This window comes from Ollibium composti (assembly GCF_004801285.1).
GTDB lineage: Bacteria > Pseudomonadota > Alphaproteobacteria > Rhizobiales > Rhizobiaceae > Mesorhizobium > Mesorhizobium composti.
On sequence record NZ_SSNY01000004.1, the window covers coordinates 114568 to 168236 of the forward strand.

Annotated in this window: 64 protein-coding genes (2 of these 64 only partly in view); 27 read left to right on the top strand and 37 right to left on the bottom strand. The window is 66.5% G+C overall.

Features of this window, described 5'->3' with window-relative positions:
* On the bottom strand, positions 1-245 hold the 5' portion of the coding sequence (gene hpaR, locus E6C48_RS08710) for a homoprotocatechuate degradation operon regulator HpaR (protein ID WP_230978711.1). Its footprint begins 163 nt before the window's first position; the window shows 245 of its 408 coding nt (coding positions 1-245); its start codon is at positions 243-245; its stop codon lies off the left edge, out of view.
* Positions 246-466: 221 nt separating this feature from the next.
* On the opposite strand from hpaR, the gene E6C48_RS08715 reads away from it, so the two are divergent.
* The 5 genes from E6C48_RS08715 (at position 467) to hpaH (ending at position 5244) form a co-directional block, all read left to right on the top strand.
* On the top strand, positions 467-853 hold the full coding sequence (locus tag E6C48_RS08715; protein ID WP_136356161.1) for a 5-carboxymethyl-2-hydroxymuconate Delta-isomerase: 387 nt from the start codon (positions 467-469) through the stop codon (positions 851-853).
* A gap of 11 nt (positions 854-864) precedes the next feature.
* Positions 865-2382, top strand: coding sequence for a 5-carboxymethyl-2-hydroxymuconate semialdehyde dehydrogenase (hpaE, locus tag E6C48_RS08720; RefSeq protein WP_136356163.1), 1518 nt, complete (start codon positions 865-867; stop codon positions 2380-2382).
* Between the two features lie 39 nt (positions 2383-2421).
* Positions 2422-3402 (top strand): 3,4-dihydroxyphenylacetate 2,3-dioxygenase, encoded by a 981-nt coding sequence (gene hpaD / locus E6C48_RS08725; RefSeq protein WP_136356165.1) that lies wholly within the window; start codon positions 2422-2424, stop codon positions 3400-3402.
* Between the two features lie 169 nt (positions 3403-3571).
* Complete coding sequence (locus E6C48_RS08730) at positions 3572-4447, top strand: fumarylacetoacetate hydrolase family protein (protein WP_136356168.1); 876 nt, start codon at positions 3572-3574, stop codon at positions 4445-4447.
* Positions 4444-5244: a 2-oxo-hept-4-ene-1,7-dioate hydratase gene (hpaH, locus tag E6C48_RS08735; protein ID WP_136356170.1), complete on the top strand. Its 801-nt coding sequence runs from the start codon at positions 4444-4446 to the stop codon at positions 5242-5244. Before E6C48_RS08730 ends, hpaH begins: the two co-directional genes overlap by 4 nt.
* A gap of 7 nt (positions 5245-5251) precedes the next feature.
* On the opposite strand, the gene E6C48_RS08740 is transcribed toward hpaH, so the two are convergent.
* Entirely contained in the window at positions 5252-5695 is a 444-nt protein-coding gene (locus E6C48_RS08740) for a pyridoxamine 5'-phosphate oxidase family protein (protein ID WP_136356172.1), read from the bottom strand.
* Positions 5696-5722: 27 nt separating this feature from the next.
* The gene (locus E6C48_RS08745; RefSeq protein WP_136356174.1) at positions 5723-6178 is read right to left on the bottom strand and encodes a phosphoribosyltransferase; all 456 of its coding nucleotides are present in this window, start codon (positions 6176-6178) and stop codon (positions 5723-5725) included.
* A 327-nt stretch (positions 6179-6505) separates the two neighbouring features.
* Between E6C48_RS08745 and E6C48_RS08750 the strand changes: the two genes are divergently transcribed.
* Positions 6506-7906 carry a cytochrome ubiquinol oxidase subunit I gene (locus tag E6C48_RS08750; RefSeq protein WP_136356176.1) on the top strand — a complete coding sequence of 467 codons (1401 nt, stop codon included), beginning with the start codon at positions 6506-6508 and terminating at the stop codon, positions 7904-7906.
* Entirely contained in the window at positions 7903-8916 is a 1014-nt protein-coding gene (cydB, locus tag E6C48_RS08755; protein ID WP_136356178.1) for a cytochrome d ubiquinol oxidase subunit II, read from the top strand. Before E6C48_RS08750 ends, cydB begins: the two co-directional genes overlap by 4 nt.
* A gap of 59 nt (positions 8917-8975) precedes the next feature.
* Here the strand turns inward: cydB and E6C48_RS08760 are convergent, their stop codons facing one another.
* From E6C48_RS08760 to E6C48_RS08790, 7 genes are read right to left on the bottom strand one after another with little or no spacing between them, the layout of a single operon-like run.
* Positions 8976-9191: a hypothetical protein gene (locus E6C48_RS08760; RefSeq protein ID WP_136356180.1), complete on the bottom strand. Its 216-nt coding sequence runs from the start codon at positions 9189-9191 to the stop codon at positions 8976-8978.
* 26 nt (positions 9192-9217) lie between these two features.
* Positions 9218-10423, bottom strand: a complete 1206-nt coding sequence (locus E6C48_RS08765; RefSeq protein ID WP_136356182.1) for an NnrS family protein — start codon at positions 10421-10423, stop codon at positions 9218-9220.
* Position 10424: 1 nt separating this feature from the next.
* Positions 10425-10877, bottom strand: coding sequence for an RrF2 family transcriptional regulator (locus E6C48_RS08770; RefSeq protein ID WP_136356184.1), 453 nt, complete (start codon positions 10875-10877; stop codon positions 10425-10427).
* A gap of 16 nt (positions 10878-10893) precedes the next feature.
* Complete coding sequence (locus E6C48_RS08775; protein WP_136356186.1) at positions 10894-11352, bottom strand: group III truncated hemoglobin; 459 nt, start codon at positions 11350-11352, stop codon at positions 10894-10896.
* Positions 11349-11696: a metal-sulfur cluster assembly factor gene (locus E6C48_RS08780; protein WP_136356188.1), complete on the bottom strand. Its 348-nt coding sequence runs from the start codon at positions 11694-11696 to the stop codon at positions 11349-11351. The genes E6C48_RS08775 and E6C48_RS08780 overlap by 4 nt, the downstream gene beginning before the upstream one ends.
* Positions 11693-12214, bottom strand: a complete 522-nt coding sequence (locus tag E6C48_RS08785; RefSeq protein WP_136356190.1) for a DUF2249 domain-containing protein — start codon at positions 12212-12214, stop codon at positions 11693-11695. Before E6C48_RS08785 ends, E6C48_RS08780 begins: the two co-directional genes overlap by 4 nt.
* A 19-nt stretch (positions 12215-12233) precedes the next feature.
* Positions 12234-13577 carry a hypothetical protein gene (locus E6C48_RS08790; protein ID WP_136356192.1) on the bottom strand — a complete coding sequence of 448 codons (1344 nt, stop codon included), beginning with the start codon at positions 13575-13577 and terminating at the stop codon, positions 12234-12236.
* 141 nt (positions 13578-13718) lie between these two features.
* Here E6C48_RS08790 and E6C48_RS08795 point away from each other — a divergent pair, with 141 nt between their 5' ends.
* A complete protein-coding gene (locus tag E6C48_RS08795) occupies positions 13719-13967 on the top strand; it encodes a DUF6522 family protein (protein ID WP_136356194.1) in 249 nt (82 codons plus the stop codon).
* On the opposite strand, the gene ccoS is transcribed toward E6C48_RS08795, so the two are convergent.
* The 9 genes from ccoS to E6C48_RS08840 form a co-directional block, all read right to left on the bottom strand.
* Positions 13942-14139, bottom strand: coding sequence for a cbb3-type cytochrome oxidase assembly protein CcoS (gene ccoS / locus E6C48_RS08800; RefSeq protein ID WP_136356196.1), 198 nt, complete (start codon positions 14137-14139; stop codon positions 13942-13944). The two genes, E6C48_RS08795 and ccoS, sit on opposite strands and share 26 nt — an antisense overlap.
* A gap of 54 nt (positions 14140-14193) precedes the next feature.
* On the bottom strand, positions 14194-14976 hold the full coding sequence (locus tag E6C48_RS08805; RefSeq protein ID WP_136356198.1) for a DUF2189 domain-containing protein: 783 nt from the start codon (positions 14974-14976) through the stop codon (positions 14194-14196).
* 13 nt (positions 14977-14989) lie between these two features.
* Complete coding sequence (locus E6C48_RS08810) at positions 14990-15202, bottom strand: hypothetical protein (RefSeq protein WP_206086462.1); 213 nt, start codon at positions 15200-15202, stop codon at positions 14990-14992.
* Positions 15199-16077, bottom strand: coding sequence for a cytochrome-c oxidase, cbb3-type subunit III (ccoP, locus tag E6C48_RS08815; protein ID WP_136356200.1), 879 nt, complete (start codon positions 16075-16077; stop codon positions 15199-15201). Before ccoP ends, E6C48_RS08810 begins: the two co-directional genes overlap by 4 nt.
* A 2-nt stretch (positions 16078-16079) precedes the next feature.
* Positions 16080-16289, bottom strand: a complete 210-nt coding sequence (locus E6C48_RS08820) for a cbb3-type cytochrome c oxidase subunit 3 (protein ID WP_136356202.1) — start codon at positions 16287-16289, stop codon at positions 16080-16082.
* A 4-nt stretch (positions 16290-16293) separates the two neighbouring features.
* On the bottom strand, positions 16294-17034 hold the full coding sequence (ccoO, locus tag E6C48_RS08825) for a cytochrome-c oxidase, cbb3-type subunit II (protein ID WP_136356204.1): 741 nt from the start codon (positions 17032-17034) through the stop codon (positions 16294-16296).
* Positions 17035-17036: 2 nt separating this feature from the next.
* The gene (ccoN, locus tag E6C48_RS08830) at positions 17037-18704 is read right to left on the bottom strand and encodes a cytochrome-c oxidase, cbb3-type subunit I (protein ID WP_136356206.1); all 1668 of its coding nucleotides are present in this window, start codon (positions 18702-18704) and stop codon (positions 17037-17039) included.
* Positions 18705-18888: 184 nt separating this feature from the next.
* Complete coding sequence (locus E6C48_RS08835) at positions 18889-21147, bottom strand: cation-translocating P-type ATPase (RefSeq protein ID WP_136356208.1); 2259 nt, start codon at positions 21145-21147, stop codon at positions 18889-18891.
* Positions 21148-21334: 187 nt separating this feature from the next.
* A complete protein-coding gene (locus E6C48_RS08840) occupies positions 21335-22057 on the bottom strand; it encodes a Crp/Fnr family transcriptional regulator (RefSeq protein WP_230978701.1) in 723 nt (240 codons plus the stop codon).
* A gap of 236 nt (positions 22058-22293) precedes the next feature.
* On the opposite strand from E6C48_RS08840, the gene E6C48_RS08845 reads away from it, so the two are divergent.
* Positions 22294-23685 (top strand): multicopper oxidase family protein, encoded by a 1392-nt coding sequence (locus E6C48_RS08845; protein ID WP_136356212.1) that lies wholly within the window; start codon positions 22294-22296, stop codon positions 23683-23685.
* A 7-nt stretch (positions 23686-23692) separates the two neighbouring features.
* Here E6C48_RS08845 and E6C48_RS08850 read toward each other — a convergent pair whose 3' ends face one another.
* A complete protein-coding gene (locus tag E6C48_RS08850; protein WP_136356214.1) occupies positions 23693-24064 on the bottom strand; it encodes a RidA family protein in 372 nt (123 codons plus the stop codon).
* Positions 24065-24236: 172 nt separating this feature from the next.
* Between E6C48_RS08850 and E6C48_RS08855 the strand changes: the two genes are divergently transcribed.
* Both E6C48_RS08855 and E6C48_RS08860 read left to right on the top strand, forming a co-directional pair.
* Positions 24237-25307 carry a D-TA family PLP-dependent enzyme gene (locus tag E6C48_RS08855; RefSeq protein WP_136356216.1) on the top strand — a complete coding sequence of 357 codons (1071 nt, stop codon included), beginning with the start codon at positions 24237-24239 and terminating at the stop codon, positions 25305-25307.
* Between the two features lie 11 nt (positions 25308-25318).
* Positions 25319-25786: a hypothetical protein gene (locus E6C48_RS08860; protein WP_136356218.1), complete on the top strand. Its 468-nt coding sequence runs from the start codon at positions 25319-25321 to the stop codon at positions 25784-25786.
* 36 nt (positions 25787-25822) lie between these two features.
* Here E6C48_RS08860 and E6C48_RS08865 read toward each other — a convergent pair whose 3' ends face one another.
* From E6C48_RS08865 to E6C48_RS08905, 9 genes are all read right to left on the bottom strand, one after another.
* Positions 25823-26137: a cupredoxin domain-containing protein gene (locus E6C48_RS08865; RefSeq protein ID WP_136356220.1), complete on the bottom strand. Its 315-nt coding sequence runs from the start codon at positions 26135-26137 to the stop codon at positions 25823-25825.
* 9 nt (positions 26138-26146) lie between these two features.
* Entirely contained in the window at positions 26147-26671 is a 525-nt protein-coding gene (locus E6C48_RS08870) for a DUF4142 domain-containing protein (RefSeq protein ID WP_136356222.1), read from the bottom strand.
* Positions 26672-26770: 99 nt separating this feature from the next.
* Positions 26771-27469 (bottom strand): RNA polymerase sigma factor, encoded by a 699-nt coding sequence (locus E6C48_RS08875; RefSeq protein ID WP_136356224.1) that lies wholly within the window; start codon positions 27467-27469, stop codon positions 26771-26773.
* Positions 27470-27597: 128 nt separating this feature from the next.
* Entirely contained in the window at positions 27598-29112 is a 1515-nt protein-coding gene (amaB, locus tag E6C48_RS08880; RefSeq protein WP_136356226.1) for an L-piperidine-6-carboxylate dehydrogenase, read from the bottom strand.
* A gap of 680 nt (positions 29113-29792) precedes the next feature.
* Positions 29793-30005 (bottom strand): hypothetical protein, encoded by a 213-nt coding sequence (locus E6C48_RS08885; RefSeq protein ID WP_136356228.1) that lies wholly within the window; start codon positions 30003-30005, stop codon positions 29793-29795.
* Between the two features lie 78 nt (positions 30006-30083).
* Positions 30084-31358 carry an RNA polymerase sigma factor gene (locus E6C48_RS08890; RefSeq protein ID WP_136356230.1) on the bottom strand — a complete coding sequence of 425 codons (1275 nt, stop codon included), beginning with the start codon at positions 31356-31358 and terminating at the stop codon, positions 30084-30086.
* Complete coding sequence (locus E6C48_RS08895; protein WP_136356232.1) at positions 31355-31729, bottom strand: YciI family protein; 375 nt, start codon at positions 31727-31729, stop codon at positions 31355-31357. The genes E6C48_RS08890 and E6C48_RS08895 overlap by 4 nt, the downstream gene beginning before the upstream one ends.
* 88 nt (positions 31730-31817) lie before the next feature.
* On the bottom strand, positions 31818-32888 hold the full coding sequence (locus E6C48_RS08900; protein WP_136356234.1) for a DNA topoisomerase IB: 1071 nt from the start codon (positions 32886-32888) through the stop codon (positions 31818-31820).
* Between the two features lie 257 nt (positions 32889-33145).
* Positions 33146-34342: an acyl-CoA dehydrogenase gene (locus E6C48_RS08905; RefSeq protein ID WP_136356236.1), complete on the bottom strand. Its 1197-nt coding sequence runs from the start codon at positions 34340-34342 to the stop codon at positions 33146-33148.
* 462 nt (positions 34343-34804) lie between these two features.
* On the opposite strand from E6C48_RS08905, the gene E6C48_RS08910 reads away from it, so the two are divergent.
* Positions 34805-35515, top strand: a complete 711-nt coding sequence (locus E6C48_RS08910) for a helix-turn-helix transcriptional regulator (RefSeq protein ID WP_136356238.1) — start codon at positions 34805-34807, stop codon at positions 35513-35515.
* Complete coding sequence (locus E6C48_RS08915; RefSeq protein ID WP_230978702.1) at positions 35512-36282, top strand: helix-turn-helix transcriptional regulator; 771 nt, start codon at positions 35512-35514, stop codon at positions 36280-36282. Before E6C48_RS08910 ends, E6C48_RS08915 begins: the two co-directional genes overlap by 4 nt.
* 67 nt (positions 36283-36349) lie before the next feature.
* Here the strand turns inward: E6C48_RS08915 and E6C48_RS08920 are convergent, their stop codons facing one another.
* The 6 genes from E6C48_RS08920 to motA all read right to left on the bottom strand — a co-directional run bounded on the left by E6C48_RS08920 (position 36350) and on the right by motA (position 41226).
* Positions 36350-36790: a hypothetical protein gene (locus tag E6C48_RS08920; protein ID WP_136356240.1), complete on the bottom strand. Its 441-nt coding sequence runs from the start codon at positions 36788-36790 to the stop codon at positions 36350-36352.
* Positions 36787-37869 carry a flagellar biosynthesis protein FlhB gene (gene flhB, locus E6C48_RS08925; RefSeq protein ID WP_136356242.1) on the bottom strand — a complete coding sequence of 361 codons (1083 nt, stop codon included), beginning with the start codon at positions 37867-37869 and terminating at the stop codon, positions 36787-36789. Before flhB ends, E6C48_RS08920 begins: the two co-directional genes overlap by 4 nt.
* A gap of 26 nt (positions 37870-37895) precedes the next feature.
* Entirely contained in the window at positions 37896-38918 is a 1023-nt protein-coding gene (locus E6C48_RS08930) for a flagellar motor switch protein FliG (RefSeq protein WP_136356244.1), read from the bottom strand.
* A gap of 61 nt (positions 38919-38979) precedes the next feature.
* The gene (gene fliN, locus E6C48_RS08935; RefSeq protein ID WP_136356246.1) at positions 38980-39372 is read right to left on the bottom strand and encodes a flagellar motor switch protein FliN; all 393 of its coding nucleotides are present in this window, start codon (positions 39370-39372) and stop codon (positions 38980-38982) included.
* 19 nt (positions 39373-39391) lie between these two features.
* Positions 39392-40321 (bottom strand): FliM/FliN family flagellar motor switch protein, encoded by a 930-nt coding sequence (locus E6C48_RS08940; protein ID WP_136356248.1) that lies wholly within the window; start codon positions 40319-40321, stop codon positions 39392-39394.
* Positions 40322-40353: 32 nt separating this feature from the next.
* Positions 40354-41226 (bottom strand): flagellar motor stator protein MotA, encoded by an 873-nt coding sequence (gene motA / locus E6C48_RS08945; RefSeq protein WP_136356250.1) that lies wholly within the window; start codon positions 41224-41226, stop codon positions 40354-40356.
* A 170-nt stretch (positions 41227-41396) separates the two neighbouring features.
* Here motA and E6C48_RS08950 point away from each other — a divergent pair, with 170 nt between their 5' ends.
* Genes E6C48_RS08950 through E6C48_RS08965 form a run of 4 tightly spaced genes read left to right on the top strand, consistent with a single transcriptional unit; the run spans position 41397 to position 46865 of the window.
* Entirely contained in the window at positions 41397-43832 is a 2436-nt protein-coding gene (locus tag E6C48_RS08950) for a DUF1217 domain-containing protein (RefSeq protein WP_136356252.1), read from the top strand.
* A gap of 2 nt (positions 43833-43834) precedes the next feature.
* Entirely contained in the window at positions 43835-44557 is a 723-nt protein-coding gene (flgF, locus tag E6C48_RS08955; protein ID WP_136356254.1) for a flagellar basal-body rod protein FlgF, read from the top strand.
* A gap of 9 nt (positions 44558-44566) precedes the next feature.
* Complete coding sequence (fliI, locus tag E6C48_RS08960; protein WP_136356256.1) at positions 44567-45976, top strand: flagellar protein export ATPase FliI; 1410 nt, start codon at positions 44567-44569, stop codon at positions 45974-45976.
* Complete coding sequence (locus E6C48_RS08965; protein WP_136356258.1) at positions 45957-46865, top strand: hypothetical protein; 909 nt, start codon at positions 45957-45959, stop codon at positions 46863-46865. Before fliI ends, E6C48_RS08965 begins: the two co-directional genes overlap by 20 nt.
* 15 nt (positions 46866-46880) lie before the next feature.
* On the opposite strand, the gene E6C48_RS08970 is transcribed toward E6C48_RS08965, so the two are convergent.
* Both E6C48_RS08970 and E6C48_RS08975 read right to left on the bottom strand, forming a co-directional pair.
* Positions 46881-47171, bottom strand: a complete 291-nt coding sequence (locus E6C48_RS08970) for an addiction module antidote protein (protein WP_136356260.1) — start codon at positions 47169-47171, stop codon at positions 46881-46883.
* A 1-nt stretch (position 47172) separates the two neighbouring features.
* Positions 47173-47466: a type II toxin-antitoxin system RelE/ParE family toxin gene (locus E6C48_RS08975; RefSeq protein ID WP_136356262.1), complete on the bottom strand. Its 294-nt coding sequence runs from the start codon at positions 47464-47466 to the stop codon at positions 47173-47175.
* A gap of 114 nt (positions 47467-47580) precedes the next feature.
* On the opposite strand from E6C48_RS08975, the gene flgB reads away from it, so the two are divergent.
* The 10 genes in view from flgB to fliP are tightly spaced (at most 11 nt apart) and all read left to right on the top strand, a layout consistent with a single transcriptional unit that may run on beyond the window.
* On the top strand, positions 47581-47961 hold the full coding sequence (gene flgB, locus E6C48_RS08980; RefSeq protein ID WP_136356264.1) for a flagellar basal body rod protein FlgB: 381 nt from the start codon (positions 47581-47583) through the stop codon (positions 47959-47961).
* A gap of 6 nt (positions 47962-47967) precedes the next feature.
* Positions 47968-48384, top strand: coding sequence for a flagellar basal body rod protein FlgC (gene flgC / locus E6C48_RS08985; RefSeq protein WP_136356266.1), 417 nt, complete (start codon positions 47968-47970; stop codon positions 48382-48384).
* The gene (locus tag E6C48_RS08990; RefSeq protein ID WP_168734490.1) at positions 48381-48704 is read left to right on the top strand and encodes a flagellar hook-basal body complex protein FliE; all 324 of its coding nucleotides are present in this window, start codon (positions 48381-48383) and stop codon (positions 48702-48704) included. The genes flgC and E6C48_RS08990 overlap by 4 nt, the downstream gene beginning before the upstream one ends.
* Before the next feature lie 10 nt (positions 48705-48714).
* Positions 48715-49503: a flagellar basal-body rod protein FlgG gene (flgG, locus tag E6C48_RS08995; RefSeq protein WP_136356270.1), complete on the top strand. Its 789-nt coding sequence runs from the start codon at positions 48715-48717 to the stop codon at positions 49501-49503.
* Between the two features lie 5 nt (positions 49504-49508).
* Positions 49509-49982 (top strand): flagellar basal body P-ring formation chaperone FlgA, encoded by a 474-nt coding sequence (gene flgA, locus E6C48_RS09000; protein ID WP_136356272.1) that lies wholly within the window; start codon positions 49509-49511, stop codon positions 49980-49982.
* Positions 49979-51220 (top strand): flagellar basal body P-ring protein FlgI, encoded by a 1242-nt coding sequence (locus E6C48_RS09005; protein ID WP_136356274.1) that lies wholly within the window; start codon positions 49979-49981, stop codon positions 51218-51220. The genes flgA and E6C48_RS09005 overlap by 4 nt, the downstream gene beginning before the upstream one ends.
* A 9-nt stretch (positions 51221-51229) precedes the next feature.
* Positions 51230-51844, top strand: coding sequence for a MotE family protein (locus E6C48_RS09010; protein WP_136356276.1), 615 nt, complete (start codon positions 51230-51232; stop codon positions 51842-51844).
* Positions 51841-52545: a flagellar basal body L-ring protein FlgH gene (gene flgH / locus E6C48_RS09015; protein ID WP_136356278.1), complete on the top strand. Its 705-nt coding sequence runs from the start codon at positions 51841-51843 to the stop codon at positions 52543-52545. Before E6C48_RS09010 ends, flgH begins: the two co-directional genes overlap by 4 nt.
* 11 nt (positions 52546-52556) lie before the next feature.
* Complete coding sequence (locus E6C48_RS09020) at positions 52557-53051, top strand: flagellar basal body-associated FliL family protein (RefSeq protein WP_136356280.1); 495 nt, start codon at positions 52557-52559, stop codon at positions 53049-53051.
* A protein-coding gene (gene fliP, locus E6C48_RS09025; RefSeq protein ID WP_136356282.1) for a flagellar type III secretion system pore protein FliP crosses the window boundary here: on the top strand, positions 53048-53669 show its 5' portion. It continues 110 nt past the right edge of the window; only the first 622 of its 732 coding nucleotides appear in the window; the start codon lies at positions 53048-53050; its stop codon lies off the right edge, out of view. Before E6C48_RS09020 ends, fliP begins: the two co-directional genes overlap by 4 nt.

Genomic DNA, 53669 nt, shown 5'->3' on the forward strand with positions numbered 1-53669 from the left:
CGTGCACGGCGGCCGTCGTCCTTGACGCGGCTGCGGGTGATGAATTTGCGCTCCTCCATCGCCTTGATGATGCGCGTCAGGCTGGGCGGCAGGATGGAGGCCTGGTTGGCGAGTTCGGTCGCCTCCAGCGGCCCGGCCTCCGCCAGCATGCGCAGCACCCGCCATTGCTGCTCGGTGATGTCGTGGCGCGCCAGCATCGGCCGGAAATGCGCCATGATGACCTCGCGGGCGCGAAGCAGCGCCATCGGCAGCGAGCGACGTGTGCTGGGCGGTAGCAAAATTCCCTCCGGGCAACGATGGTCCCCAAAAAGGAACCGAACACCGGACACGCTATATCCGACACGCGCCGCAAGCGGCAATCCTGCACGCGCCATCCTCTTAACAAGAGAAGAACCTTGACAGTCGCGCGTCAAGATGTAATTCACACGTTAACTAAGAACGGCAGCGATGCTGCGAGGAGGAAGCCTTGCCGCATATGGCGATCGAATATTCGGCCAATCTCGACGCCTCGGTCGACATGGGCGAATTGTGCACGCTCGTTTCCCGCACCATTCTCGACACCGGGCTGTTCGAGCCCGGCGCGGTGCGCGTGCGCGCCTTCCGCGCCGAAGCTTATGCGATCGCCGACCGGTTACCCGAAAACGGCTTCATCGACATGAACTTCCGCATCGGCAAGGGCCGTAGCGCGGAGGAAAAGAAGCGCACTGGCGAGGCGATCTTCGCGGCCGTCACCGACCATCTGGCGAACCTTTTCGCCACGCCGCATTTCGCGCTTTCGCTGGAGATCCGCGAGATCGACGCAGAGCTTTCCTGGAAGAAGAATGCCATCCACCCGCGCCTGCGGGGCAAATGACGGAGGCCACCGTGAGCGCACTCGACGACAATCTGAAGAAGGCCGAAGCCTATCTCGAGCGCTTCCGCAAGGACGGCGTGCTCAACCAGATCGGCGGCGAAGCAGTGCCGGCATCCGACGGCACGACCTTCGAGACAATCTCGCCCATCGACCTCAAGCCGATCGCGAAAGTCGCGCACGGCAAGTCCAAGGACATCGACCGCGCCGCGCGAGCCGCCAAGGCAGCCTTCCGCGACTGGGCCGCGATGCCCGGCGACGCGCGCAAGAAACTGCTGCACAAAATCGCAGACGCCATCGTCGCCCGTGCCGAGGAAATCGCCTTCGTCGAATGCATGGACACCGGCCAGGCGCTGAAGTTCATGGCCAAGGCGGCCCTTCGCGGCGCCGAGAACTTCCGCTTCTACGCCGACCGCGCGCCCTCCGCCCGCGACGGCCGCACCCTCTACGGACCGGGCCAGGTCAACATGACGACGCGCGCGCCCATCGGCCCGGTCGGCGTCATCACGCCGTGGAACACGCCCTTCATGTTGTCCACCTGGAAAATCGCGCCGGCGCTCGCCGCCGGCTGCACGGTCGTCCACAAGCCGGCCGAGTTCTCGCCGCTGACGGCACGCCTGCTGGTCGAGATCGCCGAGGAGGCCGGCCTGCCCAAGGGCGTATGGAACCTCGTCAACGGCATGGGCGAGGATGCCGGCAAGGCGCTGACCGAGCACCCCGACATCAAGGCCATCGGCTTCGTCGGCGAGAGCCGCACCGGCTCGATGATCATGAAGCAGGGCGCCGAAACGCTGAAGCGCGTGCATTTCGAACTCGGCGGCAAGAACCCGGTGATCGTCTTCGCCGACGCCGACCTTGAGCGCGCCGCCGACGCCGCCGTCTTCATGATCTATTCGCTGAACGGCGAGCGCTGCACCTCCTCCTCGCGCCTGCTGGTCGAGGCTTCCGTGTACGACAAGTTCACCGCGCTGGTGGCCGAGAAGGCCAGGCGCATCAAGGTCGGCCACCCGCTCGACCCGGCCACCGTCGTCGGTCCGCTGATCCATCCGGTGCATGAGAAGAAGGTTCTCGAATACATTTCCATCGGCAAGGCAGAGGGCGCCACCGTCGCCGCAGGCGGCGAGAAGGTCCAGGGTCCGGGCGGCGGCTGCTATGTCGGGCCGACCCTGTTCACCGGCGCGAACAACAATATGCGCATCGCCCGCGAGGAAATCTTCGGCCCGGTGCTGACCGCCATCCCCTTCAAGGACGAGGCCGAAGCGCTGGAGATCGCCAACGACACGACCTACGGCCTGACGGGCTACCTGTGGACCGCCGATGTGACGCGCGCGCTGCGCTTCACCGAAGCGCTGGAAGCCGGCATGATCTGGGTCAACTCCGAGAACGTGCGCCATCTGCCGACGCCGTTCGGCGGCGTGAAGAATTCCGGCATCGGCCGCGACGGCGGCGACTGGTCCTTCGACTTCTACATGGAGACGAAGAACATCGCCTTCGCCACCGGGGCGCATGCCATCGCCAAGCTCGGCGGCTGACGCCGCTTCCGGGCTGCTATCGTTTTCGAGGGAAGAACCATGCCGCTGCCGAAACACAATCTCTACCCGCCCTTCAACATCGTGCGGCTCTCCCATGTCGAACTGGTCGTCACCGATCTGGCCAGGAGCCGCGCCTTCTACGTCGACACGCTGGGCCTTCAGGTGACCGACGAGACGAAGGACGCCATCTACCTGCGGGCGCTGGAGGAACGCGGCCATCATTGCATCGTCCTGAAGAAGGGGGAGAAGGCTGAAGCGCGCGACCTCGGCTTCAAGGTCTATTCGGAAGAAGACCTCGACCGAGCCGAAGCCTTCTTCAAGGCGAAGGACCTGCCGGTGGAATGGGTGGAGCGGCCCTATCAGTCGCGCACCTTCCGCACGCGCGATCCGCACGGCATCCCGCTGGAATTCTATTCGAAGATGGACCGCCTGCCGCCGATCCACCAGAAATACGCGCTCTATAAGGGCGTGAAGCCGCTGCGCATCGACCACTTCAACTGCTTCTCGCCCAATGTCGACGAATCGGCCGCCTTCTATGCCGAACTCGGCTTCCGCGTCACCGAATACACCGAGGACGAGGCGACGAAACGGCTATGGGCGGCCTGGCTGCACCGCAAGGGCGGCGTGCACGACATGGCCTTCACCAACGGCAAGGGCCCTCGCCTGCACCACGTCGCGTTCTGGGTGCCGACGCCGCTCAACATCATTGACCTGCTCGACCTGATGGCGACCACAGGCTACATCTCCAACATCGAGCGCGGCCCCGGCCGGCATGGCATCTCCAATGCCTTCTTCCTCTATATCCGCGATCCGGACGGCCACCGCATCGAGATCTACTGCTCGGACTACCAGACCGTCGATCCCGACCTCGAGCCGATCCGCTGGGACCTGAAGGACCCGCAGCGCCAGACGCTGTGGGGCGCGCCGGCGCCGCGAAGCTGGTTCGAGGAAGGCAGTGTGTTTGCAGGGGTAACGCCGCGGGATTCCGATCTTGCAGCGACGCCGATCGTCGCGCCGTGAGATTATCGATGGTGGATTTGGAACGTCGCTGCACCCCCACCCCTAACCCCTCCCCTCAAGGGGGAGGGGAAGCTGCCGCGCCCAAGTTCCCCTCCCCCTTGAGGGGAGGGGTTAGGGGTGGGGGTGGAACGCCATTTCCAGAAACTCTCAAAACCGGCGAAACAGCACCATGACTCTCCCCCGCCTCGCCACCTTCACCGCCGCCGGCCGGACCCGCTACGGCGCCGTCACCGACAAGGGCGTGATCGATCTTTCCGCCCGCCACGGCGCAAAATGGCCGACGTTGCGCGAAGCGGTCGAGGCCGGTGCGCTCACCCGTCTCGGTGAGGAAGCCGCCACCTTGTCTCCGGACTTCGCTGAGGCCGACATCGCCTACGAAATCCCGGTGCCGGCGCCGGAAAAGATCATCTGCGTCGGCGTCAACTTCCCCGACCGCAACGAGGAGTACAAGGACGGACAGGCGGCGCAATCCAATCCGTCGCTGTTCATCCGCTTCCCGCGCTCCTTCGTCGGCCATGGACAAAACCTCGTGCGCCCGCCGGAATCGCCGCAGCTCGACTATGAGGGAGAGATCGTCATCGTCATTGGCAAACCCGGCCGGCGCATCGCCGAGAAGGACGCGCTCGGCCACATCGCGGCCCTTTCGCTGTGCAACGAGGGCACCATCCGCGACTGGGTGCGGCACGCCAAGTTCAACGTCACCCAAGGCAAGAACTTCGACCGTACCGGCGCAATAGGCCCATGGCTGGTGCCGTTCGCCGACGAGGCGCAGATCGCCGACATCAAGCTCACCACGCGCGTCAACGGCGAAGTCCGCCAGCAGGACCGCACCGGCCGCATGATCTTCTCCTTCCGCAAGATCATCGCCTACGTCTCCACCTTCACCACGCTGGTACCGGGCGACGTCATCGTCACCGGCACGCCGACCGGCGCCGGCGCCCGGCTCGACCCGCCGGTCTGGCTGAAACCGGGCGACGTGATCGAGGTCGAGGCCGACGGGATCGGCGTATTGAGGAACGGCGTGATGGATGAGGCAACGGCATGACCCCCGACCAGATCGAGGATGCCGCGCGGCGCCTGTTCGAGGCTGAGAAAGATCGGAAACAGATCCGCCTGCTCAGCCTCGACTTCCCCGGCGCAACCATGGACGACGCCTATGCCGTGCAGGCCGCCCTCGTGAAGCGCAAGCAGGCGAGCGGGCTGAAGCGCATCGGCTGGAAGATCGGCCTGACCTCGAAGGCCATGCAATCGGCGCTCGCCATCGACATCCCGGATTCCGGCATCCTGTTCGACGACATGGTTTTCGTCGACGGCGGCACGGTGCCCGCCGGCCGCTTCATCCAGCCGCGCGTCGAGGCCGAGATCGCTTTCGTCATGAAGGCGCCGCTGAAGGGGCCGGACGTGTCCATCGACGAAGTGCTCGACGCCACCGACTACGTCACGCCTTCGCTGGAAATCCTCGACACCCGCATCGAGCGGATGAACCGGGAAACCGGCAAAATCCGCACATTCTTCGACACCATCGCCGACAACGCCGCCAATGCCGGCCTCGTCACCGGCAGCCGCAGGCTAGGCCCACGCGAGACGGACCTGCGCTGGGTAGGCGCCATCGTTTCCCGCAACGGCGAGGTCGAGGAGACCGGACTCGGCGCCGGCGTGCTCGACCACCCGGCGCGCGGCATCGTCTGGCTGGCGGAACGCCTGCACACCTACGGCATGGAGATCGGCGCCGGCGAAGTGGTGCTGTCCGGCTCCTTCGTGCGCCCCGTCGAAACGCGCCCCGGCGACCGCATCGCCGCCGATTTCGGCCCGCACGGCGAGGTCTCCATCAACTTCGCATAGCCTCGGTCTACTCCGCCGCCCGGCCCGACACCTGATCGACGAGGATGTGGAAGAAGATGTGCGGCGAATGGTCGGAAACCGGCGGCAGGACCGGTTTCAGCGCGCCCGGCTCCCACCAGTCCGGATAGTGGCTGAGCAGCGACCAAGCGCGTTCGCGCTGCTGCTTGAAGCCGATCCGGTCCGGCAGTTCCTCGTAGCGCCCCTCGACCACGACGCTCTTCCACTGCCGGTTCGGGCCGTGTTCCTCGACCACCACCGAGACGAGCGGATTGGCGCGCATGAAGTCGATCTTCTGGCCCGGCATCGAAAAGGCGTAGAGATAGCCGTCGTCGCGGACGAAATAGAGCGGCACGACATAGGGCCGCCCGTCCCTGGAACAGGCGATCCGGCACAGCCGATGCTCATCCAGCACCTTCGTGCACTCCAGCCTCGACATGGTCCTGATCTGCATGGCACCCTCCCTGGCTTGTGTGGACAGTCATGATCCGGGCATAGCGCGCGGATGCCCGGCGGCCTTCATCGACGTTCCCGTGGCCGCACCGTCATCAATCAGGATCGCGGTCTTGCCCGCAACTGAAGCCGGTCGCCGCTTGCCGAGATAGACGGCGCGACGGCGCGCAAGCTCCGGCCGCTCGCGCGCCACCAGCGCGGCCAGGCTGTCGTCGCTCAGCCGGCATGCTTCGATCACCTCGCGGTTGAGCACGATATCGGGCGGCTCGCCATCGACGATCGCCGCGGCAGCCAGTTCCGCATTGCCGGGAACGCCGACCTTGCGCACGATCACCAGATCGAGCGGTGCCGCCAGCACTCCGGCGATCTCGGCCGCCACCGGCACGCCGCCGCGCGGCAGCGCCAGCGCGACCGGATCGCGCAGGTTCAACTTCGCAAGCGCGGCGGCGAGTTTCCGGCCGGCCTCCCTGCGATCCTCGAACATGACTCACTCCGTCGGCGCGCCGCCTGCAAAGCGACGAGGCAGATGCCGGCACGCCCTGCCTCTCAACGCGATGCGGGCCGGTCCGCTCCATCGCGCCGCAAAGTCTCCGACAGCAACGGCACGCTTTCGTCCAAGATTATCGCACCCGGCCCTCCGCCAACTTGATGCGGATCAAGCTCTTGCGCGAGGCCCTGTGCGCCGTTGTCGCACCCACCGTGGCGGAACGCCGCGCGACACAAGGGGCGCGCCAGGCGACTTGCCCCTTGTCCCGATAGCGCTATCTTCGTCGCCGACGTTTCGCCGTACGATCAGCATCGGGACCAAGCCATGGAACTCGATCCGCTTCTTCTGTCGCGTCTGCAATTCGCATGGGTGATCGCCTGGCATATATTGCTGCCGGCCTTCACCGTGGGGCTGGCCTCCTACATCGCCGTTCTGGAAGGGCTGAACTTCTTCACAGGGCGCGACATCTACCTGCGCATATCCTCCTTCTGGATCAAGATCTTCTCCGTCTCCTTCGGCATGGGCGTCGTCTCCGGCATCGTCATGCCCTTCCAGTTCGGCACCAACTGGAGCCGCTACTCCGACGCCACCGCCAACGTGCTTTCGCCGCTGTTCGCCTATGAGGGTCTGACCGCCTTCTTCCTCGAAGCGGCCTTCCTCGGCGTGCTTCTGTTCGGCCGCAAGCTGGTGCCGCGCTGGGCGCACTTCGTCGCCGCTCTGATGGTGGCCTTCGGCACGCTGCTCTCCTCCTTCTGGATCCTGTCGGCCAACAGCTGGATGCAGACGCCGGCCGGCTACGACCTCATCGACGGCCGTTTCTTCCCGCGGAACTGGATGGAGATCGTCTTCAATCCCTCCTTCCCCTACCGGCTCGGCCACACCGTCGTCGGCTTCTACGTCACCACCGCCTTCGTGGTCGTCGGCGTCGCCGCCTGGCTGATCCGCCGTGGCCGCTTCGTCGCCGAGGGCTCGCGCATGCTGTCGATGACGCTGTGGCTGCTCACAGTGCTGGTGCCGGCGCAGATCCTGCTCGGCGACCTGCACGGCCTCAACACGCTTCACTACCAGCCGGCCAAGCTCGCCGCCATCGAGGCGCATTGGGACACCGAAAGCCGCGCGCCACTCAACCTCTTCGCCATCCCCGACGAGGAGAACGAGACGAACCGCTACGTCATCCAGGTACCGCTGCTGGGCAGCCTCATCCTCGCGCACGACATCAACGGCGAGATCCGCGGGCTGAAGGACTTCCCGCGCGACCAGCGCCCGCCGGTGGCCATCCCCTTCTTCTCCTTCCGTATCATGGTCGGCATCGGCGTGCTGATGCTGGTAATGGTGGCGGCGAGCTGGTGGCTGCGCTGGAAGGGCACGCTGTTCACCACCGGCTGGTATCTCACCGCCTGCCAGTGGATCGCGCCGCTGGGTTTCGTCGCCGTGCTCGCCGGCTGGACGACGACCGAAGTCGGCCGCCAGCCATGGACCGTCTACGGCCTGCTGAGGACCGCCGATTCCGTCTCGCCGTCGCTGACCGGCACCGACGTGCTGATTTCGCTGGCCGGCTACATGGTCGCCTATCTGGTCATCTTTCCCGCCGGCCTCTTCATCATGGCGCGCTTCGTCAGGAAGGGACCGGACGAAGCGGACGACGAAATCGAAGAGATCGAGAGCGGCCGGCCGGGCCTGCCGGTCAGGGCGTTGCCGCGTGAAGAAGGAGCGAACCGGTCATGACCCCGCTGGCTCTCGACTTCGTGCCGCTGTGGACGCTCATCCTCGGCCTCGGCGTCTGCTTCTACGTCGTGCTCGACGGCTTCGACCTCGGCGTCGGCATCCTATTCGGCTTCGCTCCGGACACGGATTCGCGCAACATGGTCATGAATTCCATCGCGCCGATCTGGGACGGCAACGAGACATGGCTGGTGCTGGGCGGGCTGGCGCTGCTGGCCGCCTTCCCGCTCGCCTTCGCCATCATCATCCCGGCCGTCTATTTCCCGATCCTGGTCATGCTCCTGGCGCTGGTCTTCCGCGGCGTCGCCTTCGAGTTCCGCTTCCGCGACGCCGCCCACAAGACCTTCTGGGACCACGGCTTCGCCTGGGGCTCGACCATCGCCACCTTCGCGCAAGGGCTGGTGCTGGGCGCCTTCATCCAGGGCTTCGAGGTGGACGGACGCCATTTCGCCGGCTCGTCATGGGATTTCCTCACCCCCTTCTCCATCCTGACCGGGCTGGCGCTGATCGCCGGCTACGGCCTGCTCGGCGCCGGCTGGCTGATCCTCAAGACCGAAGGCGCGTTGCAGGACTGGGCAAGGCGGCTGGGCAAGTGGTGCTTCGTCGGCGTGCTGGCCGCCGTCGCCATCGTCTCAATCTGGACGCCGGTGATGGACGCAGACATCGCCGCGCGCTGGTTCACCTGGCCGAACATCCTTTATCTCGCGCCGGTCCCGATCGTAACGGCGCTGCTGGCGCTGGTGGAATGGCGCGCGCTGAACGGCAAGGCGGAGGCCCTGCCCTTCGTCGCCGCCATCGGCCTGTTCCTGCTCTCCTACCTCGGCATCGCCATCAGCCTGTGGCCGATGATCGTGCCGCACCGCTACACGCTGTGGGAAGCCGCCTCGGCCGACAACACGCAGGCCTTCCTGGCCGTCGGCACGCTGTTCCTGCTGCCCGTGATCCTCATGTATACGGGCTGGTCCTACTGGGTGTTCCGCGGCAAGGTGCGCGCCGACATCGGCTATCATTAACGCATGTCTCCCGAAAGTGGAAACCGGTTTCGGGACAAAGACATGCGTAAGCAAAAAGCCTAAGGCTGGGGACCGAAGCCGTCTTCCTCGATGCCGGCGGCCACGCCGGCCTTTTCGCCGGCGAAGGCGAGCCACTGTTGCAGCAGGCCGCGATCCTCCTTCGAGAACGGCGCGCGGCGCTTCAGCGCCTCGAACGTATCGCCCGGATGGCAGCGGTCGTAGGCCTCCCGCGCGATTGCCTCGATGTGGTTTTCGACAGGCTGGTGCGAGGTCATCGTTCCCATCTCCACGATTTGAGCGTTCACGCCGGGGCGCGGTTCGGCTGGCGGGCCTTCAATCGCGGGCTGACCAGCATGCCGCCGTAAAGCGCAGCGTAGCCGAGGAACGCCACCGCCCAAAGCCCTGCCGAGGCATGGATGAGCATGTCTCGTCCGGGATCGAAGGCGGCAAGGATGCGCAGCAACGCGGCAAGCACGACGCAGGCATAGATCGCCACCGTGCCGGCGCTCGCCTTGAGGTCGCGGCCGGTATGGCCGAGCGTGGCGCGTGTCATCACCGCCAGCGTCATCGAGCCGATGGCGCCGACACCGAAGGCATGGACGGCGGCCGCCTCCGGCACGCTGCCCGGCGCCAGCGCGGCACAGCCGGCCAGAAGAAGCCCGAGCGGCACGAAGGCATAGGCGACATGCAGCACCAGAACCAGCGGGTCGCGCGTGGTGCGGTATCCGGCCCAGCGGGCGAGCCGGGCGGCGTTGAACGTTGCTGCCGCCACCAGCACGACCCCGGTGCCGGTCCGCTCCGGCACGAAAGCCCACGCCGCCAGCGCCAGCGCCGAGATGGTGATCGCCACCGCATCGAAGCGGCCGAAGGGCGTGGGCAGCCGGCCCGGATTCTCGCGCGCCAGCCAGTTGCGGGTGAAGCTCGGGATGATGCGCCCGCCGATCACCATGATGAGCACGATGGCAGCGCCGATGCCGAGGCGGCGGGCGAGATCGGACGCACCGAGCGCATGCGCCTCGACATGGAAGACGACATTGGCGGCGAACAGCACGCTGATCGGCGCCAGCACCTTGAGGTTGCGCCAGTTACGCCCCGCGACGATCTCGATGGCGGCGGCTGCGGCCACAGCCAACAAGAAGGCGCAGTCGACGACGGCGGCCGGCAGCCAGCCCAAGGGACCGGAGAAGAACACGGCCATCCGTCCGGCCAGCCACAGCAGCACCAGCAAAAGCAGCGGCGTGCCCTGCACCGGCAGGCGGCCGGTCCAGTTGGGGATGGCAGTGAGCAGGAAGCCGGTGACGACCGCCGTCAGGTAGCCGAACAGCATCTCATGGATATGCCAGTCCACCGGCGCGAAGGCGCTTTGCGTATCGAGGTCGCCGTAGAACAGCGGCAGCCAGAACAGGATGGCGCCGCCCGCCTGCAACGAGGCCAGCAGGAAGAACGGCCTGAAACCATAGGAGAGAACCGCCGGATAATTGCCCGGCCGGGTGCGCGGGATAGCCATGTCACGGCGCCGCCTGTTCGAGGTGCTGCGGCGGCACGCGCGAACCGAAATCGCGCGGCATCAGCGCGATATCCGCCAGCGTGTAGCGGTCCAGCGTGGCGTGGAAGGAGGCCATGGCGTCGTTCAGCATGCGCGGCAGCTTGCAGCGCTGGGTAATCACGCACTGATTGCCGGTGGCGAAACATTCGACCAGCGCGAAGTCCGGTTCCGTCAGACGGATGACGTCGCCGATGCAGATATCCTGCGGCGCCCGCCCGAGCGTCAGCCCGCCGGAGCGGCCGCGCACCGATTTCAGGAATCCGGCGCGCGTCAGCGTGTTCGCCACCTTGTTGAGATGCGTCTTCGACACGCCGAAGACGCGCGCCGCCTCCTCAATGGTGATGAGCCGGTCGCCCGCCGAGGCGGCGTACATCAGCATGCGCAGCGCATAGTCGGAAAAATTGGTCAGCCGCATCGAACCGGGTTCCGCTTCACAGGGACTCGGCCAGGATCGGCCGCACGTCCATCGTATCCTCGCCCCGATTGAAGGCGATGGCGAGCCGGAAACTGTGGGCGATACGCAGCGCCCGTTCGAAGAACAGCGCCGCCACCGGCGGCGGGCAAAGCTGTTGGACGGTCGCCTTGAACAGCGTCAGCCAGCGCCGGAAATGCTCCTCGCCGATGCCCGGCAGGGCAAAGTGCGGCGGCAAAGGCCTGCCCTGATAGCGCGAGGTGCGCAAGAGCGTCGCCGACCAGAAATCGCACATCTTGGCCAGGTGATGCGACCATTCCTCGTCGGCGATCGCGCCGTTGAAGATCGGACCGAGCATGTCGTCGGCCCGGATCTTGTCATAGAAGCCGTACACGACGTCGCGGACCATCCGCTCGTCGAGCATGCTGGGAAGCGGCACGCCGTCGACGACGATCACCCGCTTGTCTACCACATTCATAGTCTTCTCCTGCCGGTCAGTCCGAGGTTGCGCCGCGCCTCATCGTTCATCATGTCGGGCGTCCATTTCGGCTCGTAGGTCATGAACACCTCGACGCGGCTGACGGCGGGCACGGCGCGCGCCGCCTCCCGCACGGCCTCCTCGAGGTAGCCGGACGCGGGACAGCCGCGCGTCGTCGTCGTCATCTGGATCAGCGCCACGCCGCCGTCGGCGATCACGACGTCGTAGATCAGCCCGAGGTCGACGACGTTCTCGCCGAGTTCCGGGTCGATGACCATGCCGAGCGCCCGGCGGACCGCCTCCGCCAGCGTCCCTGTCGGCGTCGCCGCCGCCTGCCCGCTCATGACGGCGCCTGCCCGCCACGACGGATGACGATGCGGTAATGCCCTTCCGGTTCCGTAAAGCCATGCCACGAATGGCCGCGCGCGCGCAATTCGTTGAACAGGAACAGCGGTTCGCGCGGCAGAAGTGCGGCAAGCGTCTGGCCGGGCGACAGCCCCTCGATGCCCTCAAGCGTCCGCGTCATCGGTTCGGGCGGGTCGAGGTCGCGGTTGTCGAGTTCCACCTCGGGCCGGGGCCAGCCGCGCGGATCGTCGGCGGTGGCGGCGGCTTCCGGCTCGGGCGCCGCCGCGCCGGCCGGCGTGAAGATGACCTCCCAGTCGCCGCCGCCGATCTCGCGCGCCGCCGCCTGGAAGCCGCGCGCGCCGAGCACCTGGAACAGCGGCAGCGGCTTGAAGGTCGCCAGCAGGCGCAGGCTCTGGCCAGGCGCCAGCGCGCCGACCGCCTCCATGATGGCGCTGAACGGCTCGCCGCCGTCACGCAGGATGGGGCGGACGTCGAGGTCCAGATAGGATGCGCTCATGTCGATCTCCTTGGTCGTCTCAGCGTTGCGCGGCGAAGAACAGATGCGGACGCACCGTGCCCTCCGGCAGGCGCTTCTCCCGCGCGACGTTGAACAGCCGGCGCGCCAGCACCAGTTCCAGGCCGATGGCCGCCGTTGCGGTGAGCATCGCCACCGCCGCCAGCCTGAACAGCTCTGGCCTGCCGGCCAGAAGGGCCGCCGCGCCGCCCAGGACGGCGGCGAAATAGAGGATGAACCACGGCCCGTCGCGGCGCTCGACGACGAGGTCCTGCACCCTGGGCGTCGGCTTGCGACCCATCACCGGGCCGTAGCATTCCAGCCAGGTAAGGAAGGGCACGATCTTGTAGAGCTGCGACAGGCCGAGCCCGCCCAGCCAGCCGTAGGCGGCGAGGAAAACCAGCGCGCCGACATGGCGGGCGGCCTCACCCATGACGGCCATCGCGACGGCCAGGACGGCCGTCAGGCAGAGGCAGGCGAAGGCACCGACCGCCGAGCGGCTGTTCAACTCGATCGCCCGCCGCTTGCGGCGGCGATAGAAGAAAACGAGGTCGGCGCCGTAGCATGCCAGCGCAACGCAACCGAGCAGTCCGGCGATTGCGAGGGATGTATCCGAGCCGGATAAGGCGCGTTCGGCGGGAGCGGCGAGAACCGCCAGGAAAAGGGCGACACCGCCGCTCCACCAGGCAAGCCGCGTCGTCGCCCGCTCCGTCTCCGGCGCCAGCATGAACATCGGCAGCAGCCGGTAGCTGACACCGACGGCAGTAAAGGTCAGCCAGCCGCCGAAACCGGCGACGGCGTGCGCCGGCAGGCCCCATCCCACCACATCGGTCGTCGGCAGCAGGCCGGCGAAGGTCAGCGCGAAGACCGCGCCGAGCAGCACCGCCGCCGCGAGGCAGGCGAGGCCGACGGCGACGAAACGCGCCGGCATCGGCAGGCCGGTGCGCCGGGCGCTCCACAGCGTACGCGCGAGCGCCGTCGCCACCAGAGCGAACCCGACCGCGAGCAGCACCGCGGCGCAGCCGAGCACGGGAAAGCCGATCTCGACGACCCCCGACAGGGACAGGAAGCCGGCCAGCAGGCAGGCGAGCCCGGCAAGCAGGCAAAGCAACGCCGGGAGAACCAGGCGCCGCCCCCGCAAGGGTTGGCCGACCAGCACAGGAACGAACTGGAACAGCGCTCCGCACATCAAAAGGCTGAGCCAGCCGATCGCCGTGACATGCACCAGCACCAGCGTCTCGGGCGCCTCGACCGCCACGGCGGGAAAGCCGTAGCCGCATGCCATCAGCGCCTCGGCGACGATCAGGAGGCCGAACGCGGCGGCGAAATACGCCATCGTCCAGCGCGAGAGCGCGGCGCCGTTCACGATCGCCTCCCCTGCTCTTGCATGACGTCCTTCATCGCGCGATCCATCCAATTCCGGATGGACCTTTTCAGCCAAAAGATATATTGTCAATCTATGTTTAAAGGCACCTTGTCGCAACGTTGCGATGGATCAAAGAGCCCGATGATACTGTCCTGTGACGAGCAGGGAGACTTCCTCCTCGACCCAGCTTTGCTCGGTGCGAAGCTGGCGCTGGACGAGCGGGAACTGCGCCGCCGCATGCGCCTCGGCCAGATCACCAGCCAGGTCGAGATCGGCATCGGCGACGACGAAGGACTGCGGCGGCTGACGGTGCGCAACGGCCGCTCGGTCTGGCGCGCTGTCGTCGATGCCGGGAACAACCTCGTCAGCGAGGAGTGCCTCGATCTCTGAGGTCAGGATCGGATTCCCGCCGCCCCTCGCCCTCCTCGTCGTCGATCAGGATGCGCTCGGCCGCCCCGTCGAGATCCTCGTACTGGCCGCTTTTCAGCGACCACAGGAAGGCACCGAGCGCCGCCGCGCCCAGAAGCAGCGCAATCGGGATCAGGAAGACGAGGCTGCCCATCTCACGCCGCGCAGGGCAAGGCGCGGCCTCGCAGACAAGCCGCGCGCGAAGCGCTCACTTGATCGCCTTGTAGCTGTGCCATGTGGCGTGGCCGAGCAGCGGAAAGACGACGATCAGCCCGAGTAGCCCGGTCACGACGCCGAGAAGGGAAAGCACCAGGACGATGACGCCCCAGGCGATCATCACCGGCAGGTTGCGGAACACCATCGAGATGGAGGTGCCCATGGCGGTGAAGGCGTCAACATCCTGGTCGAGCAGCATCGGCACCGAGAAGGTGCTGATGGCGAAGGAGAAGGCCGCGAACAGCCCACCGACGACCGAGCCGACCAGAAGCATCGCCCAGCCGGTCGGCGTGGTGAACAGCATCTGCGCCACATGGTCGAGCCCCGGGAAGGGCCGCAGACCGAAGAACAGCGCATAGACGATGACGGCCGCGCGCATCCACAACAGCATCAGCAGCGTGAGGATGACGCCGATGAACAGCACCTGCCCGCCCGCTTTCGCCTTGACGAACAGCATGCTGGACAGGCTGAACGGCCTGCCCGCCTCGATGGCCTGACTTTTCGCATAGAGGCCGATGGCGATCAGCGGCCCCATCACCATGAAGCCGGCGAGCGCGGGGAACAGGATGTAGTCCAGCCCGAACGCGAACAGGCCCCACACGATCACCAGCGAGACGAGGAAAACCGCGACCCCATAGGCCAGGCTCGGCCCCGGCCGGTTGAGAAGGTCGCGCCAGCCGGCGCCGAGCCAGCCGAACGCAGCCGTCCACGGCAGATGGCGCCGGCGCTGCTCGGCCAGCGGAACGATCCTCTCGCTTTGCTCGACATGCGTCATGACCGCCTCCCCTTCAACATGCCGAATCCGCCGCGCGCAAGGCGCCGCTTGCCGTCCCCGCCGCCTTCGCATGCGGCACGCAGTCCGGTTGCGAGGTGAAGGCGACATAGATGAAATGCGCGTTGGCGGCGACGAAGACCGCCATGACCGCCGCCGCGATGGAAATCGCGATCAGCCGCCAGTTGCGGCGGACGGGCGTAGCGCCTCCTGCCAGCCCGGCGCTCAATTTTCCGCTCCCTTGAGCGTGTGGACGTAGAGCGTCAGGATCTTGATATCGAGCGGCGACAGCTTGGCACCCCAGTTCGGCATATGGCCCTGCCGCCCGGAATAGACGGTGGAGAAGACGCTCTGCACATCGCTGCCGTAGAGCCAGTTGGCGTCGGTGAGGTCGGGCGCGCCGACGTCCTTGTTGCCCTTGGCGTCCTCGCCGTGGCAGGCGACGCAGTTGTCAGCGAACACTTGCCTGCCCTTGTCGAGGCGCGCCGCGTCGCCCTCGGCCGGCTGGAGGCCGGACAGCGAGCGCACATAGGCGACCACGTCCCCGACCTCATCGGCCGGCAGGATGCCGTCGCGGCCGAAGGCCAGCATCTGCGAGGTGCGGGTGTCGTCGTTGGTGGAATTGATGCCGACACGGATCGTCTCCTCGATCGCCTCCGGCTCCCCGTCCCACAGCCAGGCCTTGGCCGCAAGATCGGGGAAGCCCGGCCCGCCGGTGGCGTTGACGCCGTGACAGGCGGCGCACTTGTCGACGAACAGTGTGCGGCCCGTCTCCGTCACCAGGTGCATCAGCGCCGGATCGGCCTCGATGTCGGCATAGGACTTGTCCAGCACCTGCGCCGTCCAGACCGAACGCGCTTCCGTGGCCCGCTCGACCTGCTCGGTCACGGTCACGCGCTGGTCGATGCCGAGCAGGCCCTTGCTGTAGGTCCAGATCAGCGGCCAGGTCGGATAGAGGAACCAGCAGATGACGGAAACCAGGAAAGCCGCGCCGAGGAAGAAGAAAACGACCCTCGGAATCGGCGTCTCCAGTTCCTCGATGCCGTTCCATTCGTGCCCGGTGGTCACGCGTCCGGTGACGGGGTCTTGCTTGCCGAGATCCATCGTCATGCCTCCGGCCCGAGCGGCCTGTCCCCAAGCGGCCTGTCCCCAAGAGGCCTGTCATCGTCGTCGAGCACGCTCATCTTGGCGTGGGTGAAAGCCTTGCGGTTGCCGGGCCAGTAGGCATAGGCAACCACGCACAGCGAAAAGCCGACGAGGTAGAACAGCCCCCAGCTCTTGGAAAAGGCGACGACGGCGTCGTGGGCGATCTCCATGGCGCTACTCCCCTGCCTCTGCCGCCGCCGACTGCTTGTAGGGCGCCTCTGTCAGCCGGCCCAGGATCTGCAGGTAGGCGACCAGCGCATCCATCTCGGTGACGCGGGCGGGATCGCCGTCGAAGGCCCGGACCTGCGTTGCGGCGCCATAGCGCTCGCTGACGCCCGAAGCGGCATCGGTATCGGGCGTCGCCTGGCCGTAGGCGTCGCGCGTGGCGTTGTCGACCATCTCCTGCGTATAGGGCACGCCGACATCCTGCTGGGCCACCAGATGCGCGCCGAGATCCTCTATGCGCAGCTCATTTCGCGCCAGCCAGCCATATTTGGGCATGACCGATTCCGGCACCACGTCGCGCGGGTTGATGAGGTGGCGCACATGCCAGGCGTCGGAATACTTGTCGCCGATGCGGGCAAGGTCCGGCCCGGTGCGCTTCGAGCCCCACAGCATCGGGTGGTCGTATTTGGATTCGACCGCCAGCGAATACGGCCCGTAGCGCTCGACCTCGTCGCGCAGCGTGCGGATCATCTGCGAATGGCAGGCATAGCAGCCCTCGCGGATGTAGATGTTGCGGCCCGCCAGCTCCAGCGGCGTATAGACACGCATGTCGGGCGCCTCCTCGACCGTCTGGTGGATGGTGAACAGCGGCGCGATCTCGACCAGGCCGCCGATCGACGCCACGGCGACGATGGCGACGACGAAGCCGATGGCGTTACGCTCGATCTTGCGGTGGAAGAATTCCGGCATGATTATTCTCCCGCCTGCATGGCGCCACTGCCGGCCGCGATTGGCACGTCGGCACCCGTCTCGCCCGCCGCCGCCTCGGCATGGGCGGCGCGGATCGTCATCCACACATTGTAGGTTCCCACCACCGCACCCGACAGGAACAGCAGGCCGCCGAAAGCACGCGCGATGTAGTAGGGGTGCATCGCCACCATCGAGTCGATGAAGGAATAGGCGAGCGTGCCGCCGTCATTGTAGGTGCGCCACATCAGGCCCTGGATGATGCCCGAGTTCCACATGGCGAAGACGTAGACGATGGTGCCCGCCAGCGCCAACCAGAAGTGGACCTCGACCAGCCTCGACGAATACATCGCCTGGCGCTTCCACATCCACGGCACCAGCGCGTAGATCGAGCCGAAGGTGATCATCGCCACCCAGCCCAGCGCACCCGCATGGACGTGCCCGACGGTCCAGTCGGTATAGTGGGAGAGCGAGTTGACCGGCCGGATCGCCATGAACGAGCCCTCGAAGGTGGACAGGCCGTAGAACACCGCCGCTACCATCATGAAGCGCAGCGTGGCATCGTCGCGCACCTTGTGCCAGGCGCCGTTCAGCGTCGCCAGCGCGTTGCCCGCCGAAGCCCAGGACGGCACCAGGAGCATGATCGAGAAGGTCATGCCGAGCGTCTGCACCCATTGCGGCAGTGCCGTGTAGTGCAGGTGGTGCGAACCCGCCCACATGTAGAGGAAGGTGATGCCCCAGAACGAGATGATCGACAGCCGGTAGGAGAAGATCGGCCGCCCCGCCCGCTTCGGCAGGTAGTAGTACATCATGCCGAGGAAGCCGGAAGTGAGGAAGAAGGCGACCGCGTTATGGCCGTACCACCACTCCGTCATCGCGTCCTGCACGCCGGAGAACAGCGAATAGCTCTTGGCATGCGCGAAGGAGACCGGCACGGCCAGGTTGTTGACGATGTGGAGCACCGCCACGACCAGGATGAAGGCCATGTAGTACCAGTTGGCGACGTAGATATGCGGCTCCTTGCGGCGCGCCAGCGTGCGCAGGTAGAGCAGGAAATAGGCCACCCAAACGATGACCAGCCAGATATCGGCGTACCATTCCGGCTCGGCATATTCCTTCGACTGGGTGACGCCCATCAGGTAGCCGCTGGCCGCCACGATGCAGAACAGGTTGTAGCCGATCAGCACGAACCACGGCGTGAACTGGTCCGGCAGGCGCGCCCGAGACGTGCGCTGCAGGACGTGGAAGGAGGTGGCGATCAGCGCGTTGCCGCCGAAGCCGAAGATGACGCCGGACGTATGCACGGGCCTGAGCCGCCCGAAGCTCGCCCAGGCGGCATCGAAGGTCAGGTCCGGCCAGGCAAGCAGTGCCGCTACCCATACGCCGACGGCCATGCCGATGACCGCCCAGATCATGGTGAGTACGATGCCGACCTTGGTCGGGTCGTCGTAGTAGCGCGAGAGCCGGCTCTCGTCCGGCTCGGGCGCGTAATAGCCCGACATCACAGCGAAGCCGAGGCCGACGGAGAAAATCATGACGATGAAGCCCTGCGCGCCCATCGGGTCGCCACGCCCGGCCGCGGCCATCGCCAGGCCGATCAGCGAAAGGGCCAGCAGCACCACAAGGGCGACCTGCCGCTCCGTGACCGTCAATCCCGAAACAAATCTGACCATTGGCGTTCCCCTCGGTCCGTCAGGCAGCTTGCAGGCCGATGCCGGGCAGTGGCATCGACGCGGATTCAACGGAAACGATACAAGGCAGCGACTGTTTGTCCAGCCGCAGGCGGGCCGCGGACCCGGCGGCGCGGAGCGTTTCCGTTGCTAAAAGATACATTTCCAATACCACTTTTATTCTGCCTTATGTCAATCGCAGCGGCGCCGGACATTCGGCCGCAGGCCGCGCGGAAGCTGTGGCCGCACCCTTGCGAACGCCCGCCCGCCTCGTGTTCAGCCGCAGCGCATTGGCGATCACCAGCAGCGACGAACCGGACATGGCCGCAGCCGCGATGAGCGGCGTGACATAGCCAAGTATGGCTATCGGCACGGCGATCAGGTTGTAGACGATGGCCAGCGCGATGTTCTGACGGATCAATCGGCCGGCGCGGCGCGCCACGCTAACGGCCAGCGGCACCGCTTCCAGGCTCTCGCGCAGGAAGACGAAATCGGCGGCGTTGCGGCCAATGTCGGCGGCACTCGCCGGCGCCATCGAGACATGCGCGGCCGCCAGCGCCGGAGCGTCGTTCAGCCCGTCGCCGACCATCAGCACCTTGCGGCCCTGCCCCGCCAGTTCGCCGATGCGGGCGACCTTGCCGGCCGGCAGCAGCCTGGAGCGGACATCGCCGATCCCGATACGCTCGGCGACCGGCCGGCAGTTGCGCGCGCTGTCGCCAGACAGGATCGCCAGCGCCTTGCCCGCCGCGCGCAGCACGGCCGCCGTCGCCGCAGCACCCGGCCGCAATTCGTCTTCCGTCTCGAAGACGGCCTTCAGCCTGCCGTCCAGCGCAAGCACCGTCCCCTCGCCGTCCCCGCCGCCGGTCAGCGCCCACTCGGCACGGCCCAGCCGCCAGATTTCACCGCCGCGCCGGCCTTCCAGCCCGCAGCCGGGAATTTCGCGCACATCGTCCAGAATGGCCGTCCGCGACGACGCTGCCGCTATGGCCTGCGAGACGGGATGGCGCGAGCCGGCGGCGAGCCCGGCCGCGATCTCCAGCAGGTCGGGCGAAATCGCCGCCCGGTTGACGATGCGCGGCCGGCCGAGCGTCAGCGTGCCGGTCTTGTCGAAGACGACCGTGTCGATCTCGTCCAGCCGCTCCATCGCGCCGCCGTCCTTGACCATGATGCCGTTCTCGAACAGCCGGCGCGCCGCCACCACCTGCACGATCGGCACGGCAAGGCCGAGCGCGCAGGGGCAGGTTATGATGAGTACGGCGATGGCGATGGTCATCGCCTTGCGCCAGTCGCCGTCCACCGCCATCCAGCCGAGGAAGGTCGCCAGCGCCGTCAGGTGGACGACCGGCGCGTAGAGCGACGACACACGCTCGGCGATGCGCCGGTAGCGCGCGCGGCCGCCCTCGGCCGCCTCCATCAGGCGCGTCATCTCGGCGAGGAAGGAATCGCCCGCCGCCCTCAGCGCCACCAGCGTCAGCGGCCCGGTCAGGTTGAGTGTGCCGGCGCGCACCTCGTCGCCGTCGCCTACTGGCTGCGGCGCGCCCTCGCCGCTGACCAGCGAGCAGTCGAGATCGGAGGTGCCGGCAACGACGACCGAATCCACCGGAATACGCTCGCCGGCGGCAACCAGCAGGCGCGTTCCCGGTGCGATCTCGGCGACCGGCCGATAGCTGCGTGTGCCGTCGGCGTCGAGTACCACGGCGCCCTGCGGCGCCAGCCGCGACAGGCCGAGCACCGCCGCGCGCGCACGGTTGCGCATGACATGGTCGAGCGTGCGGCCGATCAGCAGGAAGAACAGCAGCGTCACCGACGCGTCGAAATAGGCGTGCTCGCCGTGATTGATCGTCTCGTAGAGGCTCATCGCATAGGCGAGCGTCACGCCGATGACTATCGGCACATCCATGTTCATGCGGCCGTGGCGGAGCGCGTTCCAGGCCGAGCGGTAGTAGACGCGGCCGGAAAAGACGAGCGCCGGCAGGGCGATGAAGGCCGATATCCAGTGGAAGATGTCGCGCATGGAAGCGTCGGCGCCCGACCACACCGACACCGACAACAGCATGATGTTGGAGGCGGCGAAGCCCGCCACGGCCGTGGCGACGATGAGCGAGGACAAGGTGCCGTCCCTTTGCGCCGCCCCCTCATCGAACAAATGCGCCGGATAGCCGATATCGGCGAGCGCCTCGGCGATCGGCGGCGGCGTCTCGCCACGCCAGCGCACGCTGACGCGCTTCGTCGACAGGTTGACCCGCGCCGCCGTCACCCCGGCAAGCCCGGCCAGCCGCCGCTCGACGGTGCGGATGCAGGCGGCGCAATGGACGGTGGGGACCGAGAGTTCGACCTGATAGGCACCGTCGCCGAGGGCGCGCGCGCAAAGTCCGATCTCGCGCGCCGACGGTGACGTTCCCTCAATGTCGAGCGCCGCTTCGGTTCCCGGCGCGCAGCAGCTCATGGGCCACTCCGTTGCTGACGACGACGCCAAGCCTCTGCCTGCCGCGCCGCCTCCCTTTGCGATTCCCGTGAATCGAAGGTGGTTTCGTCCCCCTTTAACCGCAGGCGGGCATCGCCTCTTTGATCCAGATCAAACTGGCGTCGCACAGAAAGGACAACCACGGACGGCGTTGGGGACGAAAGGTCGTTCAGGCTCCGGCCAGATCCGCGAGCCTTCCCATGTCGAGCACTTCGACCCGACGGCCCTTGACGCTGATGAGCCCATCCCGGTCGAGCCGGGTGAACTGGCGGCTCACCGTCTCGATCGTCAGGCCGAGGAAATCGCCGATATCGGCTCTCGTCAACGGCAGGTCGAACGCCCCGGCCGGCGCGCCTTCCCCGTCCAGCGTCGGATCGATGTTGCGCGCGATCAGGAGCAGGAAGCTGGCGACCTTCTCGGCCGCCGTCTTGCGGCCGACGGTCATCATCCACCCGCGCGCCTCGTCGAGTTCGCGCAAGGCCTGCATGAGCAGCCGGCGTTCCAGGCCCGGTGTCGCCTCGATCAACCTTTGGATCGTGCGGCGGGGAAACGAGCAAAGCGATACCGGCGTCGCCGCCTCGACCCCGATGGCGCTTTCCTCGCTGAACGGCCGGCCGAGAAAGTCCGGCGCGAATTGCAGGCCGACGATCTGCTGGCGCCCGTCGGGCAGGCTCTTGGTCAGCTTGACGACGCCCGAAAGGATGTTCGCATAGTTGTCGATCGGCTCGGCGTCGCCGATCAGCTCGGCGCCCTCCTCGAGCACATGCTTGGTCGATGCCCTGGCCAGCTCGACGAGCTGGATCGGCTCCAGCGCGCCGCAGATGCCGCGATGGCGGGCCTCGCACGATACGCACAGCACCGGGATGCCGCTGGTATGGATGTCCTGACGCACCGGTCTCGTTTTCCACTTGTTCCGCCGCTGCCTATCACGACCGACAACCATGATCGCCGTGTCAGTTTGTCCAACACGCGCCCGTCAGGCAATCCCGTTCGCCGTTCGGCCGCGACCGAACGTCCCGCTGGACGCAGATTTCCGGGTTGCCGCCGGCACCTGCCTGCGGCGATGGCGCCGGTTGAAGGCAGCGCGCACCGATCCTAGAAAGATGATCCGTGACCCATGGAGCGGCCATGCCCATCCTGACGCGACGCACCCTTCTCAAGGCCTCGGCCGCCGCTGCAGGCGGCTTCGGGCTCGGCGCGATGGGCAACATGGTGAGCGCAGCGCTGGCCGTGCCGGACCCCAAAATCCTCAGGACAACGAAGACAACGGCGCGGCTGACTGAGGCCGAACCGACCCGCGACGTCCTGACCTACGGCGAAGCCGGCATGCCGCCGGTCCTGCGCATGACCAAGGGAAAGCCCTTCGCTGCGCGGCTGGTCAACGGCCTCGACGAGCCGACCACCATCCACTGGCACGGCATGCGCGTGCCGAACAAGATGGACGGCGTTCCCTTCATGGTGCAGCCCTACGTCTACACCGGCGACCATTTCGACTATGCCTTCACGCCGCCGGACGCCGGCACCTTCTGGTATCATCCGCACTGCAACACGCTGGAGCAGATGGGCCATGGCCTGACCGGCGTGATCGTGGTGGAAAATCCGCATGACCCGGCGTTCGACTCGCAGGTGGTGCTGAACCTGCGCGACTGGCGGCTCGGCGGCGACGGCCAGTTCATCGCCCAGTTCCGGCCGCGCGACGCCGCCCGTTCCGGCACCTACGGCACGGTGCGCACCGCCAACTGGCAGGTGGAGCCGCAATACGACGCCCCGGCCGGCGGCCTGGTGCGGCTCAGAATCGCCGTCACCGACGTCACCCGCATCCATGCGCTGACGCTGGAGGGCGCGGCCGCCGACGTCATCGCCATCGACGGTAACCCGGTGCCGCAGCGCTTCGCCCTCGACATGGTGCGGATCGGGCCGGGCCAGCGGCTCGACCTCGCCGTGCGCATGCCGGACGACGAAGGCGCCGTCGTCACACTGAGGGATGTGCGGGGCACGAAGAAGGCTGCGCTGGCGACGCTGCGCGCCACCGGTTCCTCGCTGAAGCACGACCTGCGCGACCTTGCCGTGCTCGAAGCCAATCCGGTTCCCGCCCCGGACATCGCCTCGGCTACCCACATCCCGCTGGCGCTCAGCGCCACGGCGGAGAATGTCGCGGCAAACAGCATCTGCGGCTCGCTGGGCTACAGCTTCTGGGCGATCAACAAGGTGCCGTGGCCGGGCGACACGCCGGACCCGACCGCACCTTTGGCCGAACTCAAGCTCGGCAAGAGCTATGTCTTCGACATGGAGAACCTGACGCCGCACGCCCATCCGATCCACCTGCACGGCATGAGCTTCACCGTGCTGTCGTCCTCGGCCGGGCCGGTGATGCCGCTGGTGTCGGACACCTACCTTCTCCAGCCGGACGAGAAGGTGCAACTCGGCTTCGTCGCCGACAATCCGGGCGACTGGCTGCTGCACTGCCACATCATCGAGCACCAGAAGACGGGCATGACCAGCTACGTCCGCGTCGCCTGAGGCGACGCTATTTCACCGGGGCGTAGGCGACCGCCTCGATCTCGACCTTGATATCGAGCATCAGGCGCGATTCCACCGTGGTGCGGGCCGGCGGCTCCTTGGCGAAGAAGGAGCCATAGACCTTGTTCATGCCCGAAAAGTCGCGCGCATCCTCGATCCAGACCGTGGTCTTGACCACGTCGTCCATGGTCGCACCCGCCAGCGCCAGCGCCGCCTTGACGTTTTCCAGCACCTGCCGTGTCTGCGGCTCGATGCCGCCGTCGACGATGCCGCCGTCCGGCCTCACCGGTACCTGGCCGGAAACGTAGACCAAATCGCCGGCCCGGACGGCGGGCGACAGCGGCACATGGGAAGCCCCGAAAACCTGCTTGCGCGACATGACGAAATCTCCTGTCCTGATGATGCGAGGGGCCATAGCGCGACGAGCACCGGCGGTCCAGCGGTTGCCGTCGTCCCCCTGGACCAAAAGTTCTTGAAACCTGCGCCGCATCGGATACGCCGCTAGCATGCTCAAACTCGCCGAGTCGCGACCGACCATCCGGGTGACCGAAATGACCGACAGACCGAAAACCATCGACGAGATCGACACACCCGCCGTGCTGATCGACCTCGACCGCGCCGAGAAGAACATCGCCCGCGCACAGGCCGCGGCCGACGCCGCCGGCGTGAAGCTCAGGCCGCACATCAAGACGCACAAATTGCCCTTCTTCGCGAAAAAGCAGGTCGAGACGGGCGCGGCAGGTATCACCTGCCAGAAGATTGGCGAGGCCGAGGTGATGGCCGACGCCGGTCTGACCGACATCTTCCTCCCCTACAACATCCTCGGCCGGCAGAAGCTCGAACGGCTGAAGGCGCTGCATGGCCGCGTCACGCTCTCCGTCACCGCCGACAGCGCGACCACGATCGAGGGGCTGGCCGGGACGTTCCGCGATGCCGCCCATCCGCTCAAGGTGCTGATCGAATGCGATACCGGCGGCGGCCGCTGCGGCGTCCAGTCGAAGGAAGAGGCACTCGCGCTGGCGAGGCAGATCGACGCCGCGCCCGGCCTTTTCTTCGGCGGCCTGATGACCTTTCCCGCACCCGGCAAGGCAGCGCAGGCCGAAGCCTGGCTCGCCGCCACGCGCGACCTGCTGGCCGCAAACGGCCTCGCCTGCGAGACGATCACCAGCGGCGGCACACCCGACATGTGGCGCAAGCCGGAAGGCCAGGTCGTCACCGAATACAGGCCGGGCACCTACATCTACATGGACCGCTACCAGATCGCGAAGGGCGCGGCGACACTGGACGATTGCGCCGCCACCGTGCTCGCAACCGTGGTCAGCCGGCCGACGGCCACCCGCGCCATCCTCGACGCCGGCTCCAAGGCGCTGACCAGCGACACGCTCGGCCTGCCGGACTATGCCGAACTGGTCGGCGAGGCGGGCGCCAGGGTAATCGGCTTGTCGGAGGAGCACGGCAAGGTGGAACTGCCGGCGGCAAGCAGGCTCAAGGTCGGCGACCGCGTGCGGGTGCTGCCCGACCACATCTGCCCGGTCATCAATCTTTACGATCAGGTCTACCTGATCTCGGGCGACCGGGTGGTCGACATCCTGCCCGTCGCCGCGCGCGGGAAACTCACCTGAAGCGAAACGTCATGACCGCGCAGAGCCCCTTCCCGGACGACCCCGACCGCGCCTTCATCTGGGACATGCTGATGCCGCGCGATTTCAAAGCTTTCGCCGCGCAGGACTGGGGCATGGTGTCCGGCGATTTCGACGCCGGCCGCTTCCTCGGCATCCACGCCCACAACTCGCCGAACCAGGACGACTGGGACGCCGCCTTCCCAACGCTCGACGCCTATCGTGACGAATGGCTGCGGCAGGCGGCGGATTCGGCGAAGATCGCCTATGGCGAACCGCTGGTCCCTGCCCTGCTCAGGGCGGTGTCGATGGACCGCATCGACATCAACGGCGACGTCGCCGTCGCCCACAAGAAATTCGACGGCACGGTCAAGCTCGCCGGCGGCGGCGTTGACCGGCTCAACTGGCAGACGCTCTATTTCTGCCGCAAGAGCGACCGCTGGCGCATCACCGGCTTCATCGGCTACATGAAGTACCGCTGACGGAACCGGCCCGCCAGCGGCAGAAAAAACAACGCCTTACGGCGCGACCGTGATTTTCCCCTTCATGTTGGGGTGGAAACGGCAGTAATAATCCACCGTATCCTTGGCCGTCATGACGCGGCTCGCCATCTTCTTCGGCGGGATCATCACTTCCCAGCCGCCCTTGACGGTGGCGGTGTGGGCAAGCGCATCCTTGTTCACCCACTCCACCGTGTCGCCGGCCTTGACGCTGATTTCGGCCGGCGAGAAGACCAGCTTGTCGATCGTCACCGTGATCGTCTCGGCGGAGGCCGAGGCCACGCCGGCGGCAAACAGGACAGCCGCCGCCGGCAAAAGCCATGCGAAGCGCATCGCCGCCTCCTACTTCAATCCGGCCGCGACGTGCTCGGCATGCATCTCATGGCCCTGGAAGATCTTCAGGCCGGTTTCCAAGAGGCTTTTCAGCTCGGCATTCTGCGCGGACGGGATCAGCAGCGTCTCCAGCGCGCCGTCGACCTGCTTGTGATAGGCGACCTCGTTGTCGATATAGGCCTTGTCGAAAGCCGCACCCTTGAGCTTCTTCAGCTTGGCGCGCTCCGCCTTGGCCGCCTTGGTCAGCGCCTTGGAGGTGTCGTTGTCCTCGGGCGTGACTTTCAGCTTCTTGACCAGGTCGAGCGCCTGCTTGTTGACCGCTTCATGGTCGCGCAGCATGTCCTTGGCGAAGTCGACGACCGCCTTGGTCTTCGACTTGGAGACCGCGAGCTTGGCCGCCTCGATGTCGATGACGCCGGCGGTGTAGGCGATGTGGGCGATCTGCGGATCGGTCGGCTTGTCGGCGGCGTCGGCGAAGGTCGGCGCGGCGAGAACGCCCAGCATCGCTAGGGCGGCGAACGGACGAATGAACATGGAACCTCCTTGCCCCGGCGCACAGCGCGGGGGCTGTTTGCTTGACATCGATTGGATGCGGCAGGCAGCCGAAGGTTCCCGAAAAATCAGCGCCTTCGATCAGCTTCCTGAATCAGCGCTTTCGAGGCCGAGGCGCTGCATGACGGCATCCTTCAGGCGGTCGCAACGGCGGCCGGCGAAGGGGAAGGCGTTCATCAGCACCGGGCCGATCTGTGCGTCCAGTTCCTTGCGCACCATCTGGCGGGCACGGTAGAGCCGCGTCTTCACCGTCTCCGGCTTGATGCCGAGCAGTTCGGCCGTCTCTTCCATGCTCAAGCCCTCGATGACGCGGGCGACGAACACGGCCCGGAAGGTGGCGGGCAGATGGTCGGTGGCCTCTTCGACCAGGTGCAGGATCTGTCGTTGCGCCATGGTCCGCTCCGGATCGTCGCTGGCATTGCCGGGAAACTGGATGATTTCGGCTTGCGCCGTCTCGATATCCGTCACCTTGCCTTCGCGCTTTTGCTTGCGCAGCCGGCCGAGCGCCTCGTTGATGACAATGCGCGACAGCCAGGTCGAAAGCGCGGACTCGCCGCGAAAGCTGTCGAGGCTGCGGAAGGCGTGCACATAGGCCTCCTGCACGACATCCTCCGCCTCGCTGGCACGGCCGACGATGCCGCGCGCCAGCCGGTAGAGCCGCTGATTGTAGCGCGTCATGATGGCGCGGAAGGCGCGCCCGTCCCGCGCCAATGCATGCGCGACGAGTTCCGCGTCGCTGGCGGCCTCAAGCGGGATCGGTCTGGTATTCAGCGCAGGCATCGCAGCCTCCTTGTCCGCCGCTTGGATGCCGGCGGCGAGGAAAGGTTCCCTGCGCCTACGTTACGCCTGGAAAATCCGCCGCGCGAGCCCGTTTGCGGGCCGGCACGGCGGAGGCTATGGCCGCCGTGTCAGTCGATGTCGAAGGACACGCCCTGCGCCAGCGGCAGCGCGGTGGAATAGTTCACGGTGTTGGTGGCGCGGCGCATATAGGCCTTCCAGGCATCCGAGCCGGACTCGCGGCCGCCGCCGGTTTCCTTCTCGCCGCCGAAGGCGCCGCCGATCTCCGCACCCGAGGTGCCGATGTTGACGTTGGCGATGCCGCAGTCCGACCCTTCCGCCGACAGGAAGCGCTCCGATTCCATGATGTCGCGCGTGAAGATCGACGACGACAGGCCGGCGCCGACCGCGTTATGCAGGTCAAGAGCCTCGTCGAAGTCCTTGTATTTCATCACGTAAAGGATAGGCGCGAAGGTCTCCTCCGTTACCGGCGAAACCTGGCTCGGCATCTCCACCAGCGCCGGGTGCACGTAGTAGGCATCCGGGTGGCCGTTCTCGACGCGGGCGCCGCCGGTCACCTTGCCGCCATGCGCCTCAGCTTCCTTAAGCGCCTTCTGCATGCCGTCGAAGGCCGCCTTGTCGATCAGCGGCCCGACCAGCGCCTTGCCTTCCAGCGGATTGCCTACCGACACGCTCTCATAAGCCTTCTTCAGGCGCGGCACGAGCTGGTCGTAAACGCTCTCGTGGACGATCAGGCGGCGCAGCGTCGTGCAGCGCTGGCCGGCCGTGCCCATCGCGCCGAAGGCGATCGCGCGCAGCGCCATGTCGAGGTCGGCGGTCGGCGTGACGATGCCGGCATTGTTGCCGCCGAGTTCCAGCACCGCGCGGGCGAAGCGCTTGGCCAGCCGAGGGCCGACTTCCCGGCCCATGCGCGTCGAGCCGGTGGCCGACACCAGCGGCACCTTCGGATGGTCGACCAGCACTTCGCCGACGGCGCGGTCGCCGATGAGAACCTTGAGCAGGTCGTTCGGCGCATCGGCGCCGAAGCGCTTGACGGCGCGGGCGAAGATCGCCTCGCAGGCGAGCGCGGTCAGCGGCGTCTTTTCCGACGGCTTCCAAACCACCGAGTCGCCACACACCAGGGCGAGCGCCGAATTCCACGACCACACCGCGACGGGGAAGTTGAAAGCCGAAATCACGCCGATGACGCCGAGCGGATGCCAGGTTTCCATCATGCGGTGGCCGGGGCGCTCGGTGGCGATGGTCAGGCCGTACAACTGACGGGAAAGGCCGACCGCGAAATCGCAGATGTCGATCATTTCCTGCACTTCGCCGAGCCCCTCGGACGGGATCTTGCCGACCTCGATCGACACCAGCCGGCCGAGCTCGGTCTTGTGGGCGCGCAGTTCCTCGCCGAGCAGCCGCACCAGTTCGCCGCGCTTCGGGCCGGGCACCAGCCGCCAGGCCTTGAAGGCCTCATGTGCGGCGTCGACCGCCTTGCCGGCCTCGGCCGCCGACATCTGCTTCAGCGAGGCGATTACCTCGCCCGTCACCGGGCTGCGCACCTGAAGATCGCCGCCCGAAAGCACCGCCTTGTCCACGCCCAGTTTTGCCAGAAGCTCGGCCGTTTCCTTCGCAACCGTCATGTCTCGTCCTCTTTGGATTGGGTTGGCGCACAAGCGCCTTTGGGCGTGCCAATACAAGTTTCCGGCGCGGCGCGCCACCCCCGGCCTGTTGAGCCAGCACCGGCCCCTGCGTAAGCTTCATCCTCGCCACGCTGCCTTCCGGCCCTGGCCATTGGAGCAGTCGGGAGGCGGGGCGCGAAGCCGTGCCTTCCTAGAGTGATATACGTGGCGCGATCCTCGCGCCCCGCCCGGTGTGTTCGACGTCCCGTCGACCCTCATGCACCCAGTCCGTCGTACCGCTTCGCGGCTTCGGGCGTGTGCGCGTCATTCTCCGCTCCCCCTTGGACTCGCGTTTCCGCCGGGGTCGGGCCTGTCGGACGCTCCCCGGCATCCGGGAACCGATCCCCGTTCGCCAAGGCCACCGCCGTCTCCGCCTGATACCCGGTGCGCACCAGGTCCCGCCGGAAACAGTGGATCGAGTATGAGACGGGTCCGAAAGAGGTGGATAGATTTCGTGAAAGATTTTTCGCGAAGGTAACAACCGGCACTTCGTCATCCTATGGCGAAGGGGAGCAAAACTCCTCTTCTCCTTTTGCGGGAGAAGGGGGATCGACGCTCAGCGCAGAGACGGATGAGGTTGTTGCACGAAGCACCGTCGGCCCTTGTTCGAGAACCGCGCCTCGGCTTACCACGCTTCGCCCTCACCTGCCTGCTGGCATCTTCTCCCCGTTCTTCACGGAAAGAGGAGCGCGGCTTTTATCCCGACGCGCTGCTCTGCGCATCGCGGTCCGGGCATCTTCGTTCGCGGGTTTCTGCAGGGAACGGGCAATGCGGCCGCAATTGAGGAATTCCGGAAGCAGCCCATCGCCGCGCTCGGCGGCGTGGACGTGCAAGGCTCGAAGCAGCGACATCATCGTGATGACCTCCGTGATCTGGAGATCGAAGTGTCCCGCCGGACGGCCGCCACCCGTTTCCAGCCAACCATTACCGGCTCAATGCATGGCCGCGCTTGCTGGCTTGCCGCCGCTCGCACCGCTCAACCGGTCGAGGTGCATGCGGATATGCGCGGCTTCCGCCGCAGTGTTGGCGAGCGCGATGGCGCGGTCGAAGGCTTCGCGCGCCTCGGCATTGCGGCCAAGTTGCATCAAGAGGCCGCCGCGCAGGCCGTGAAAGTGAAAATAGCCGGCCAGCCGCTCTTCCAGCGGTTCGACCATGGCAAGCGCCGCCTCAGGCCCCCTTACCTTTGAAACGGCGACGGCCCGGTTGAGGGTGATGACCGGCGACGGCTGCATCTGTTCCAGCAACCCGTAGAGCAGGTCGATCTCCTGCCAGTCGGTGTCCTCGGCCTTCGCCGCACGCGCATGCAAGGCGGCAATCGCCGCCTGCACCTGGTAGGGACCGGGCTTGCCGTGCCGCAGCGCCTTGTCGACCAGCGCCAGACCTTCGGCGATCATCTTGGCGTGCCACAGCGAACGATCCTGATCCTCCAGAAGCACGATCTCGCCGTTGGCGTCGAAGCGTGCCGGCGTGCGCGCATGCTGCAACAGCATCAGCGCCGTCAGCCCCATGATCTCCGGTTCGGTCTGGAACAGGCGCAGGAGCAGCCGCGCCAGCCGGATCGCCTCGTCGGCAAGCGGCGCGCGCGCCTCCACCTCGCCGCTGGCCGCCGAATAGCCCTCGTTGAAGACGAGGTAGATCATCGCCGCCACCGCCGCCAGGCGCTCCGACCGCTCGACCGGTCCCGGCGTCTCGAAGGGCACGCCGGCCGCGGCGATGCGCGCCTTGGCGCGGGTGATGCGCTGCTCCATGGCGCTCTCGCCGACCAGGAAGGCGCGGGCGATCTGCTTCACCGAAAGGCCCGAGACGATGCGCAGCGCCAGCGCGATCTGCTGCGTCGCCGGCAGGTCCGGATGGCAGCAGGTGAACAGAAGCCTGAGGATGTCGTCGCGGTAATGCGCACCGTCCAGCCGCTCGGCCATGTCGGCCTCGGCGTCTTCGAGATCGGAGAGCTTGTCTTCTTCCGGCAGCGGCGCCTGCTTCGCCCGCTTGCGCACCTGGTCGATGCCGCTGTTGCGACCGACGAAGATCAGCCAGGCGGCCGGATCGCGCGGCGGTCCGTTCTTCGGCCAGTTCTTCAATGCCCTGAGGCAGGCGTCCTGGAAGGCTTCCTCGGCCGCGTCGAGGTCGCGAAAATAGCGCAGCAATGCGGCCACCGCCTGCGGGCGGGCGGCGCTGAGGGCGGAAGCGATCCAGTTCGGGTCGGTCATGCGACGATATTTGTCCGGTTGAAGCGGCCTACCGGCCTGATTTCGTAGGAACCGCCGGACGGATTGACCGCCGACAACTCCCTGGCGAACTCGATCGCCTCGTCGAGATGATCGCATTCGAGCGTGTAGAAGCCGAGGAACTGTTCCTTGGTCTCGGCGAAGGGGCCGTCGATGACAACCTGCTCGCCCTTCGCTCGCTTGAGCGTCGTCGCCGCCGTGGTGGGCAGCAGCCGTGCCACCGGGCCGAGCTTGCCTGCACGCGCATATTTTTCCTGCACAACGGCGAGATCGGCCATGACTTTCTCGTCCTGCTCCTTGCTCCAGGCGCAGACGACGTCTTCGGAAGCGTAACAGAGGATGGCGTAAAGCATGGTTCGTCCTTGTCTCGTGTCAAAGGACGAAAAGGGTAGGCCGAAGCCGACAGCCCGTCGATAAAAAATCTTGGGCGACTTGGCGACCTCAGCCGCCGCGCGCCTTCAGCCAGCGCAGCACCAGCGCTTCCTCTTCGTCGAGGCCTTTGATACCGCGCTTGCCCCTGTTGGCCTGCGTCATGCCCTCGAGCAGGTTGCCTTCCAGCCAGGCCTCGGTGACGGCGGGGTGGATGTAGCATTGCCGGCAGATGGAGCGCGTGTTGCCCAGCCGCCCGGCGACCTTGTCGATGATGCCGTTCAACACCCGCTTCTGCGCGGTCTTGCTGTCGGGCCGCTCCGTCTGCGCCAGCAGCGAGGCGGCATGGATGGTGCCGCCCCAGGTGCGGAAGTGCTTGGCGCTGAAGCCGTTGCCGGCCGCCTCGCGGATGTAGCGGTTGACGTCCTGCGAGCGCACCGGATGGCGGGCGCCGGCCTCGTCGAGATACTGGAACAGCTTCTGGCCGGGAATGTCCTGCGCGCCGCGCACGACGCGGGCGATGCGCCGGTCGACGAGCTTGAGCCTCCATTCCTTGCCCGACTTGCCTTTGAAGGCAAAGCGCAGGCTGGAGCCGGCGATGGTGACATGGCGGTCGCGCAGGGTGGTGAGGCCGAAGCTCTTGTTGTCGCGCGCGTAGGCGACATTGCCGACCCGGATCATCGTATTGTCGAGCAGCCAGACGACCGACGCCACCACCCGCTCGACGGGAAGACCGCGGCGGCTGAGATCGGCATCGATCCGGCCGCGCAGCCGGGGCAGCGCCTCGGCAAAGGCGATCAGGCTGGAATATTTCTGGCCGTCGCGTTCGGCCGCCCAGTCCGGATGATAGCGGTACTGCTTGCGGCCCTTGTCGTCCCGTCCCGTCGCCTGGATATGGCCGTTGGGATCAGGGGCGATCCAGACGTCGGTCCAGGCCGGCGGAATGGCGAGCGCGCGGATGCGCTGGACCGTCTTGCCTTCCTTCAGGGGATTGCCGTGCGGATCGACGTAATAAAAACGCTTCGGCGCGCCCTTGCGGCGAATGCCGGGCTCCCCGTCGCTGACATAGGTGAGTTGCGCACGCTCGGCGGCGGCGACGGGGTCGTCCTCGCCGCTCTCATTGGGTTTCGTCTTGTCCAGCATGCACGCTCCACGGTGTGGCCCGTGAATACGCGCAGGGTGGCGGAAGGGTTCCGCTTCTTTCTTCTCCCCGTTCACGGGGAGAAGATGTCACGAAGTGACAGATGAGGGGCAGCACGTGGCTGGCGACGTTCGCGCCGCCCCTCACCTGCCTGCCGGCATCCTGCCCTGCCGAGCGTTCGTCATTCGAAAAGCCAAGCAATTGGCTTTTCGTGGCCTACGGCCACCATTCCTCACCCCCATAAACGGGGCGAGGAAACTTAGAAAAACGCCTGCAGTCCGGTCTGCGCGCGGCCGAGGATCAGCGCGTGCACGTCGTGCGCGCCCTCGTAGGTGTTGACCGTCTCCAGGTTCTGCGCGTGGCGCATGACGTGGTAACCGATCTGGATGCCGTTGCCGCCGTGCATGTCGCGCGCCTGGCGGGCGATGTCGAGCGCCTTGCCGCAATTGTTGCGCTTGACGATGGAGATCATTTCCGGCGCCATCTTGCCCGCGTCCATCAGGCGGCCGACGCGCAAGGAGCCCTGAAGGCCGAGCGCGATGTCGGTCTGCATGTCGGCGAGCTTCTTCTGGTAGAGCTGCGTGCCGGCAAGCGGCTTGCCGAACTGCTTGCGGTCGAGCCCGTACTGGCGGGCGCGGTGCCAGCAATCCTCGGCCGCGCCCAGCGCGCCCCAGGAAATGCCGTAGCGGGCGCGGTTCAAACAGCCGAACGGACCGCCGAGACCCTTGACGTTGGGCAGCAGCGCATCCTCGCCGACCTCGACGTTCTCCAGAACGATCTCGCCGGTGATCGAGGCCCTGAGCGACAGCTTGCCTTCGATCTTCGGCGCGGAAAGCCCCTTCATGCCCTTTTCAAGGACGAAACCGCGAATGACGTCCTTGCCGTCCTCGCCCTTCACCTTGGCCCAGACGACGAAGACGTCGGCGATCGGGGCGTTGGAGATCCACATCTTCGAGCCGTTGAGGCGCCAGCCGCCGGCCGTCCTTTCGGCGCGGGTCTTCATGCCGCCCGGATCGGAACCGGCGTCCGGCTCGGTCAGGCCGAAACAGCCGATCCATTCGCCCGAAGCCAGTTTCGGCAGGTACTTCTTGCGCTGCTCCTCCGAGCCGTAGGCGTGGATCGGATACATGACCAGCGAGGACTGCACGCTCATCATCGAGCGATAGCCGGAATCCACCCGCTCGACCTCGCGCGCGATCAGCCCGTAGGTAACGTAGTTGGAGCCCAGCCCGCCATATTCCTCCGGCACGGTGACGCCGAGCAGGCCGGCCTCGCCCATCTCGCGAAAAATCGCCGGATCGGTCTTTTCCTCCAGATAGGCCTGCTCGACGCGGGGGCTGAGCTTGTCGGCGGCAAAGGTTGCGGCAGCGTCGCGGATCATCCGCTCGTCTTCCGAAAGCTGGTCTTCCAGCAGGAAAGGATCGTCCCAAACGAACGCGTTCTTGTCGCCGGCCATGTCTCGTTTTTCTCCAGTCGATGACTTTGCCGGCCTTATCGGGCCGAAACCGGCAAAAATCAAACGAATTTGGCCGTGGACCAGCCTTTCTCCCACAGGCGGCATCGCCCGGCAGGCGCCGGCGGCCGACATGGCGCAGGCGCCTGAGTCGCCGCGCACGGACTCCGAAACGCAATTCTGTCAATTCCCGTTTGCCCCTGGATTCGTCTGCGGTTAGATTACAGCCGAATCAGCCGTTCCTCGGGGGCACGGCGAACCATCGAAAGTCTGATGTTCCGGAGCTCATCCGGTGCAAGGCGCGAACGGTTTCGCGTTGCCCCTCACGGATTCGGCGGGTCGGACGCTGTCTGGCGTCTTGTGCGTTTCTGCGAGAGTTCCTTCGCGACAGTGATGCGTTTTGGGTCCGATGCCGGTGTTCCGGTGCCGGGCATGAGGATCGATTCGGCCGCACGTTAAAATGAAATGACCGCCACAGCCGCGCAGCCCTCCTTCGACGACGTTCCGACGCGCCTCTCGTCCCGAGGCGACCTCACCGCCTTTCTCACGCAGCTTGCCGCCGGGATCGGGGCCGATTCCTATATGCTGGTCGCCGTCGTCCACGACCAGGCCCGCTCCGATGCCCGCATCGTCGCCTCCAACTGGGTCTTCGACGCCATCGAGCTGATCGGCAAGCGCATCATCGCCACCCTGGCCCAGGGCCTGTTCACCGCCGCACCGGGCATCCGGCCGCAGCCGCTGGTCGCCGCCGGCGCTCCCGACACCGGCGGCCTGCTGAGCGGCGAGGAGGTCCGGTTGCTCGACGTGTTCGGCCATGCCGAGCTCTATTCGCTCAGGCTCGACGTCGGCCGCCAGCGGCTGTTCGCGCTTTTCTCCTCGGCCGAACCCGGCCACATCGACCGCAGCGCCCTGATGCGCGGGCAGATGCAGTGCTGCTATGCGCTGTCCCAGGTTCCGCAGCTTCTCGCCGCCGCCACCACGCAGGACCCGCTGTCGGACCGCGAGCGCGAATGCCTGTTCTGGGTCTCGGAAGGCAAGACCACGGACGAAGTGGCGCTGATCCTCGGCGTCTCGTCCAACACCGTCAACAGCTACATCACCCACGCCATCCAGAAATTCTCCGCGTCCAACCGCGCGATGGCCATCGCAACCGCGATCAGGAGCGGCATCATTTGAAACGGATCGAGGCCAGAGCGGCCGCCGAGGCCCTGTTCGACCGAAGCCACAGCCCGTTCGGCGCCTTCAGCCTCGGGTCGGAGACACACCACGCCGTCACCATGCCCGACGCCGTGCGCCGCTGCCGCTGGATCGCCGTCGACATCAACGCCACCGCCTTCGCGCTGTTCTTTTCCGGCCCTTCGGCTGAACGGGCAAAGCTGGTGCCCTGTTTCGACAGCGACTACCCCTCGGTGGCGACGACCACCAGGCTGATATCGGGGGCCAACAGCGAAGACGTCGTGCGCCATGCCCGCGTCTCCACGGCACCGTTGTGGTGGGCCGACGATGCGGTGGCCGGCGCCGCCGCCAGGTTTGCCCACCTGCCATGGGTCGAGCGCATCGCGCCGCTGGCACCGGGCAGCGCCGGCATCGCCTTCCCGGTCCATGCAGAGCGCGGCCAGTGCGGCCTCGTCGTCTTTCTCGGCACCGCCATGACCCTGCCGCAGCACGCGCTCTACGAAATCCACGCCCGCTGCTTTGCGCTGTTCGACGCGGTGGCACGCATGCGGCCGGCCGAGGCCGGACGGGTCGGCTCGATCACCAAGCGCGAGCTGGAATGCCTGAAGCTGACGGCCAACGGCTACACCAGCGAGGAGATCGCCCGGCTGCTGAAATTGTCGGTGCACACCGCCAACCAGTACCTCACCCAGTCGGCGCAGAAGCTCAACGCCGTCAGCCGCACGCAGGCGGTGGCCAAGGCGCTCAGACTGGGTCTGATCGAGTGAATGGTGAATGTTCGGATGCCCGGATCAGCCCGAGGCACAAGCCTAACATTCCGCTCCATTCACCATTTTACCATTCACCATTCACCGATTCCCTCTTGCGAATGCGCGCATTCTCCAGCACCGCCGCCAGAAGCCGCGTGTTCTGCTCGGGATCCTCGTCCGGGTCCCTGAAGGCGACGTAGTTCAGCACGACCGAAGCGTCGTGCTCGGTCAGCGTCAGCTGGAAATAGACGGTGACGCCCGGCGGCCTCAGTTCCAGGTCGAGCACGATGCGCGGCGCGCCGCCCCAGTCGACATAGGCCTCGCCGCCATGGCCGAGCCTGAGCGTGCCGGGCATGAAGAAGAGTTCGGCCGCGGAATCGACGAGATCCGACAGGCAGGCGAAATGTTCCAGCCGGATGAAGGCGATGTAGTCGGCGACGTCGATCAGCCTCAGTTCGCGAACCACCTGGTCGATGGCGTGGGCGACGACGATCTCGCGGGAACTGGCATGCGGCTGTCGGTTCATGAAATCCGTTTCGGCTCGGGTTTCTTCGCGTAGACGATCCGCACCAACTCGGCCACTGCCTGGTAGAATTGCGGTGGAATGACGCTATCAACCGAAACTTGCTTGTACATGGAGCGGGCGAGCGCGACGTCCTCGAAAACCGGGATGCCGTTCTCCTCGGCGATCTCGCGGATCTTCAGCGCGACGAGGTCCTGGCCCTTGGCGACCACCAGCGGCGCCGAGTTCTCCTCGCGCACATAGCGTAGCGCGATCGCGTAGTGCGTCGGGTTGGCGATCACCAGCGTCGCCTTCGGCACCGCCGTCATCATGCGCCTGCGAGCCCGGTCGCGCGCCACCGAGCGGATGCGCGACTTGACGATCGGATCGCCTTCGGACTGCTTCAGCTCGTCCTTGACCTCCTGCTTGCTCATGCGCATGTCGCGCCGCCAGCTGAAGCGCGACCATACCAGGTCGGCGGCGGCGATCGCCGCCATCACCAGCACGACGGCGACGAGGATATCGACGGTGATCGAGCGGATGACCTTGGTGAACTCGAACGGATTGGTGATCATGCCCGAAAGCAGCCGGCGCGGGTCCTGCGCCACGGTGAAGGCGAGCACCGCCGAGACGAAGGCGAGCTTGGCCAGCGACTTCAGGAACTCGACCCAGCCCTGCACGCCGAACATGCGCTTCCAGCCCTGGGCGAGCGAGATACGCGACAGTTGCGGCCGGATGCGTTCGCCGACGAACTGCGGCAGGTTCTGGAACACCGAGGCGCCGACGCCTGCGACGATCAGCAGCACAAGCAGGATCGCCAACGGCCGGCCCACCTCGATCAGCACGACCTTGTAGAGCGCGATGACATCGGTTTCGGTGTCCATCGGCCAGGCTTCCGGCTTCTCCAGGAACATCGACAGGAACATGCCGAGATCGGCCACCGCCTCGCGGGCGTAGAAGACCGCATAGATGAGGATGGCGACGAAGGAAGCGAGCAGAGCGGTTTCGCGCGAATTGGGCAGTTTGCCCTGCTCGATCGTGTCGCGGACCTTCTTCTCGGTCGCTTCCTCGGTTTTGGAGTCCTTGTCGGCCCCATCGGCCATGGCGCGCGCGGCCTCTCAAGCAGGCGTCAGGCGGCGTCGGCGCTCGGCTGCGCCGACGGCAGCTCGAAGACACCTTCGCGCGCCAGGCGGATGGTGGTGGCGGCGACCAGCTTGCGCGCCCGCGCGATCTCGGCCGCCGGAATGCCGTCCGCCGGCTGTCCGAGCTCGGACTCGATCATCCGGCGCGAGCGCGCGCCGATCGCCGACAGAACGGCTTCGGCAAGGTCGGGCGCGGCCCCGCGCAGCGCCAGCGTCACCACTTCGCTCGACAGGCCGTCGAAGATCGACACGCGCGCCTTCTGCGTCAAGAGCGGGATGTCGTCGAAGGAGAAGATGCGCGCCTTGACCGCCTCGAGGTCCGGCGTGCCGGCTTCCTCCAGGTCCTTCATCATCTCGTCGAGCTGAGGCTTGTCGAGTTCGTTGAGCAGGCTGGCCACCCTCGCCTGCCCGGCCGAGGTGTCCTTGACCGAGGTCTCGGCAAGCACGCGCGCCCGCAACTGGTCGGTAACGAGTTTTTCCGCCGCTTCCGGCACGGTGGCCATCGTCACCATGCGCTTGATGATTTCCGAGCGCAGCGGCTTTTCGAGCGTCAGCAGCACGGCGGCGGATGCCTGCGGCGCCAGCTTCGACAGCACCATCGCGGAGGTCTGCGCATGCTCGCCGGCGAGGAAGGCGCCAAGCCGCGCGGGGTCGAGCTTCTCCAGTTCCGGCCAGATCGGCGGCGGTCCGTCCGGCGAAGCCTCCGGCTGCTTGCCGTTCATGATGGCGCTGACTTCCTCGGGCGACAGCGATTCGTTGAGGATCGAATCCATCTTGTCGGCCGAATCGAGCAGGCCGGCGCCTTCGGTGAACTCCGCCTCGAATTCGGCGACGATGCGTTCCAGGTCTGCCTGGGGGATGGTGCGCAGGAGACGCGCGGCCTCGATCAGGTTTTTCAGTTCCTCCTGCTTGAAGAACTTCAGCAGCCGGCCCGCCGAAACCTTGCCCATCGCCACCAGGATGGCGGCCGCCTTCTGCGGACGGGTCAGCGTAAGCGGCTGCGTGGTCATGGCCTTGCCCCGCGACCTGCCCAGCGATCTGCTTTGTCATCGTCGACGGCGAACGGCATCCTCAGGCTCCCTTGGCCCCGGCGATGATCTCCGTCAGCCGGATGCCGAAGCGCGACGGATCGTTCTCCAGCACGGTGATCTCGCCGCGCGCGATCTTGCGGCCGTTCACCACCACGTCGACCGGCTCGCCGATGCGCCGGTCGAGCGCAACCGTCGAGCCCTTCTGCAGGGCCATCAGCTCCGACACCGGCATCTCGGTCGAGCCCAGCACGATCTGGACGTCGACGGGAATGTTCATGATGACGTTGGGATTGCTGCCGGCGGCGGGGCGGGAAGCGGCCTCGGGGCGCTGCTGCTCCTCCTGAAGGACGCCGCGCAGTTCCTCGATGGCGCGGTTGAGCTGGTCGTCCGAAGCGTCGGCTTCCGGCTCGGCGGCGTTGCTGCTGGTGTTCATCCGTCTTCTCCCGCGGGGCTCAACCCGGCATGAGCCCATCGATGAAGTCCTGACCGGCATCGTAGGGATGCCTGATTCGGACCGTGTAATTCTGCCCGAGTTTGCCGAACTCGCATACGAACAGCGTCTTGTTGCGGGCCGTCAGCCGGGCGCTGGTCTGCGCCGCCTCGTCCAGTTCGATCACCTGTCCCGGCTCAAGCGCGGCGATCTCGCCGAGCGTGAGGCGCGCCAGCGGCATCGTCGCTTCCAGGCTCACCGCCGAGCGCATGACCTCCTCGGAAAAGCGCTGGCGCCAGTCCGGCCCGGTGCCGTCCCCGGCAGGCATACCGGCATCGCCGCGATGCTTGAGCAGCACGCGCTGCGGCATCGTCAGCGCCACCGTGCCGCGCGAAGCGGCGGTGGCGAGGGAAAAGACGACGCGCACCGCCGGCCCGTCGCGCAGCAGGTGCCTGGCCATGTCCTGCCCGGTCATCGCCATCGGCACCGGCAGCTTGAACTCGAAGGCGCGCGGCCCCGAACCGTTGACCGCGCGCGCGATCTGCTCGAACACCGAGGTCGCCACCTCGATCTCCAGCGGCGACAGGTCGCGCGCGATGGGTGCAGCCGGCTCGCCGGCGTCACCGCCGAACAGGAGGCTCACCACCACCGCCACGGCATCATTGTCGATGGCCAGCACCAGCGCGTCGGGCGAGGACGTGGAGGCGGCGATCGTCATGGCATGATTTGTCACGCCCGGCCGCGCCTGCGCCATCCTGATAAGTGCCACGTCGGCCACCTCGACCGAGACCGGCACGCCGAGGCTTTCGCCCAGGCCCGCGACGATGGCCGGCACGGCGCGCTCCGCGAGCGCACGGGCGGCGGCGGCCACTTGGTCCGGCTCGCCGGTATCGCCGACGAGGCGCTCGACGATGAAGGCGCGCATCTCGGCCGGGCTTGCCGCGGCGCTCATGGCGTGTCTGGCCTCGCTGCCCTGGCCATCGCTCAGGCGGCCTTCCGTTCGGCGCCGCCGTTCATGGTGCTCTGCTCGACCGCGTCGATGGAAGGCCGGTCATAGGCCGAGATCGTCTTGCGACCGAATTCGATGGCCACCTGCGGCAGCGCGCCATTCATGTAGGCGAGCAGCGTCTGCTTGACGATGACGTAGAGGCGGTTGCGCTTGTCGCGCACCGACTTGACCTTGGCGGCGATCGGCCCGACCACGCAGTACGACATGAAGATGCCGAGGAAGGTGCCGACCAGCGCAGCACCAATCAGGCCGCCGAGGATTTCCGGCGACTGGTCCAGCGCCCCCATCGCCTTTACCACGCCCAGCACCGCCGCCACGATGCCGATGGCCGGGAAGCCGTCGCCCATCGCCACCAGCGCATGATAGGATTTCATCTTGTCGTGCTTGATGGTGTGGATTTCCTCGTCCATCAGCGCCTCGATCTCATGCGGACGCGCATTGCCGATGATGATGATGCGGCAATAATCGCAGATGAAATACATCAGGTCGCGGTTGGCCATCACCGTCGGAAAGGCCTGGAAGATCGCCGATTCTTCCGGATTGTCGATATGGGCCTCGACCTCGCTGCGCGACTTCGACTTCAGTTCGCGCATCAGCGAATGCAGCACGCCCAGCGTTTCCAGATATTCCCGCTCCTTCGGCACCGATTGCTTGAAGGCCTCGATGACGGCCTTGCCGGTGTCCTTCACCGTCTTCATCGGGTTGGCGATCAGGAAGGCGCCGAAAGCCGCGCCGATGATGATGACGGCTTCCCACGGCTGCACCAGCACGTGGACATGCCCGCCCATCGCCATGAAGCCGCCGAGCACGCAGCCGAGCGTCACCACAAATCCGATCAGAATGCCCACGGCCGGTCCTTCCGCATCTCACACCGCAACAGGGATAGGCCGCGTGCCTTGTGTGAAACTTGAAACGCGTGAAGCTTGAAACGCGTGAGGCTGGAATCGTGTGCGGGCGCGATTCAGTTTCGCGCAAGGAACCCGGCTTATGATGGGCGACCGCTGCTGCCGGAGGCATCATGCTGAGCACGTATCTGAGCTATCGGCTCATTGCCCAGGACATTCCCAAGTCCATCGACCGTGTCGAGAAGCAGCCGGCCGTGGACCGCGAGACGAAATACTACCTGGACAACATCGGCAAGGTGACGTCGGTCGACGACTTCGTCAACGACTACCGCCTCTTCAACTACGCCATGAAGGCCTACGGCCTCAGCGACATGACCTACGCCAAGGCGTTCATGGTCAAGGCGCTGAAGGAAGGCGTCAGCGATCCCGACAGCTTCGCCAACAAGCTGACCGACAAGCGCTACGCCGAATTCGTCAAGGCGTTCAACTTCCAGAAGCTGGGCGGCACCGCCACCACCTACAATCCCGCCCAGCAGGGCGTCGCCCAGAATTACGCCCTGCAAATCGAACTCAATTCGACCCAGCTCGACCTCGACCGGGCGCGCGCGGAAACAGCGAATTACGTCGCCCATATCGGCGACGTCAAATCGATCGACGACCTGATGGCCGACAAGCGCCTGCTGACCTACGCGATGGCCTCCTTCGGGCTCGACCCCGCGAAGGAACCGCCCGAGACGGTGCGCCAGACGCTCGAGGGCGGTGTCAGCGATCCCAACAGCCCGGCCAACAAGCTCGCCGACAAGCGCTACGCCAATTTCGTCGCCGCCTTCGATTTCGTCCAATACGGCGACCAGACGACCCAGCGTGCCGCCGTGCAGCAGGCGCCGAAAACCTATCTGCCGAACACCGGCGTCACCCCGCTCACCCAGAACACGTCCGCCATGCAGGCCGAGGTGGATTATTACAACGCCAACATCGGCAAGGTGAAATCCATCGTCGACCTGCTCGGCAACAAGCGCCTGCTGAATTTCGCGATGACCGCCTTCGGGCTCGACGCCAAGACGGAATCACCTTCGAAAATCCGCGACATGCTGGCGGGCGGCGTCAGCGATCCGGCTAGCCCCGCCAACCAGCTTTCAGACAAGCGCTACGCCGCTTTCGTCGCGGCGTTCGACTTTTCCCAGTACGGCGCGGCCACCACCACCCGAGACGCCGTCACGCAGACGACTCCAGCGTACTATCTCCAGAGTTCCGACCCCGAGAACGCCTATTTCCGTGCCAACATCGGCAACGTGAAGACGGCGAACGACCTGCTGCTCGACAAGCGCCTGCTGACCTACGCCATGGGCGCCTACGGCCTCGACGCCAGCAAGGAACCGGCGACCAAGGTTCGCGACATGCTGCTCGGCGGCGTCACCGACCCGAACAGCCCGGCCAACCAGTCGAGCGACAAGCGCTATGCGGCCTTCGTCGCGGCCTTCGACTTCGCGCAGTATGGAACCGCGACGACGTCGCGCCCCGAAGCGACCGAGCAGACCGAGCGCTATCATCTGGAGAACGCCAATCCGGAAACCGCCTATTTCCGGGCGAACATCGGCAAGGTGCGGTCGGCGAAGGACCTGATGTCCGATCCGCGGCTGCTCGCCTACGCCATGGCCGCCTATGGGTTGGACGCCTCGATCGAGGATCCGGAGACGGTGAAGCGGTTCCTGACCGGCGGCGCCGGCGATCCCGACAGCATCTCCAATCTGCTCCTCGGCGCGAAATACGAAGGCTACGCCGCCTTGGCCAAGGCCTTCGACTTTCACACCTACGGCACGCAGACGACCTCCCGCCCCGAAGTCCTCGACGCCACGCCGACGCACTACACGACGATGGACGGGTTCGGCTTGGTCAAGCCGGGAGCGGCCTATGTGCAGGGGGAAACGGACTACTATCTCGCCAACGTCACCAAGCTGAAGTCGATCGACGACCTGATGGCCGACAAGCGCTTGCTGAACTATGCGCTGTCGGCATTCGGGCTGGACCCGCAGAAAGAGGACCCGACGCGCATCCGCGCGCTGCTCGAAGGCGGCATCCGCGATCCCGAAAGCCCGGCCAACAAGCTCGACAACAAGGCCTACGCCGCCTTTGTCGCCGCCTTCAATTTCGAGCAGTACGGCGAGGACGCCACCACCTATGTCGCCGCCGGGCAGGTCACCGTCGACAAGTACATGCGCCAGACGCTGGAGGAGGATGCCGGCCAGACCAACGAAGGCGTGCGACTGGCGCTGTATTTCCAGCGCAAGGCGCCCGGCCTGACCGACTGGTATCAGGTGCTGGCCGACAAGGCGCTGTCGCAGGTCGCGCGCATCGCCTTCGGCATGCCCGATTCCTTCGCCAGCGCCGACATCGACAAGCAGGTGAAACTGTTCGAGCAGAAGTTCGACATCGCCGACTTCGCCGACGCCGGCAAGCTCGACAAATTCATGACCCGCTTCACCACCATGTACGAGATCCAGAACCCGTCATCGACGGCGACCACCTCGGTCGGCGTGCTGTTTTCGCAACCGACCACGATCGGCGTCTCCACCGACCTGATGATGGCCATGCAGCAGATGAAGTATTGACCATGCAGGACAGCCTTTACGTCTCGCTTTCCTCCCAGATCGCCCTGCAGAAGCGGCTGGACACCATTGCCGACAACGTCGCCAACGCCTCCACCGTCGGCTTTCGCGCCACCGGCGTGAAGTTCGAGGACGTCGTCACCGGCGCCGGCCAGAAGGCGGTGGCCTTCACCTCGCCCGGCAACACCTACCTGTCGGGCGTCAACGGCGCGTTGAGCGAAACGGGCAACCCCTTCGATTTCGCCATTCAGGGCGACGCCTGGTTCGCGCTGCAGACGCCGGCCGGCACGGTGATGACGCGCGACGGCCGCTTCTCGATGGGCCAGAACGGCGAGTTGCTGTCTATCGAGGGCTATCCGGTGCTCGATGCAGGCGGCGCGCCGCTGCAACTCGATCCGCGCGGCGGCCCGCCGACCGTCGGCAAGGACGGTTCGCTGCGCCAGGGCGAGCAGCTTGCCGGCGCCATCGGCCTGTTCAACTTCCAGCCAGGCGAGAACTTCGTGCGCTTCGGCAATTCGGGCGTCGTGCCGCCGGGCGAGCCGGAACCGATCGTCGACAGGATCGATGTCGGCGTGGCGCAGGGCTTCGTCGAGCAATCCAACGTCAACCCGGTGCTGGAGATGACCCGTCTCATCCAGGTGCAGCGCGCCTTCGAGAACGTCGCGGCGCTTGTGCGCCAGACCGGCTCCACGACCGAGGACGCCATCCAGACGCTCGGTTCCAAGTAGCGCCGCCGCATGTCGCCGCCCGCATCCCTGCCGATCCGCGCCGACGACCGGCCGCAGCAACAGGCGCCCGAAACGCGTCTGGCGCTGCTGGAGCGGCTGTGGCACCGCTTCGAAAGCGACGACGCCGTCCTGCGCCGGGGCGGTCGCGTCAGCGAGGTTTCCGCCACGCATTACCATGTGCGCGGCCTGTCCGACATCGCCCGGCTGGGCGACGTGGTCGAGCAGCGCAGCCGCTTCGGCGCGCGGCTCGGCGAGATCGTCCGCATCGGCCGCGACGAAGTCGTCGTCGCTCCTTTCGAGAGGAGCGCCGACGCGGGCATCGGCGATGCCGTGTTCCGGCGCGGCCCGCTGGCGATCACCCCGCATCCTTCCTGGCGCGGCCGCGCCATCGACGCCCTGGCGCGCGCCATCGACGGCGGTCCGCCGCTGGTCAGGGGCGTCGATCCAGGCGAACCCGTCCACGCGACGCCCGGCGCAATGGCCCGCCAGCGCGTCGGCACTCCGTTCATGACCGGCGTGCGCGCCATCGACATCTTCACGCCGCTCTGCTTCGGCCAGCGCATGGGCATCTTCGCCGGCTCCGGCGTCGGCAAGTCGACGTTGCTTGCCATGCTCGCCGGCGCCGACGCCTTCGATACGGTGGTCGTTGCGCTGGTCGGCGAACGCGGTCGCGAGGTGCGCGAATTCCTCGAGGACACCATTGGCGATCAGGCCATGGCCAAGACCGTCGCCGTGGTCGCCACCAGCGACGAGAGCGCCATGATGCGCCGCCGCGCGCCCGACACCGCGATGCGCGTTGCCGAGCATTTCCGCGACCAGGGCCACCGGGTGCTGCTGGTGCTGGATTCCATCACCCGCTTCGCCCACGCGCTGCGCGAGGTGGCGACCGGCACCGGCGAGCCGCCGGTGGCACGCGGCTATCCGGCCTCCGTCTTCACCGACCTGCCGAAGCTGCTGGAGCGGGCGGGACCGGGGCTGGAAGGCGCAGGCTCGATCACCGCCATCATCTCAGTTCTTGTGGACGGCGACGACCATAACGATCCGGTCGCCGATTCGGTGCGCGGCATCCTCGACGGCCATGTCGTTCTCGACCGCGCCATCGCCGAACAGGGGCGCTATCCGCCGGTCAATCCGCTGTCCTCCATTTCGCGCCTCGCCGGCAAGGCATGGTCGCCGGATCAGCGCGCGCTGGTGGCGCGGCTGAAGGCGATGATCTCGCGCTTCGAGGACACGCGCGACATCCGCCTGCTCGGCGCCTATCAGGGCGGTGCCGACCCCGAGCTGGACATGGCCGTGCGGCAGGTGCCGCTGATCTACGAAGCGCTGATGCAGTCGCCGAAGGATCGTCCCTCGGCCGAGCCTTTCGCCGATCTCGCCCGTCATCTGAAGGTCAAGCAGAATGCAGACGCGCCAGACTGAGCTGGCGCACATCGAGCTGATGCTGCGCGAACAGCTGGCGCGCACCGAGGCCGCCGGGCGGTCGCGGCGATCGCGGTTTTCGCCACTTCGCTCCCTTGCGGCATGGCTGCCCGACGCAAGAGACGCGTTCCTGCCCATATTTGCTCGGATGCGCCCGGCCGGCCGGCCTCGCCGCCCGGAGCCGGCCGAAGAGCAGGAGCGCGCATTGGCGGCGTTGTTTGCGCCGACCGACGCTTCCGCCGCGCGCGCCGAGCCGGCCTTTACGCCGCCGCGGGAAACCCGCCGTTTACCAAATCTAAGCGGGAACGATGCTAGCAATCGTTCCATGAAAGAAGCTCCCGAGCGCAACTGGGGTCCGCCGCCGGCAGTCCAATTCCCCATGCCGGTCAAGAAGAAAGACCATCGCGGCGATCTCGTCATCGCCGGGCTCGGCGTGGCGCTGGGCCTCGTTTGCGCGCTGTTTCCCTGGTACATCTTCTTCAATCAGGACCAGTTCGGCGTGCAGGCCATCCGCTTCGGCGGCAGGGGCGGCAATGCCGGCCGCGCCACGGTCGAGGCCCGGCCAAATGCCAGCGGCACGCCGGTCGTCGATCAGGAAATCCCCGACAGCGCGCTCGACCTGTTCTCCACCGGCACGTTGCAGCCGAAGCCCGAGAGCGCCGACACTGCGCCCGACCTTGACCAGCAGCCCTTCCCCAGCGATGCGGCGATATTCCGCCTCGTCCACATCGCCAACGGCCGCGCCATGATCGAGGACGACGCCGGTCTGTGGGTCGTCCAGCAAGGCTCGGTCCTGCCCGATTCCAGCACCGTGAAGTCGATCGAACAGCGCAAGGGCCGCTGGGTGCTGGTCACCAGCACCGACAGGGTGATCGAGATCTCGAAATAGCGAAGCTCCGCCTCGTCACGCCGCGTGGCGCTTGCCGGTCATGTCGAAGCCGATGGCCTTCATGACCGCTATCGTGCTTTCCAGCGTCGGGTTGCCGTCTTCGCTGAACGAGCGATAGAGCTGTTCTCGCGCCAGCCCCGTTTCGCGCGCGATCTTCGTCATACCCTTGGCGCGGGCGACCACACCAAGCGCCTTGGCGATGTAGCGGGCATCCCCCGTCTCGAAGGCATCCGTCACAAACACCTCGATGGCCTCGTCGGAGGTCAACGCGTCCGCCGGATCATAATCATGCAGTTTGTCGGTCATCTCAGCCATTCCATTGTTCCGCAAGGCGTTTCGCCGTGGCGATGTCTCGTGCTTGCGTGTCCTTGTCGCCGCCACAGAGCAATATGACGATCGTCTCGCCCTGTTGCCGGAAATAGACGCGGTATCCCGGTCCATAGTGGATGCGCAGTTCGCTCACCCCGTCGCCGACGGGCGACACGTCCCCTGCAAGCCCGTTGGCAAGCCGGTAAAGGCGAGCCGCTATCAATGCACGAGCTTTCCGATCCTTGAGCTTCCTTTCCCATTTTCGGAACGTATCGGTCTGCTTCAGCTTCATTACAGAAAATGTAATTTATAAATTACAATCGGTCAATGGTCGCATCGGCAGCCCCCGCGCAAGGCCCGCGCAAGACTGGCGCACTAATCTCCGGAAACCTGCCCGGAGTAGCGCATGGAGCCCGTCAACCTTTTCAACCTCGCATCGCGGCAAGCCGAGTGGCTGGCCGTGCGCCAGTCCGCTGTCGCCGGCAACATCGCCAATGCCAACACGCCCGGCTACACCGCCAACGACGTCGAGCCGTTCCAGAAGGTGCTCGACCATACGGCGGTGACGCTGAGCGCGACGCAGAGCGGTCATCTCGGCTTCGGCGCCAGCGAAGCCGCCTTCTCGGTCAAGCCGCAGGACTACACCGGCGCGATCATGCCGTCCAAGAACACCGTCGTCATGGAGGAAGAGCTGATGAAGGCCGGCGAGGTGCGCCGCTCCTTCGAGCTCAACACGGCCATCGTCAAGGCCTTCCACACCATGATGATCATGGCGACGAAGGGCTGACGCGCGATGGACGCTTTGACGGCAGCCCTCAAGGTCGCGGCGTCCGGTCTCGGCGCCCAGTCTGAGCGCCTGCGCGTCGTCTCCGAAAACCTCGCCAACGCCCAGTCCACCGGCACCACGCCCGGCGCCGATCCCTATCGCCGCAAGACCATATCCTTCGCCGCCGAGCTGGACCGCGCTTCCGGCGGCAGCCTCGTCGAGGTCAATTCGATCGACCGCGACCCCTCGCCCTTCCCCGTCGAGTTCCAGCCCGGCAACGAGGCGGCCGACGACAAGGGCTACGTCAAGCTGCCGAACGTCAACGTGCTGATCGAGATGGCCGACATGACCGAGGCCAACCGCTCCTACGAGGCCAACCTGCAGGTCATCAAGCAGGCGCGCGACCTGATCTCCATGACCATCGACCTGATGAGGAACCAGTGATGATCGGCGGCATCGGTGCCATCCACCTTCGGCCCCCGGTCGGCAACTCCGATGCCGACACCGGCCTCCTGTCCAATGCGGCCACGCCGGCCGCCGGCGCCGGCGCGTCCTTCGCCGAAGCCCTGTCGCGGGCCGCCTCGAACACCGTCGACACGCTGAAGAGCGCCGAGCAGGTATCGATTCAGGCGCTCAAGGGCGACGCCGACACCCGCCAGGTCGCCGACGCCGTCATGAGCGCCCAGCAGGCTTTGCAGGCCGCGGTCGCAATCCGCGACAAGATCGTCTCCGCCTATCTCGACATCAGCCGCATGAGTATCTGAGGACGGCCCCATGAAAGCGCTCGCCATCGCCGCCACCGGCATGAACGCCCAGCAGACCAATCTGGAAGTCATCGCCAACAACATCGCCAACATCAACACGACCGGCTACAAGCGCGCCCGCGCCGAGTTCTCCGACCTGCTCTATCAGGTCGACCGCACGCAGGGCGTGCCCAACCGCGCCAACGGCTCGATCGTTCCCGAAGGCGTCTCCATCGGCCTCGGCGTCAAGACCAGCGCGGTGCGCAACGTCCACATCCAGGGCGAGTTGACCAGCACCGGCAACAACTACGACCTCGCGCTGACCGGCAAGGGCTGGTTCCAGATCGAGGGCGCCGACGGCAACCCGCTCTACACCCGCTCCGGCGCCTTCAACACCAATGCGACCGGCCAGCTGGTGACGGTCGACGGCGCCGCCGTCATCCCGGCCATCACCGTGCCGGCCGACGCCGTCGAGGTCATCGTCAACAAGACCGGCCAGGTCTTCGCCCGCATCGACGGCCAGAACGACCTGCAGGACCTCGGCCAGCTCACCCTCGCCACCTTCGCCAACGAGGCCGGCTTGGCGCCGCTCGGCGACAACCTGTTCCAGGAGACGGTGGCCTCGGGCGCGGCCAATGTCGGCGTGCCGGGCGATCCGGGCTATGCAACCGTCGAACAGGGCTACCTGGAGAATTCCAACGTCGATCCGGTCAAGGAGATCACCGAGCTGATCTCGGCGCAGCGAGCCTACGAGATGAATTCCAAGGTCATCCAGGCCGCCGACGAAATGGCCGCCGTCGTCTCCAAGAACATCAGGTGACGGTGATGGCGGCGCGCATCCTCGTTCCGGTCCTGCGCTCGATGGCGCTCGCCCTGGCGCTTTGCGCCGGCGCGGCGCCGGCCGCAGCCGACGAGGTCGTGCTGATCCCCAGCCGCGTCATCTATCCGGGCGAGACGATCGGCCTTGCCGCGCTGAAGGAAGTGACGCTGGCCCCCGGACGCCACAAACCGGACGCCGTCGCCACCACCGCGCCCGAACTCGACGGCAAGGTCGCCAAGCGCACGCTGCTGCCCGGCCGCTACATCCCCGTCAGCGCGCTGCGTGAGGCATGGCTGGTCGAACAGGGCGCCTCCGTGCAGGTCTATTTCATCGCCGGCCCCCTCACCATCTCGACCACCGCCGTCACCTTGCAGCCGGGTGCCGCCGGCGACCTCGTCAAGGTCCGCAACGTCGACAGCGGCAAGGTGCTGTCCGGCACGGTGATGGCGGACGGCACCGTCCAGGTCGGCGCCTCATGAAGGGCATCCTCGCCATAGCCGTCGCAGTTTTGCTGGCGGTCCAGCCGTCGCTGGCCGACGGGCTGAACGCCAGGCAGAAGCGCGCGCTGGTCGCCAAGGAGGGACCGGGAGCGCTCGGGCAGGACTATGATCCGGCAACGGCGGCGCGCATGTTCAAGGTGTCGGCGACACCCAGCCAGTTGCCGCCAGGACAGGTCGCCGCGCGCATCAAGGACATTGCCCAGCTACAGAGCGCGCGCGACAACCAGCTCGTCGGCTATGGTCTCGTCATCGGACTCTCGGGCACCGGCGACAGCCTGCGCAACTCGCCTTTCACCGAACAGTCGATCCGCGCCATGCTGCAGAACCTCGGCATCGCCACCGAGGGCGGCCAGGCACGTGCCAAGAACGTCGCCGCCGTCATCGTCACCGCCAACATGCCGCCCTTCGTGCAATCCGGCGCGCGCATCGACATCAACGTCTCCTCCATGGGCGACGCCACCTCGCTGCAGGGCGGCACGCTGGTGATGACGCCGCTGAAGGCCGCCGACGGCCAGATCTATGCCGTCGGCCAGGGCTCCGTCATCGTCTCCGGCTTCACCGCGCAGGGCCAGGCCGAGCAGCTCACGCAAGGCGTGCCGACAGCCGGCCGCGTCCCCAACGGCGCCATCGTCGAGCGCGCGGTGGATGCCGAGTTCGATGACCAGACGGTGCTGACGCTGCAATTGCGCAACCCGGACTTCTCCACCGCCATTCGCATTGCCGACGCCATCAACGACTACACCGGCCAGCGCTTCGGAATGCGCGTCGCGGCCGAACGCGACGCCCGCACCGTCTCGGTGAAGAAGCCGAAGGGCGTTTCGGCGGCGCGCTTCTATGCCGAGGTCGAGAACCTCGTGGTCGAGTCCGACACGCCGGCGAAGGTTGTCGTCGATTCCCGCACCGGCACCATCGTCATCGGCAATCAGGTGAGGATCTCGCGCGTGGCGATCAGCCACGGCACGCTGACGGTGCGCATCACCGAGGCGCCGCGCGTCGTCCAGCCGGAGCCCTTCTCCAGGGGCGAGACGGCGATCGAACCCAACACCGTCATCGAGGCCAATCAGCCCGACGCGCGTGTCGCCCTTCTCGACGGACCGGACCTGGAAACGCTGGTTTCCGGGCTGAACCGTCTGGGCGTCAAGCCCGATGGCATCATCGCCATTCTGCAAGGCATCAAGTCGGCCGGCGCCCTGCAAGCCGACCTGATCCTCCAATAGGCCGCGCCGATGCTTGAACGTCTCCTCCCGCCCCTCCGCCGCTCCAACGCCCTGCACGCCTTGGGCGGCATCGCCGTCGGCCTTGTGTTGCTCGGCGCTCCCGCGTCGGCCACCGAGCCGGTGCGCCAGGTTCTGCCGGGCGCGCCAACGGCCCCGCAGACGCTTGAGCGGGAGGCAGTCGCACCCGCGCCGGCGGCGACCGGTTCGCTGGCGGCGAAGAACCCCGAGCAAAGCGACGTCGAGCGCTTCTGCTCCAACATCGCCGACGCCGCGCGCGACCGCCGCTACTCCCTTCAGGCGGCCGAGCTCAAGAAATTGCAGGACGATGTCGACGCCCGCATCAAGGCGCTGGAGGCGAAGCGCTCGGAATACGAGCTGTGGCTGAAGCGCCGCGAGGTCTTCCTCGCCCGCGCCGAGGAAGGCGTCGTCAAGATCTACGGCGACATGAAGCCGGACGCCGCCGCCGAGCGGCTGGCCGCCGTCAAGCCGGAACTTGCCGCCGCAATCCTGATGAAGCTGGATCCGCGCAAGGCCGGCGTCATTCTCAACGAAATGGAAACGAAGGCCGCCGCCACCCTTACCGGGGTGATGGCCAGCGCGGCCCGCAGGGTAGACCCGTCATGATGCGCAGATACGTCCTCCTGGTGGCTGCGATGCTGCTTTCCGGCTGCGCCTCCGATCTCAGGGAGGTCAACAAGGAGCCGGCGCTGTCGCCGGTCGGCGCCGGCATCGACGGCGGCACCGTCTCGACCTACCGCTATCCTGAAACGCCGTCGGCGCCGGTCAAGAAATTCTCGTTGTGGGACGATCGCCAGAGCCGGCTGTTCACCGACCCGCGCGCGCTGCGCGCCGGCGACATCCTGACCGTCAAGATCAAGATCAACGACCGCGCCAAGTTCAAGAACCAGAACGACCGCAGCCGCACCGCCAACCGCTCGCTCGGCTTCGGCGTCGATCTCGGCTGGGACGGCTGGAGCACGTCCGGCAAGGGCAAGGGCAGCCTCGATTCCAAGACAGAGACCAATGCCGACGGCGCCATCGAGCGGTCGGAGAATCTTGAACTCAACGTCGCCGCCATCGTCACCGACGTGCTGCCCAACGGCAACCTGATGATCAAGGGGTCGCAGGAAGTGCGCGTCAACGCCGAGATGCGCGTGCTGACCATCGCCGGCATGGTGCGCCCGGCCGATATCGGCGCGGCCAACACGATTTCCTACGAGCGCATCGCCGAGGCGCGCATCTCCTATGGCGGCCGCGGCCGCATCACCGAGGTCCAGCAGCCGGCCTACGGCCAGCAGGTGCTGGACCAGGTGCTGCCCTTCTAGGCCGGTCCCCGATGGCGAACGCGGAACAGATAGAGGCGCCGAAGGGACCGTCCCTCATCGTCCAGCTCGCCATGCTGGCGGCGATGACCGTCGCCGCCCTCGGCGTCGGCTGGATGTCGGGCAGCTACCTGAAAAGCTCGGAAGCGCCGCCGAAACCCGCCAGGCTGGACCATAGCGCCAAGACCGAGGAAGCGCCGGCGGAAGAAAAGCCCGTTGCCGGCGCCCCGGTGCTGGTCCAGCTCCCGCAGATCACCACCAACCTCGCCGCCCCCGCCGACGTGTGGGTGCGCATGGACCTGTCGGTGGTCTACGACGCGCCGCAGCCGCCTCAGATGACGGAGGCGATCCACCAGGACCTGCTCGCCTACCTGCGCACCTTGAAGATGTACCAGGTCGAAGGCGCCAGCGGCTACCAGCATCTCAAGGCAGACTTGCAGGAACGCGCCGCCATCCGCAGCGACGGCCACGCCAAGGACGTCCTCATCAGGACGCTTCTGTTCGAATGAAAAAGCCGCTGTTCGCATTCCTGGCGCTGCTGGCGCTCACCGGCGCCGCCGCCGCCCAGCAGATCGATCTCGGCGGCATCGGTCAGGCCAACGGCGAGACCGTCGGCTACATCATCCAGATGTTCGGGCTCATCAGCGTGCTTTCGGTCGCGCCGGGCCTGCTCATCATGGTGACGAGCTTCACCCGCTTCGTCATCGCCTTTTCGATCCTGCGCGCCGGCATCGGCCTGCAATCGACGCCGGCCAACCTGATCCTGATCTCGCTGTCGCTGTTCATGACGTTCTACGTCATGGCGCCGACCTTCGACCAGGCTTGGAACACCGGCGTCAGGCCGCTGATGGACAACCAGATCAGCCAGACCGAGGCGCTGGAGAAGATCTCCGATCCGTTCCGCACCTTCATGCTGCGCAACGTCCGCGACAAGGACTTCGACCTGTTCGCCGACCTTGCGCGCGAGCGCGGCCAGCAGGTGTCGCGCGAGACGGTCGACCTGCGCATCCTGGTCCCCGCCTTCATAATCTCCGAAATCCGCCGCGGCTTCGAGATCGGCTTCCTGATCGTGCTGCCCTTCCTCGTCATCGACCTGATCGTCGCCACCATCACCATGGCCATGGGCA

Excerpts from the sequence above, each read along its gene's own strand:
- hpaD (WP_136356165.1), top strand. The coding sequence starts at position 2,422 with ATGCCGCTGCCGAAACACAATCTCTACCCGCCCTTCAACATCGTGCGG.
- E6C48_RS08730 (WP_136356168.1), top strand. The coding sequence starts at position 3,572 with ATGACTCTCCCCCGCCTCGCCACCTTCACCGCCGCCGGCCGGACCCGC.
- hpaH (WP_136356170.1), top strand. The coding sequence starts at position 4,444 with ATGACCCCCGACCAGATCGAGGATGCCGCGCGGCGCCTGTTCGAGGCT.
- E6C48_RS08740 (WP_136356172.1), bottom strand. The coding sequence starts at position 5,695 with ATGCAGATCAGGACCATGTCGAGGCTGGAGTGCACGAAGGTGCTGGAT.
- E6C48_RS08745 (WP_136356174.1), bottom strand. The coding sequence starts at position 6,178 with ATGTTCGAGGATCGCAGGGAGGCCGGCCGGAAACTCGCCGCCGCGCTT.
- E6C48_RS08750 (WP_136356176.1), top strand. The coding sequence starts at position 6,506 with ATGGAACTCGATCCGCTTCTTCTGTCGCGTCTGCAATTCGCATGGGTG.
- cydB (WP_136356178.1), top strand. The coding sequence starts at position 7,903 with ATGACCCCGCTGGCTCTCGACTTCGTGCCGCTGTGGACGCTCATCCTC.
- E6C48_RS08760 (WP_136356180.1), bottom strand. The coding sequence starts at position 9,191 with ATGACCTCGCACCAGCCTGTCGAAAACCACATCGAGGCAATCGCGCGG.
- E6C48_RS08765 (WP_136356182.1), bottom strand. The coding sequence starts at position 10,423 with ATGGCTATCCCGCGCACCCGGCCGGGCAATTATCCGGCGGTTCTCTCC.
- E6C48_RS08770 (WP_136356184.1), bottom strand. The coding sequence starts at position 10,877 with ATGCGGCTGACCAATTTTTCCGACTATGCGCTGCGCATGCTGATGTAC.
- E6C48_RS08775 (WP_136356186.1), bottom strand. The coding sequence starts at position 11,352 with ATGAATGTGGTAGACAAGCGGGTGATCGTCGTCGACGGCGTGCCGCTT.
- E6C48_RS08780 (WP_136356188.1), bottom strand. The coding sequence starts at position 11,696 with ATGAGCGGGCAGGCGGCGGCGACGCCGACAGGGACGCTGGCGGAGGCG.
- E6C48_RS08785 (WP_136356190.1), bottom strand. The coding sequence starts at position 12,214 with ATGAGCGCATCCTATCTGGACCTCGACGTCCGCCCCATCCTGCGTGAC.
- E6C48_RS08795 (WP_136356194.1), top strand. The coding sequence starts at position 13,719 with ATGATACTGTCCTGTGACGAGCAGGGAGACTTCCTCCTCGACCCAGCT.
- ccoS (WP_136356196.1), bottom strand. The coding sequence starts at position 14,139 with ATGGGCAGCCTCGTCTTCCTGATCCCGATTGCGCTGCTTCTGGGCGCG.
- E6C48_RS08805 (WP_136356198.1), bottom strand. The coding sequence starts at position 14,976 with ATGACGCATGTCGAGCAAAGCGAGAGGATCGTTCCGCTGGCCGAGCAG.
- ccoP (WP_136356200.1), bottom strand. The coding sequence starts at position 16,077 with ATGGATCTCGGCAAGCAAGACCCCGTCACCGGACGCGTGACCACCGGG.
- E6C48_RS08820 (WP_136356202.1), bottom strand. The coding sequence starts at position 16,289 with ATGGAGATCGCCCACGACGCCGTCGTCGCCTTTTCCAAGAGCTGGGGG.
- ccoO (WP_136356204.1), bottom strand. The coding sequence starts at position 17,034 with ATGCCGGAATTCTTCCACCGCAAGATCGAGCGTAACGCCATCGGCTTC.
- ccoN (WP_136356206.1), bottom strand. The coding sequence starts at position 18,704 with ATGGTCAGATTTGTTTCGGGATTGACGGTCACGGAGCGGCAGGTCGCC.
- E6C48_RS08835 (WP_136356208.1), bottom strand. The coding sequence starts at position 21,147 with ATGAGCTGCTGCGCGCCGGGAACCGAAGCGGCGCTCGACATTGAGGGA.
- E6C48_RS08845 (WP_136356212.1), top strand. The coding sequence starts at position 22,294 with ATGCCCATCCTGACGCGACGCACCCTTCTCAAGGCCTCGGCCGCCGCT.
- E6C48_RS08850 (WP_136356214.1), bottom strand. The coding sequence starts at position 24,064 with ATGTCGCGCAAGCAGGTTTTCGGGGCTTCCCATGTGCCGCTGTCGCCC.
- E6C48_RS08855 (WP_136356216.1), top strand. The coding sequence starts at position 24,237 with ATGACCGACAGACCGAAAACCATCGACGAGATCGACACACCCGCCGTG.
- E6C48_RS08860 (WP_136356218.1), top strand. The coding sequence starts at position 25,319 with ATGACCGCGCAGAGCCCCTTCCCGGACGACCCCGACCGCGCCTTCATC.
- E6C48_RS08865 (WP_136356220.1), bottom strand. The coding sequence starts at position 26,137 with ATGCGCTTCGCATGGCTTTTGCCGGCGGCGGCTGTCCTGTTTGCCGCC.
- E6C48_RS08870 (WP_136356222.1), bottom strand. The coding sequence starts at position 26,671 with ATGTTCATTCGTCCGTTCGCCGCCCTAGCGATGCTGGGCGTTCTCGCC.
- E6C48_RS08875 (WP_136356224.1), bottom strand. The coding sequence starts at position 27,469 with ATGCCTGCGCTGAATACCAGACCGATCCCGCTTGAGGCCGCCAGCGAC.
- amaB (WP_136356226.1), bottom strand. The coding sequence starts at position 29,112 with ATGACGGTTGCGAAGGAAACGGCCGAGCTTCTGGCAAAACTGGGCGTG.
- E6C48_RS08885 (WP_136356228.1), bottom strand. The coding sequence starts at position 30,005 with ATGATGTCGCTGCTTCGAGCCTTGCACGTCCACGCCGCCGAGCGCGGC.
- E6C48_RS08890 (WP_136356230.1), bottom strand. The coding sequence starts at position 31,358 with ATGACCGACCCGAACTGGATCGCTTCCGCCCTCAGCGCCGCCCGCCCG.
- E6C48_RS08895 (WP_136356232.1), bottom strand. The coding sequence starts at position 31,729 with ATGCTTTACGCCATCCTCTGTTACGCTTCCGAAGACGTCGTCTGCGCC.
- E6C48_RS08900 (WP_136356234.1), bottom strand. The coding sequence starts at position 32,888 with ATGCTGGACAAGACGAAACCCAATGAGAGCGGCGAGGACGACCCCGTC.
- E6C48_RS08905 (WP_136356236.1), bottom strand. The coding sequence starts at position 34,342 with ATGGCCGGCGACAAGAACGCGTTCGTTTGGGACGATCCTTTCCTGCTG.
- E6C48_RS08910 (WP_136356238.1), top strand. The coding sequence starts at position 34,805 with ATGACCGCCACAGCCGCGCAGCCCTCCTTCGACGACGTTCCGACGCGC.
- E6C48_RS08920 (WP_136356240.1), bottom strand. The coding sequence starts at position 36,790 with ATGAACCGACAGCCGCATGCCAGTTCCCGCGAGATCGTCGTCGCCCAC.
- flhB (WP_136356242.1), bottom strand. The coding sequence starts at position 37,869 with ATGGCCGATGGGGCCGACAAGGACTCCAAAACCGAGGAAGCGACCGAG.
- E6C48_RS08930 (WP_136356244.1), bottom strand. The coding sequence starts at position 38,918 with ATGACCACGCAGCCGCTTACGCTGACCCGTCCGCAGAAGGCGGCCGCC.
- fliN (WP_136356246.1), bottom strand. The coding sequence starts at position 39,372 with ATGAACACCAGCAGCAACGCCGCCGAGCCGGAAGCCGACGCTTCGGAC.
- E6C48_RS08940 (WP_136356248.1), bottom strand. The coding sequence starts at position 40,321 with ATGAGCGCCGCGGCAAGCCCGGCCGAGATGCGCGCCTTCATCGTCGAG.
- E6C48_RS08950 (WP_136356252.1), top strand. The coding sequence starts at position 41,397 with ATGCTGAGCACGTATCTGAGCTATCGGCTCATTGCCCAGGACATTCCC.
- flgF (WP_136356254.1), top strand. The coding sequence starts at position 43,835 with ATGCAGGACAGCCTTTACGTCTCGCTTTCCTCCCAGATCGCCCTGCAG.
- fliI (WP_136356256.1), top strand. The coding sequence starts at position 44,567 with ATGTCGCCGCCCGCATCCCTGCCGATCCGCGCCGACGACCGGCCGCAG.
- E6C48_RS08965 (WP_136356258.1), top strand. The coding sequence starts at position 45,957 with ATGCAGACGCGCCAGACTGAGCTGGCGCACATCGAGCTGATGCTGCGC.
- E6C48_RS08970 (WP_136356260.1), bottom strand. The coding sequence starts at position 47,171 with ATGACCGACAAACTGCATGATTATGATCCGGCGGACGCGTTGACCTCC.
- E6C48_RS08975 (WP_136356262.1), bottom strand. The coding sequence starts at position 47,466 with ATGAAGCTGAAGCAGACCGATACGTTCCGAAAATGGGAAAGGAAGCTC.
- flgB (WP_136356264.1), top strand. The coding sequence starts at position 47,581 with ATGGAGCCCGTCAACCTTTTCAACCTCGCATCGCGGCAAGCCGAGTGG.
- flgC (WP_136356266.1), top strand. The coding sequence starts at position 47,968 with ATGGACGCTTTGACGGCAGCCCTCAAGGTCGCGGCGTCCGGTCTCGGC.
- flgG (WP_136356270.1), top strand. The coding sequence starts at position 48,715 with ATGAAAGCGCTCGCCATCGCCGCCACCGGCATGAACGCCCAGCAGACC.
- flgA (WP_136356272.1), top strand. The coding sequence starts at position 49,509 with ATGGCGGCGCGCATCCTCGTTCCGGTCCTGCGCTCGATGGCGCTCGCC.
- E6C48_RS09005 (WP_136356274.1), top strand. The coding sequence starts at position 49,979 with ATGAAGGGCATCCTCGCCATAGCCGTCGCAGTTTTGCTGGCGGTCCAG.
- E6C48_RS09010 (WP_136356276.1), top strand. The coding sequence starts at position 51,230 with ATGCTTGAACGTCTCCTCCCGCCCCTCCGCCGCTCCAACGCCCTGCAC.
- flgH (WP_136356278.1), top strand. The coding sequence starts at position 51,841 with ATGATGCGCAGATACGTCCTCCTGGTGGCTGCGATGCTGCTTTCCGGC.
- E6C48_RS09020 (WP_136356280.1), top strand. The coding sequence starts at position 52,557 with ATGGCGAACGCGGAACAGATAGAGGCGCCGAAGGGACCGTCCCTCATC.